We start from the raw sequence: 53,594 nt of genomic DNA, 5'->3' as shown, positions 1-53,594 counted from the left end.
AGCATCGACACATTCGATCGCGCCACCCGGCTGTGGGCGATGTCGCCGCAGATGGCGACCGTCAGCCCGCCGACGTCGCCAAAGGCCCGGCGCAGGCTCAGCAGGTCCAGCAGCGCCTGGGTCGGATGCTCATGCCGCCCGTCGCCCGCGTTGACCACCGCGCAGCCCACCTTCTGCGCCAGCAGCGCGGCTGCGCCCGAGGCGCCGTGGCGCACTACCAGCACGTCCGGCTTCATGGCGTTGAGCGTCGTCGCCGTGTCGATCAGGGTCTCGCCCTTGGCCACGGATGAGGTGCGCGGCGACAGCGCCGTCACGTCGGCCCCCAACCGTTTGGCGGCGATCTCGAACGAGGCGCTGGTGCGGGTCGAGTTCTCGAAGAACAGGTTCATGACCGTGCGCCCGCGCATCAGGTCCAGCGACTTGGAGGATTGCCGGTTGAAATCGACGAAGGCGTCGGCCAGATCCAGCAGCGGCGGGGTGGTGGCGGCGTTGAGATCGCCCGCCGACAGGAAATGGCTGCGCGGGAACGGCGCCAGCCGCTCGAGAATCAGATCGGTGAGTGCGGCGGGCTGGCTCATCGAGGCCCGGCTATAGGGCCGAGTCAGCCGGAACGGAAGACGCCGCGTGCTCAGATATATCCGAACACCATCAGCAGGATCGGGATGGTGAAGGCGCTGACCACGGTCGTCAGGGCCACCACCCCGGCCATCAGGGGCGCGTCGCCGCCCATTTGCCGCGCCATGACATAGGAGGCCGCCGCCCCCGGCGACGCCCCGGCCAGCAGCGCCAGCCCCTGCGCCATCCGGTCTCCACCCAACACCCCGGTCAGCCAGTACATGGCCAGCGGCAGGACGATCAGCTTGACCGCCGTCACCGCCAGCATCAGCACGGGGCGCGACGCGGCGTAACGGAAACTCAATCCGGCCCCGGCGGTGATCAGCCCCAGGGCGATGGCGCCGGGTCCCATCAGGTCCAACGTCGCCATCAGCAGCTCGGGTTTCGGAACACCTGTCAGATTGAGCGCCGCTCCGATCCCGCAGGCCCAGATGATCGGGTTCCTGGCCAGTGACGACAGCGCCAGCGGCCATCCACCGCCCTGGCCCGCGCCCCAGCGCGCCAGCACCAGCACGCAAACCACGTTCAACGTCGGGGCCAGCACCCCGAACGCCACCGCCGCGACGCCCAGTCCCGTCGGCCCGAACATAGCCCCCGCTACCGGCAGGAAGACGAAACCGTTCCAGCGGATGACGCCCTGAAACACGCTGGTGAAGGCCGGATCATTGATCCGCATCAACGGCTTGGCCAGCACCGTCAGCAGGGCGACGGTCAGGGCGACGCCGACCGTGGCCATCGCCACGGGCCCCGCCGCGCCGCCGGCGAAGTCGGCGCGCCAGACAGCCGGGATCAGAAAGGTCGGATAGAAGACGAAATAGGTCAGGCGCTCGACCGCCCGCCAGCCGTCATCGGCCAGGAAGTCGCGCTTCTTCAGCCCCCAGCCGAGGGCGATCATGGCGAAGACGGGAACGATCCCGGTAAGCAGGCCGCTCATCGCGCGGCCTGATCCCTCAACCGGTCCAGCGCGCCCTGCAGGATCCAGGCGGCGGCGGTGCGGTCGACCACATCGGCGCGGCGCTTGCGGCTCAGGTCCAGTTCCCCGATCAGGAACCGCTCGACCGCGCTGGTCGACAGCCGCTCATCCTGGAAGGCGCAGGGCACGGCGCGGATGCGCTGCAGATTGCGGGCGAAGGCCCGGCACGACTGCGCCCGCGGCCCCTCGGTCCCGTCCATGTTCAGCGGCAGGCCGATGACCAGCCCGGACGCCTTGCGACCGTCCATCAGCTTCAGCACCGCATGGGCGTCGTCGGTGAATTTCGTCTTGCGGATCAGCGACAGCGGGCTGGCGATCATGCGGGTCGCGTCCGAGGCGGCCACGCCGATCGTCTTCTCGCCGAGGTCCAGCCCCAGCCACGGCGTGCCGGGCGGGGTCGAGGCGGCGAGGTCTTCGAGCGTTAGAACTGTCACGGCTTGGCGGTAGGACTGGCGAGCCGTCCTGTCAAAGTGCAAGGTCGGCTATCGTTGATGGGGGAACATCTGATGAAGCCAGTCACCTTCCTCGTCGCCCTGGCGACGCTCACCGCCTGCGACACCCAGGTCGAGAGCCGTAAGGCCGAGGTGCCCGCCGCCGAACGCGGCCCCGAGACCGCGCCGGCCGCCACGCCCCTGACCGCCTCCGGGCCCGCCGCCACGCCCCTGACCGCCTCCGGGCCCGCCGCCACGCTGCAGCCCGAAACCGCGCCCGACCTCCAGCAGACCGCCTCCGTGGTCAGCCTCGACGAGCTGAAACTCCAGGGCGCCCTGACCGCCAAGCTGTTCGGCACGGCCGGCGGCGATCCGGCCATGAACGGCCTCTACACCCACCTGGCCTTCTTCCAGAGCCCGGCCGAAGGCTGGCGCGTCTTCCGCCTGGGCGATTTCCTCGAATACCGCGTCCTGTCGGAAGCCCCGGGCCGTGTCGATCTTGAGATCAGGGAAAGCGTCATGGACCCGGCCACGACCACCATTGGAAGCCGGACCCGCCGCGTCATCGTCGGCTGGGCGGCGGTGGCCGACGGCTCGGCCCCGGCCACAGTGACCGTCACACCCGCCCGGTGATCGCGACCGACGAACTGGCCCGCAACCGGGCGACGGTCGCCGGCTATGACGCCTGCGCCGAAAGCTATGCGGTCGAGACCGACCACGCGCCGACTCCCGCGCATGTCGAGGCCCTCGAACGCCTGGTCGCGGCAGTCGGCCCCGGCGGCCGGGTGCTGGAGGTCGCATCGGGACCCGGCTGGGACGCTGATCGGTTGGAGGCCATGGGATTGCAGGTCAGGCGGACCGACCTGTCAGAGGGCTTTATCGGGTTCCAGAGCGAACGCGGGCGGGTCGTCGACCGGCTGGACCTGATCACCGGCGATCTGGGCGGCCCATGGGACGGCCTGGTGGCCCTCTATGTCGTTCAGCACATCGGCCGCGAGCTGGTCGACGCCGTGATCGGCCGGATGGCGAAAGCGCTCCGGCCGGGCGGAACGCTTCTGATGTCCTTCCAGGAAGGCGAGGGCGAGCACGCGACGGTCGCGTCCGAAGGGACCTATCAGGTCGTGCGCTGGCGCGAGGCCGACATGACCGATTGTCTGGCGCGACACGGCCTCGCCGTGGACTGGCGATCGCTCTTCCAGGGCCGGGAGGCCGACTGGATCACGGTAATCGCGCGCCGTTCTTGAGATTCGGGACCCGGCCCGCTATTCCCGCCCCTTCCGTTTCGTTGCTGGAGGGCCGCATGGCCATCGACGCCGCGACCGTGCGCCGCGTGGCGCACCTCGCCCGTATCAAGACCCCTGAAGACCGGCTGGAGCCGCTCGCCCAGGAACTGAACGGAATCCTCGCCTGGATCGAGCAGCTGAACGAGGTCGACGTCGCCGGCGTCGAGCCCATGACCTCGAACGTGGCCCAGCCCATGCGCCTGCGCGACGACGTCGTCACCGACGGGAACAAGGTCGCCGACGTGCTCGGCAACGCCCCGCGCTCCGCCGACGGCTTCTTCGTCGTGCCCAAGGTGGTCGAATAGAATGTCCGACCTCACCAAACTCACTCTCAAGGCCGCTCTCGACGGCCTCAAGGCCCGCGACTTCTCCTCCGAGGAGATCACGAAAGCCTTCGTCGCCAATATCGACGCCGCCAATCCGCGCCTCAACGCCTTCATCGTCCAGACCACGGACAAGGCCCTCGCCATGGCCCGCGCCTCCGACGCCCGGCTGGCCAAGGGGCAGGGCGGCGCCCTTGAAGGCGCGCCGCTGGGGATCAAGGACCTGTTCTGCACCGACGGCGTCCAGACCACCGCCGGCTCCAACATGCTGCGCGGCTTCGTCCCGCCCTATGAGTCGACCGTCACCGCCAACCTGTGGCGCGACGGTGCGGTCATGCTGGGCAAGCTCAACATGGACGAGTTCGCGATGGGCTCGTCGAACGAGACCAGCGCCTTCGGTCCGGTCGTGAACCCATGGAAATCAACGGCTTCCAACGCCGACCTGACCCCGGGCGGTAGCTCTGGCGGCTCGGCCTCGGCCGTCGCCGGCGACCTCTGCCTGGCCGCCACCGCCTCCGACACCGGCGGCTCGATCCGCCAGCCCGCCGCCTTTACCGGCACGGTCGGGATCAAGCCCACCTACGGCCGCGCCAGCCGCTTCGGCATGGTCGCCTTCGCCAGTTCGCTGGACCAGGCCGGTCCGATCACCAAAACGGTCGAGGACGCCGCCATCCTGCTGCGCTCCATGTGCTCGTTCGACGTCAAGGACTCGACCAGCCTCGATGTCGAGACGCCTGACTGGACCCAGTCCCTGAACAAGGGTGTCAAGGGCCTGCGCATCGGCGTGCCGAAGGAATACGTCGTCGACGGCATGCCCGCCGAGATCCAGGCCCTGTGGGACCAGGGCGTGGCCTGGCTCAAGGCCGGCGGCGCTGAGATCGTCGAGATCAGCCTGCCGCATACGAAATACGCCCTGCCGGCCTATTACATCATCGCCCCGGCCGAGGCCTCGTCCAACCTGGCCCGCTACGACGGCATGCGCTTCGGCCACCGCGCCGAGGGGACGACGTCCCTGACCGACCTCTACGAGACCAGCCGCGCCGAGGGCTTCGGCAAGGAGGTCCAGCGCCGCCTGACCATCGGAGCCTATGTCCTGTCGGCCGGATTCTACGACGCCTACTACGTCCGGGCCCTCAAGGTCCGCCGCCGCATCGCCATGGATTTCGACGCCGTCTGGGACAAGGTCGACGCCATCCTGACGCCGTCCACCCCGTCGGCGGCCTTTGCGATCGGCGACAGGCAGATCGATCCGCTGCAGATGTATCTGAACGACATCTTCACCGTCACCGCCAACCTCGCCGGCCTGCCGGGCATCTCGGTGCCCGCCGGCCTCGACAAGGGCGGCCTGCCGCTCGGCCTCCAGGTCATCGGCAAGGCGCTGGACGAGGCGACCGTCTTCCAGGTCGCCAGCGCCCTGGAAGACGCGGCGGGGTTTGTGGCCAAGCCGGAGAAGTGGTGGTGAAGTTCTGAAACCCTCTCCCTGAGGGAGAGGGAGGGGCCCGCGCCGAAGGCGTGGGAGGGTGTGGGGTTACGCTGCATGACGCCCGAGACTCAAACCGCCCGCGCCCGCGACCTGCGCAAGCGTCAGACCCGCGCGGAGGCCATTCTATGGCAATACCTGCGCGCCTCCCGGCTCGACGGCCTCCGCTTCCGCCGCCAGCACCCAATCGATCGCTACTTCGCCGACTTCGCTTGCGAGTCCTTGAAGCTGGTCATCGAACTGGACGGCAGGATTCACGACGAGGACGATCAGCAACTCTACGACTATCACCGCCAGCAGGAGATTGAGATTCTGGGCTGGTCCGTCCTGCGTTTCACCAACGATCAGGTACTGGGCTCCCTGCCAACCGTCCTCGCCGCCATTCGCGGCCATGCGAAGCTGGCCGGCGCCGTAACCCCACACCCTCCCGTCGACGATGTCGACGGGCCCCTCCCTCTCCCGATGGGAGAGGGGATTCAAAAGCGCTTCATTCCGAAGCCGCGCCGTCCTAGATACCGACCATGACTGACACCACCGCCACCTCCTCCAAACTCATCCAGGGCCGCACCGGCCCCTGGGAAATCGTCATGGGGCTGGAGATCCACGCCCAGGTGGCGTCGAAGGCCAAGCTGTTCTCGGGCGCCGCCGTCGGCTTCGGCGCCGGTCCGAACGAGCAGGTCTCGCTGGTCGACGCCGGCTTTCCCGGCATGCTGCCGACGCTGAACAAATACTGCGTCGAACAGGCCGTGCGCACCGGCCTGGGCCTCAATGCGCGGATCAACAAACGCAGCCAGTTCGACCGCAAGAACTATTTCTACCCCGACCTGCCGACCGGCTATCAGATCAGCCAGCTCTACTTCCCGATCGTCGGCGAGGGCGTCGTCGAGGTCGAGGCCGAGGACGGCTCCTTCTTCAATGTCGGCATCGAGCGCCTGCATCTGGAACAGGACGCGGGCAAGCTGATCCACGACCTGTCGCCGACCGAGTCCTATGTCGACCTGAACCGCGCCGGCACGGCCCTGATGGAGATCGTCTCCCGCCCGGACATCCGCTCGCCGGAAGAGGCGGTCGCCTACGTCAAGAAGATCCGCACCATCCTGATCTATCTCGGCACCTGCGACGGCGACATGGAGAAGGGCAATCTGCGCGCCGACGTCAACGTCTCGGTCTGCCGCGAGGGCCAGTACGCGAAGTACAAGGCGACCGGCGACTTCAGCCATCTGGGCACGCGCTGCGAGATCAAGAACGTCAACTCGTTCCGCTTCATCTCCCAGGCCATCAACTACGAGGCCCGGCGCCAGATCGAGATCCTCGAGGACGGCGGCAAGATCGACCAGGAGACCCGCCTCTACGACCCGACGGCCGGCGAGACCCGTTCGATGCGGTCCAAGGAAGAGGCGATGGACTATCGCTACTTCCCCGACCCCGACCTGCTGCCGCTCGAGCTGGAGCAGGCCTGGATCGACGACATCAAGGCCTCGCTGCCGGAGTTGCCCGACGAGAAGCGCCGCCGCCTGATGGCCGACTACGGCCTGTCGCAATACGACGCCGTGGTCCTGATCTCGGAAAGGGCCAAGGCCGACTATTTCGAAGCCGCCGCCAAGGGCAGGGATGCAAAGCTGGTGTCCAACTGGGTCACCAACGAGGTCTCCGCCCGCCTGACCGCCGAGGGCAAGGATTTCTCGGAGAACACCCTCCCGGCCGCCCATGTCGCCCAGCTGGTCGAGCTGATCGAAACCGGCGTCATCTCGTCGAAGATCGCCAAGGAAGTCTTCGACCACGTCTGGAACGGCGAAGGCTCGCCCGCCGATGTGGTCGAGAAGCGCGGCCTGAAACAGGTCACCGACACCGGCGCGATCGAGAAAGCCATCGACGACATCATCGCCGCCAATCCCGACAAGGCCGCCGCCGTCGCCGAAAAGCCCCAGGCCCTCGGCTGGTTTGTCGGTCAGGTCATGAAGGCCACCGGCGGCAAGGCCAACCCGGCCGCGGTGAATGACATCCTGAAGGCGAAGCTGGGGCTGTAAGGCCGCGATCGTCCCTCCCCATAAGGGGGAGGGAGACGCCCTACCGTCGCCCGTATGCCGCCAGGAACACCCGCACGCCTTCTTCGGCCTGACGCCGCAGTTCGGCGGGCTTGGGTATGCCCCGGTCGCCCAGCAGCATGGCGGCGTTCAGCGCCGCGGACATGACCAGCCAGTTGAATTGCGTGGCCGCCACGACCGGATCGTCGACGGTCAGCAGACCGCGTTTGGCCAGTCGCTCGATCATCGCGGCCAGCAGGCCCACCGCTCGCTTGGGTCCATGATCGTGCAGCGCTTTGGCCAGGTCCGGAAAACGTCCGACCTCGGCGATGACGAGACGTCGCAGCTGCATCAGGCGGGGCGTCAGCACGACGGACAACTGCCTGTAGGCGTAGGCTCGCAGATAGTCCGTCAGGTCTTCGTCCGGCCCGAGGTCTTCGATCTGGTTGTGAACCGTGTCGCCGGCCGCGTTCGTCATGCTGGTGACGATCGCAAGGAACAGCGCTTCCTTGCTTCCGAAATGCTTGTAGATCGTCTGTTTGGACACCGCCGACAGGGTGGCGATCTCGTCCATGCTGGCGCCCGGATAGCCGTCCCGCAGGAACACCTCCGTCGCGGCTTCCAGAATGGCCGCGTGCTTGCGCGCCGAGCGCGGGCCATCCGGAGTTTCGGTGGTAGGGTTCGTCGTCGCCATTATCGCCATGGATCTGCTGAAGCACCTTCGCCGGCGGCCGGTCAACCTGCCCGAGCCGCTCCGGATTGACGGATAGTACTGGACAGTCTAGTTCTTTGCAAACCTTTCAGGGAAGGCCCCAGGCCGCCCGCCCGCGCCGCACCCCCCAGTCCCGTCTCCAGGACCCGCAGTCATGGCCCCACCAACCCTGTCCTCAACCCTGAAAGTTCCCGGCGCGACGCTCTACTACGAGGTCAGGGGGCAGGGTCCGCTGCTGCTGATCATCCCGGGCGGTCCCCAGGACGCCGGGGTGTTCGCCGGCGTCGCCGATCGTCTGGCTGATCGCTATACGGTGGTCGCGTGGGATCCCCGAGGCAACTCGCGCAGCCCGTTCGACGGACCGGCGGAAGAGCTGCAACTCGACGTTCAAGGCGACGACGCCGCCCGCCTGATCGAGGTGTTGGGCCACGGCCCGGCCCTTGTGTTCGGAACCAGCGGCGGCGCCCAGATCGGCCTCAACCTCGCGGCCCGCCATCCGGCCCGCGTCCGCGCCCTGGTGACGCATGAACCGCCCGCGATCATGATGCTGGACGATCCGTCCGATGCGCTGGCGGCGGATCAGGATATCCACGACACCTGGCGCCGGGACGGCGTCGATGCGGCGATGACGAAATTCTTCTCGATGCACGCCCTCGAAGACGGGTCAGGCGATGAACAGGGGCCGCCGGACTTCGGCGACATGCCGCCCGAGGCGGCGGAAACCTTCGCGCGGGTCAGCGGGAATTTCGAATACTGGCTGGCCCACGGCATGATGCCGCTGTCGCTTTACCGCCCGGACGTCGCCGCCCTGACCTCGGGCGCGCCCCGCATCGTCATCGGTCTGGGCGAGCAATCCCGGGGGCAGATGATCCACGACGTGGGCGAGGCTCTCGCCCGGAAACTGGGCGTCGCGCCGGTGACTTTCCCCGGCGACCACATGGGCTACGAATATGAGCCCGAGGCCTTCGTTGCTACCCTGCATCAAACGTTCAAGGGGCACTGATCATGGCGCGTGAAATGATCGACGCGAAGAACGTCCTCCATCCGGGCAAGACCTACCGGATGGAGGCCGACAAATTCCGCAAGGCGTGCGCCGGCCTCCTGAGCGTCCTGCCCCGGACCGCGCCGGGCATGACCCAGTCCGAAATGCTGGCCGGTCTCAGGACGGCCGTGTCGGACGCGGACTTTCCCGGTTCGACCCATGGCTGGTGGGGCAAGGCGGCCCAGCTTCATCTTGAGGCGGAGGGACAGATCATGCGTGAAACCGGCAAACCGGTGCGCTGGCGGCTAGCCGAATAGGTCGTCGGTCTCGTCCACGCCCTCCAGCGCTTCCCGCGCCAGGGCGCGCGTCACCGGCTTGTGCAGGGCGTCCAGCGTTTCGACCACGGCCGCCGCGGCGGCCGCTGACCGGTCGATACGTCGCAGCAGATAGGGGATGACGTCCTTCTGCGGCCGGATGCCGCGTTCGGCGAACCGGGTTTCCAGCATGGCCGCCAGCACGGCGTCGTCGGGCGCTTCCATCGGCACGCTGATGACGGCGTCCAGCCGCGAACGCAGGTCGGGCAGGGCGACGCTCCAGCTGGAGGGGGCCGGGCGCGCCACCAGCAGCAGGGCCCCGCCCGGCGCCTGGGCCAGGTTGATCAGGTGAAACAGGGTCTCGTCGTCGATGTCCTGGGCCCGGTCCAGCAGGATGGGCCGCCCCTCGATCTCCAGCGGATCGATCAGGGCCGCCTCGGCCCCGTGCAGGGCCACCGCCCCGACCCGCTCGGCCCAGATCTGCGCCAGCCGGCTCTTGCCGCATCCGGCGGGCCCCGAGATGGCCATGGCCCCGCCGATCAGGTTCGGCCAGTCCTCCAGGGCCTCGACCGCCGCGCGGTTGCAGTCCGACACCACGAAGCCCTCGACCCCTTCGGGCAGGTCGCGTTGCAACGGCAGTCGCATCTGGTCGGCGGGCGAGGGGCGGGTGGTCATCCCGTTCATCATAGCAGACACCGGCCCAGGTTCCTCAAGGCTGCGTGGACAAGGTCATCCGGCTGTGGACACGCTCGATGCGGGACTCCCGGCCTCCACCGCCCGCCCTTTCGGGGACGGAAAAGCGGGACTCCCGACCCCCGCCGCCATGTTCCGGACGTCCGGGCGTCGGCAAGCCGCACCGGGGCCCGGACCCTCGCGCGGCCCGCGGTCGCAGCTCCCAACGCCCCGCGTCCGCGCCACCCCGAGGCCTCCGTCCGTTTCTGACGCAGCGCCGTGCCTTGATTGCGTTGGAAGGGACGACGGGAGGGCGAATGTCTCGAGAGTGGCGGAATTTGCATTTTTCAGCCGGGCCGGACTCCGGCAGGGCTTTCGGGGCCCCGCGAACCTTGACTTTCCGGGGCGATGATGCGCCCTTCCGGCCTCCCGAATTGCGCCGTTTGCGGCCCGTAATCCAAGACGATTTGACCATGCACGCCTACCGCTCCCACACCTGCGGCGCCCTGCGTTTGACCGACGCCGGCTCCAATGTCCGCCTGTCCGGCTGGGTGCATCGCAAGCGCGACCACGGCGGCCTGCTGTTCATCGACCTGCGCGATCACTATGGCCTGACCCAGCTGGTGCTGCACCCCGAGACGCCGGGCTTCGAGGCCGTCGAGCGCCTGCGCGCCGAAAGCGTCATCCGCGTCGACGGCGAGGTCGTGGCTCGCGAAGGCTCGGTGGTGAACCCCAACCTGCCCACCGGCGAGATCGAACTGCGCGTCACCGGCGTCGAGGTCCTGTCCGAGGCCGCGGAACTGCCGCTGCCGGTCTTCGGCGAGCCCGAATACCCCGAGGACATCCGCCTCAAGCACCGCTACCTCGATCTGCGTCGCGAGACCCTGCACAAGAACATCGTCCTGCGCTCGCGCGTCATCTCCTCGATCCGCCAGCGCATGGTCGAACAGGGCTTCCTCGAATACCAGACCCCGATCCTGACCGCCTCGTCGCCCGAGGGCGCGCGCGACTTCCTGGTGCCTTCGCGCCTGCACCCGGGCAAATTCTACGCCCTGCCGCAGGCCCCGCAGCAGTTCAAACAGCTGCTCATGGTCTCGGGCTTCGACCGCTATTTCCAGATCGCCCCCTGTTTCCGCGACGAGGACCTGCGCGCCGACCGTTCGCTGGAATTCTACCAGCTCGACGTCGAGATGAGCTTCGTCACCCAGGAAGACGTCTTCGCCGCCATCGAGCCCGTCATGCACGGCGTGTTCGAGGAGTTCGCCGACGGCAAGACGGTCGATCCCTATCCGTTCGTCCGCATCCCCTACCGCGAGAGCATCGCCCTGTTCGGCACCGACAAGCCGGACCTGCGCAACCCGATCGAGATGTCCGACGTCAGCGATCATTTCCGCGACGGCGGCTTCGGCCTGTTCAACAAGATCCTCGCCGCCGATGCGAAGAACGCCGTCTGGGCCATTCCCGCCCCGACCGGCGGCTCGCGCGCCTTCTGCGACCGGATGAACTCCTGGGCCCAGGGCGAGGGCCAGCCCGGCCTTGGCTACATCTTCTGGTCCGAGGACCAGGGCGCATGGGGCGGCCCGATCGCCAAGAACCTCGGCGCCGAGGCGACCGACGCCCTGATGAAGTCGCTGGCCATGGGCAAGGGCGACGCCGCCTTCTTCGCCGCCGGCGACCCCGCCGTCTTCTACAAATTCGCCGGTAATGCGCGGACGAAACTGGGCCAGGACCTCAACCTGATCTCGGACGACGAGTTCAAATTCTGCTGGATCGTCGACTTCCCCATGTTCGAGTGGAGCGAGGAGGAGAAGAAGGTCGACTTCTCGCACAACCCCTTCTCGATGCCGCAGGGCGAGATGGAGGCCCTGACCACCAAGGATCCGCTCGACATCCTCGCCTACCAGTATGACATCGTCTGCAACGGCTATGAGCTGTGCTCGGGCGCGATCCGGAACCACAAGGCCGAGATCATGCTCAAGGCCTTCGAGATCGCCGGCTATGACGCCTCGGTGGTCGAGGACCAGTTCGGCGGCATGCTGAACGCCTTCCGCTACGGCGCGCCGCCGCACGGCGGTCTGGCCCCCGGCATCGATCGCATCGTCATGCTGCTGGCCAACCAGGTCGCCATCCGCGAGGTCATCGCCTTCCCGCTGAACCAGCAGGGCCAGGACCTGCTGATGAGCGCGCCCTCGGACGCCGCCGAGCGTCAGTACAAGGAGCTGCACATCCGTGCGGCCCTGCCGCTCAAGACCTGAGTCAGTGGCCCGAGACCCGGACAGGAAAAAGGCCGCTGTCCCCGGGGACGGCGGCCTTTGTCGTCAGCGGCCCGAATTCGCGACCACGAGATTTCGCACCCGGGGCGGAACCGGAGGGACCGGTGGGATGGGAGCGCGGGGGGTGACCCGCACCATGCTGACGCCGCGGCAGACCCGGACGGTCAGGCGGGACGGCAGCCGGGTGCCCGCGTCGCCGCAGGTCCGGCTGATCTGTTCCTGGGTCAGGCCGTTCGCATCCGACAGGTCCGCGCCGCGGATGTCGGCCCGGTTCAGTTCGGCGTCGCGGAAATCCGCACCGGCGAAGTTTCCGCCGGTCAGCCGCGCGCCGTTCAACTCCGCGCTCCGGAACGAGGCGCTCCGGAAGTCGCCGTTCGACAGGTTCGACATGGAGATTTCAGCATTGCTGAAGGTCGCCGACCGGGCGTTCACATTGGCCAGGGTCGTCGCGTTCAGCTCGGCGCCCACGAGGTTTGCGTTGGCCAGCACCGCGCCGTTCATATTGGCTCCGGTCAGTTCCGCGCCGCTCAGATTGGCGCTGGTCAGCCGGACACGCACCATGGTCGCGCCCATGGCCTCGACGCCCGACAGGTCCGCCCCGGTGAAGTTGGCGTCCGTGAAGTTGGCGCCGACCATTTCCGCGCCGGACAGATCGGCGCGGCTGAAGTCGCTGCCCGTGAAGTTCGAGCCCTGCAGTTCCGCGCCGCGAAGGTTGGCGCCGACTATGGTGGCGTTGGTGAAGACGGCGCCGATGAACGCGGCGCCGGTCAGGTCGCGCCCGGACAGCTCACAGCGATTGCACGAACCGCCCAGCGACACCATCCGCGCCACGTCACGGTCCTGCGCGCCCAGCTGGAACTGGATTTCGGCGCTGGCCGATCCGGCGCCCGCGAGAGCGGCCAGGGCCGCGCCGAGAGCAAGGCCAGCGGTGGAGAGGCGGCGGGTCATGGGAGCGACATGCTTTTTCACACCCCTTTCATGACGGCAAACCCCGGCAAACCCTACTTAAATCGCGGTAAGGTCCAAGGCGTTATGCCGTCAGCTCAGCAGTGGCGAATGGACAGGCCGCGCGGTAGCCGGGTGGCCTCGTCGCCGCAGGCCAGGTTGAGTCGACCCTGCGTCAGGCCGGTGACGCGCTCCAGCGAGGCGCCGGAAAAATTGACGCCCGTCAGCGTCGCGCCCGAGAACGAAGCGCCGTCGAGATATGCGCCGACGAAGCTGGCGTTGGTCAGGTTCGCGCCGGAAAAGTTCGCGCTCGAAAAGACACCGCCATACGCTTCGACGTCGCGCATGTCGGCGTTGGAGAAGCGGGTCCGGTTCATGACCGCCAGGCTCAGGTCGGCCTGCCGCAGGCGCGCGCCCGACAGATTGAGGCCTCGCGCCTCCAGACCGCCGAAGTCGCCCTGGAACAGATTGCAGCCCGGGCAGCTGGCGCCGCCGCGCACGCGCGCGATCTGGCCGGCGTTCTGCGCCGAGGCAGGCAGGGCGGTTGCCGCGAGGACAGCGGTCAGGGTGAGGGTCAGAATGGCTTTCATGACGGGCTCCGGTCTCGCCTTCGGATGTGCAAGACGCGGGCCATCATGGCGCACAAACGTTGATCAACCCTGCATCGACGGCGCCGCGCCGCAGCTGTCGCACGTCCAGCCCGCGCCCCGCTGCTGCAGGGTGAAATCCCCGCATGCCGGACAGGCCACGGCCTCCGTCGAGGCCAGGTTCGGGACCGGCGTCTCCCGCGGTTGGCCGAAGGGCAGGACCACCAGATTGTCCGGCGCCGCGCCCCGGGCGAACCCCTTGGAGATGAAGCGGGCCGCCGGCACGGTTTCCGGCTCGCCATCCTCGACCTTGCCCAGACCCAGACCGTCGGCGTTCAGGCCCTCGGCGTCCGCATTGGCCAGCTCGCGCCGGTCCAGGTACGAAACGCCCAGCTCGCGGAAGATGTAGTCGAGGATGGAGGTCGCGGAGCGAATGGAGTCATTGCCCGTCACCCGCCCTGCGGGCTCGAACCGCGTGAAGACGAAGGCGTCCACAAACTCATCCAGGGGCACGCCGTATTGCAGGCCGATCGAGATGGCGATGGCGAAATTGTTCATCAGGCTGCGGAAGGCGGCGCCTTCCTTGTGCATGTCGATGAATATCTCGCCGAGCTCGCCGTCCTCGTACTCGCCGGTGTGGATATAGACCTTATGCCCGCCGACAGCCGCTTTCTGGATGTAGCCCTTCCGCCGGTCCGGCAGCTTGCGACGGGTGCGGTCGCGCTCGATCACCTTCTCGACCACCCGCTCCACGGCTCTCGTTTCGGGTTCCCACCGACGCTGGCGGGTCGTCTCCTCCGGCTCTGTCAGGCTCAGCAATGGACCGGCCGGCGGAAAGGCTCGCTGCAGGCGGACGGCGCGTCGGCCCTCGCGGGCCGCGTCGCCCAGAAGGCGGGCCGCCTGGATCGCCGTGCTGCGCCAGTCCATGACCGTCGGCGCGGTGTCTGGCGCGGCGCTGACCTGTTCAACAACCGCGCGCAGGCTCGCCTCGAAAGCGGACGGATCGCTGAGAATCGGCTTCAGCGTCTGAGGCGCATCACTCCATCCGGTCAGGTCGGGTTCTCCGAAGGTCCAGGCCTGGGCCCGAGCGACCGCATCGTGCGGGAAGCCCAACTGAGCCAACAGATTTCCGGATACGGCTTCCATGCCCAGCACATCGCGAACGAAGCCGGCATCCAGCACGGGCGGCCGGAAGGCCTTCGCCAGGTCATCGACCTGGGCGAGGGCGATCTCCATCGCTTCCAGTTCGATGTCGGTGAACCCCTTGGCCCTCAGGGCCGCGTGGTTGACCCCCGGGGCGTCGACGAGGGTGCGCCGACCAAACAGGTGCCGCTCGGCCGATTCGACCTCGCCGCCGGCCCGCCGGATGGCTGAGGCCAGCGCGGGACGCAGTCGGCGAACGACCTCGCCGTCTCCGGTCTGCCAGACCTCCGAGGCCCCGAGCGGGCTAAGGCCGAGGCGCAGTGACGCCTCGACATCATCGACGAACAGCGACGGAGCCACGTTCTCGCAGGCCGCCGTTACCGTTCCTGCCAGTTCGGCCGCCCTGGAACGGGCGTCGGCCGCGCCCTCCTTGAGGATCAGATCGCCGAGTCCGCCCAGGCCGATCGCGACGGAGGACGCCCCGCGCGCTGTCAGGGCGCGCGACCACAGCCGGACCAGATCGCCGAGCGCGGGTTCGATCGCCACCCCGCTGATCGCGCGCAAGGCTGTCAGAGACAACAGGACGGCCGGCGATCGCGCGGAACCGGCGGCGCTTTCGGCATCGTCCGGTTCGAACGTCAGCAGAAGATCGCCTTCCAGCGCGGCCTCGGCTGCGAGAAGGGCATCCGGCGCACCCGAGGCGATCATCCCGCGATCCGCGAGGGCCACGATCAGAGGCGGGGTCGGAATGGGCAAGGGGACAGAGTCGAACCGTTCGCCTGCGATGGCCCGAAGGATGTCGGCGTCCGACGCCCCGACGCGGCGAGCGGCGAGGGCCGCCCTCGCCAACGCCGGATTCGACGCGGGGTCGGCGCAGTCGGCACGAGGGCCCTCGCACCGGCTGACCGCGTCCGAGACGGTCATCAGAGCCGCGGCCAGAGCCTCGATCGCGCCCGTCGCGCGACGGGCAGCCCGACGGCGGGCGCCTTCAGCCGCCAGTTCTTCACCCGCGCCGGGATCCGACAGGCTCAGGACATCGGGACTGACCCGCGCGGACCGCGCCGGAGAGACCAGCCCCAGCAGAAGCGTGGCGGTCAGCTCGATCGCGTCGCCGCCCGACTGGTCGGCGGCCCAGCCGGCCATGGCCTCGGCGAGGGGATCTCCATCGTTGACGGCGAACCCCTCGGCGTCCGCCCAGTCGAGCCAGGCTTCGATCTGCACGTCGGTCCAGGCTTCGGGAGCGCGCACGGAGACGACGCGGCCGCAGCGCTCGATCTGGCGCGCGGGCCGCGGCAGTGCGGTGGCGTGTGAAGCGAAGGGAAAGCGCATGCGGCGGTCTCGGCGTGGCCTTTGGGCCAGCCTAGCGGCGTTCCTGGTCCGTCCGCAATAAATCTGGCGTGTCGGGATGCGGTTACCCCCAAGATGTTGAGGTTTGGCTTCCGTCCACGACGCTGGACGGAAGCTCCGTCCGTTTCTATGCTTGCGTCTGCGTCGCCGGCCCCCGCCGTCCGACGGATCGTGAGTGGATTTCCCGACGTGCTAGGCAGAATCTTCGGCTGGACCAGCGGCGCCACCATCGGCACCTTCTTCACCATCGCCAAGCGCGGCGAGCACGTGGGGACCGATGAGTTCGGCAACCGCTACTACCTGTCGCGCGACAAGAGCAGCTATGACGGCCGCCGGCGCCGCTGGGTGACCTACAACGGCTATGCGGACGCCTCCAAGGTGCCGCCTGACTGGCATGGCTGGCTGCACTACACTTATGACGAGCTGCCGACCGAGCATCCGCTGCCGCGCCGCAAGTGGGAAGAAGATCACCTGCCCAACCTGACCGGCACGCCGATGGCGTGGCGGCCGCAAGGTTCGCTGGCCTCGGAAGGCAAGCGTCCGGCCGCGACGGGCGACTACGAAGCCTGGCGTCCGGAATGACGGGGCGCGGATTCATTCTGGCCGGTGTCGCGGTCCTGGCGCTGACGGCGTCGGGCGCCGTGGTGGCCTCGGCGCTGAATGACCTTCCCCAGGACGCCGTCCCCGTTCAGGATCCGACTTCCGCCCTGAACGCCCAGCCGACCCCACCCGCGCCCGTCGAGCCCGCGCCCGAAGGCACGCCCGCGCCGGCTTCTCCGGTCGCGGTCACGCCGCCGACACCAACCATCATCGTCGCCGACGAAAAGATCGACGAAGAGGCAGCCGAGGACGAGAAGGCAGAAACGGTCGAGACCAAGCGCGTGGAGACGCCCGCGGAGCCGGCGCGCCGCCAGCGCCGCCGGGTCGCCATCGTCGAAGCCATCGACAAGATCACCGCCGAATCCATGCGGTTCGAGGTTGAGGTGGGCGGCCGCCCGGTGCGGTTCCAGAAGACCCTGATCTTCACCGCGCGCGCCTGCGAGGTGTCCGCTCCCGACGAGCAGGTGTCAGACGCCGTCGCCTATCTGGAAGTGTCGCTGCAGCCTCGCGGCGTGATCCAGGTCAGCGAGCCGCGCCAGATCTTCCGGGGATGGATGTTCGCGTCGGCGCCCGCCATCAGCGGACTGCAACATCCGGTCTATGACGCCTGGGTCGTGGGCTGCAAGGCGTAGAAGACAGCCTCCGGGCCGGTCATCGGCCTGAACAGCGACCGCGTATCAGCCTGCACGCCCAACGCGGCCTTCAGCAGCTTCAGATAGACAGCCTGCGGCGTTTCGACGGCGCCGAACTGGCTCAGATGCTGTGTCAGGAATTGTGCGTCCAGCAAACGCCAGCCGCCGCGTTTGAGCCGGGCGACCAGATGCACCAGCGCCACCTTTGATGCGTCCCGTTCCCGGCTGAACATGCTTTCGCCGAAGAAGGCGCCGCCCAGGGTCACGCCGTAAAGGCCGCCGACCAGCCGTTCGTCGTGCCAGCACTCGATGGAGTGAGCCCTGCCGCGAGCGTTGAGCTCCATGTACAGTCGGCGGATGGGGCCGTTGATCCAGCTGTCCTTTCGCCCCGGGCCGGGCGCCGCGCAGGCGTCTAGCATGGCGGAGAAGGCCGTATCGACCCGGATCTCGAACGGTTCGGACCGGACGGTGCGTTTCAGCCGGGTCGGGATGCGGAACGCGTCCAGCGGGATGACGCCGCGCTGTTCGGGCTCGACCAGAAAGATGCGCGGATCCTCGCGGCTCTCGCCCATGGGGAAGACGCCGGTGGCGTAGCACTGCAGCAGTTCGTCGGGACCGAACCCGCCGAAGGGGCTGCTGGCGCTGAAGCCCGGTTCGTCCATCACGCCGTCAGGCGTCGCCCTTCTGGCGTTTGGCCCAGTTTTCCAGCCAGTGGATGTCGTAGTCGCCGGACAGGATGTCGGGCTCCTGCAGCAGTTTCTGGAACAGGGGAATGGTGGTGTCGATGCCGCCGATCACCATCTCGTTCAGGCTGCGCTTGAGGCGGGCGATGCATTCCTCGCGATCGCGGCCGTGGACGATCAGCTTGCCGATCAGGCTGTCGTAATAGGGCGGGATCGAATAGCCGGCGTAGATGGCGCTATCCAATCGCACGCCCAGGCCGCCCGGGGCGTGGAAGTCGGTGATGGTGCCCGGCGAGGGGGTGAAGGTCTCGGCGTTCTCGGCGTTGATCCGGCACTCGATCGAATGGCCGGTGAATTTCACGTCGGCCTGGGTGAAGGACAGCGGCAGGCCGGCGGCGATACGGATCTGCTCGCGCACCAGATCGACGCCCGTGATCATTTCCGTAACCGGATGCTCAACTTGCAGGCGGGTGTTCATCTCGATGAAGAAGAACTCCCCGTCTTCCCAGAGGAATTCGATGGTGCCGACGCCGAGGTAGCCGATGGAGGCGATGGCCTTGTTGACGGTCTCGCCGATGGCGACGCGTTCGGCCGCCGACAGGGCGGGCGAGGGGGCCTCTTCCATGACCTTCTGGTGGCGGCGCTGCAGGGAGCAGTCGCGTTCACCGAGATGGACGACGTTGCCGTGGCTGTCGGCGATGACCTGAAGCTCGATGTGGCGCGGCTTCTGGAGGTAGCGCTCCATATAGACGGCGCCGTTGCCGAAGGCGGCGGTGGCCTCGGACTGGGCGGTCTGGACGGCCTCGACCAGGTCGTCGGCGGTGAGGGCGACCTTCATGCCGCGTCCGCCTCCGCCGGCGGCGGCTTTCACGATCAGCGGGAAGCCGATGGTCTTTGAGGCCTCGATGGCGTCCTCGATCGTTTCGACCTCGCCGGCCGAGCCGGGAACGCAGGGGATGCCGGCTTCCAGCACGGTCTGTTTGGCGGTGATCTTGTCGCCCATGACCCGGATGTGTTCGGGCTTGGGGCCGATGAAGGTCATACCGTGCGCTTCCACGATCTCGGCGAAGCGGGCGTTCTCGGACAGGAAGCCGTAGCCGGGGTGGATGGCCTGGGCGCCGGTGATCTCGGCGGCGGCGATGATCGAGGGGATGTTGAGGTAGCTCTTGGCCGCCGGGGCCGGGCCGATGCAGACGCTTTCGTCGGCCAGCCGGACCCACATGGCGCCGCGGTCGGCCTCGGAGTGCACGGCGACGGTGGAGATGCCCATCTCCTTGCAGGCGCGGTGGATCCGCAGGGCGATTTCGCCGCGGTTGGCGATGAGGACCTTGGTGAACACCGGATCAGGCCTCGAGCAGGACGAGGGCTTCGCCGAATTCGACCGGCTGGGCGTCGCCGACCAGCACCTCGACGACGACGCCGTCACGCGGGGCCTGGATGGGGTTCATGGTCTTCATGGCCTCGACGATCAGCAGGGTCTGACCCTTCTTGACCTTGTCGCCGACGCTGATGAAGGGCGGCGCTTCCGGAGAGGCCTGCAGATAGACGGTGCCGACCATGGGCGACTTCACCTCTTCGCCCTGTTTGGCGACGATCGTGGCGGGGTCGGACGGCATCGACGCCGGAGCCTGGGCGGCGGGAGCCGCCGCGGCGTGCGCCATCGGGCCGGCCGCGTACTGCATGACCGGGGCGGCGGTGATCTCGCGGGCGACGCGGATGCGGAGCTCGCCGCGCTCGACCTCGATCTCCGTCAGGGAGGTGTCGTTGAGGATGTCGGCCAGCTGCCGCACCAGACTTGTGTCGATTTCGGCGTCGTTCTTGAGCCGGGGCGCGGGCGTCTTGGGATCGGCCATGGGTCTTTGTGCCTCTTTACGTCGTCTGGTTCGAACGGCCCGCGGCGCCGGTGCGTTCCTGCACCAGGCGGAGGGCGGCCTTGACGGCCAGTTCGTAGCTGAATGAGCCGAAGCCCGAAACCACGCCCGCCGCGACCGGCGAAACATAGGAGCGATGGCGGAAGCGCTCGCGCGCCGCCGGATTGGAGAGATGGCATTCGACGATCGGGATCGTCAGGGTTTTCAGGGCGTCGTGAAGCGCCACCGAGGTGTGCGTATAGCCGGCGGCGTTGAGGACCAGGGCGGAGGCCTTTTCGCGGGCCTCGTGGATCCAGTCGATCAGTTCGCCTTCGTGATTGGTCTGGCGGAACACCAAGGTCGCGCCGTCGGCGGCGGCTTCGCACAGCGCCTGGACGTCGGCGAGGGTCGCATGGCCATAGACGTCGGGCTCGCGCACCCCAAGCAGGTTGAGGTTCGGGCCGTTCAGGACGTAGAGGACGGTTGGTTCGGGCATGAGCTCGTGAACTACGGGTTCCGACCGGAATCGGACGGGCCTTTTAGCTGAGGCGTGGCGGTTATCAAACCGCGACGCGGAAAGAGTGACGTAGCGTCATGCGCATTCAGGTCAACGGGGAAGTCCGCGAGGTCGAGGCCGGAACCATTCTGGCGCTGGTCGAGGAACTGGGGCTGGATGTCCGCAAGGTGGCGGTGGAGCGCAATCTGGAGATCGTGCCCCGGTCCCTGCACGGGACCACCGTCCTGGCCGAGGGCGACCGGATCGAACTTGTCCAGTTCGTCGGCGGGGGCTGAGTCCGAAAGGCTTTGCGCGAAACCTCTCCGTGCGCTCTGATGGAACCGGAGGGGGAACCATGGACAGAGAGATCAAGACCGCTCTGGGCGTGGCCGCCGGGATCTCCGGGCTGGTGATCGCCTTCATATTCCTGATCCGGTACGCCGTCCCGGCGGTGCTGGAGGCCCATTTCGCGGGCAGTCTGATCACGGCGTCGGTGCTGGGGATCGCGGGCATTCTGGTTCTGGTCTGGGCCGCGTCGCGGCTGTGGGCCTGGGCCGTCAGATCATTGAAACGTTGAGGGCGTAGCGGATGTCGCACTTTGGTTCGGGCCTGTCGGGCATCAAGCTGCCAGGCGGCGGGGGTGGGGGATCGGTCAAGCGCACCCTGAGCCTGGTCATGCTGATCGGCCTATTGATCGTGATCTCGACGGTCGCCGTGACCTCGTGCAGCGTCACGGTCGAGAGCGGCTATATGGGGATCAAGACCACGAAATTCGGTCCAAACCCCGGCGTCCAGCGCAGCGAGCTGGGGCCCGGCTTCCACTGGGAAGGCATCGGCGAGAAGATCCGCACCTATCAGACGCTGCAGCGGACCTATTCCTATACCCGCGAGGCCAACAGCGACGGGCGCGAGAACGAGGAGATCACCTTCTCGGACGTGCTGGGCCTGCCGATGACGGCGGACGTGGCCCTGACCTTCCGCATCCGCGAGGACAAGGCGGCGGACCTGTATGCGACCTGGCGGCAGGAGTTCGACGCCTTCATCGACGGGCCGCTGCGGACCTCGGTGCGGGCGGCGATCGCGCGGGAGACCGAGAAGCTGCCGGTGGCCTGCAACGCCCAGCAGTCGGCCACGCCCAACGTCCAGCCCATCGCCCCGGGCGCCGTGGCGGCGACGCCGGGAACGCCCGACGCTGACGACTGCCCCGGCCAGCTGATCGGTCCCGGACGCCAGATCGTGCTGCAGCGGGCGATGCAGGCCCTGCAGCGCGAATGGACGCCGCAGGGGCTTGAGATCATCCGCATGGAGTGGGTCGGGTCGATCCGCTATCCCGAGACGGTGCTGGCGGCGATCCAGTCGCGCACCACGGCCGAGCAGAACACCCGTGCCGCCCTGGAGCGGGTCAATCTGGAGCGGGCCAACGCCGAGGCGCGGATCGCCCAGGCCCGGGGCCAGGCCGAGGCCAACCGGCTGCTGGCCGAATCGATCCGGTCCAATCCCGAGGTGGTGCGGCTGCGCGAGATCGAGCGGACGCTGGGCATCTGTCCGTTGAGCGCCGACACCTGCGTGGTGGGGTCGGACATCAATGTCTCGGCCCTGATCGCGGCGCGGGACGGACGGGCGGCGGCGGGTCAATAGGTCACGGGGCCTTCGACTCGGGCGGCGGACGGGCTAAACCCCCGGCCCATGACCGTACCCACCGCACCCACAGACACCTGGACCGTCGCCGGCCGGACCTTCAACAGCCGGCTGATCGTCGGCACCGGCAAGTACAAGACCTATCAGGAGAACGCCGAGGCCGCCGAGGCCGCCGGGGCCGAGATCGTCACCGTGGCGGTGCGGCGGGTGAACCTGTCGGACCCCAGCCAGCCGATGCTGGTCGACTATGTGAAGCCGGACCGGTTCACCTTCCTGCCCAACACCGCCGGCTGTTTCACCGGCGAGGACGCGGTGCGGACCCTGCGGCTGGCGCGCGAGGCGGGCGGCTGGGATCTGGTCAAGCTGGAGGTGCTGTCGGACACGGCGCACCTGTATCCGGACATGATCGAGACGCTGCGGGCGCTGGACCTGCTGATCAGGGACGGCTTCCAGGTCATGGTCTATTGCACCGACGACGTGGTCATGGCGAAGCGGCTGGAGGAGGCGGGGGCCGCGGCCATCATGCCGGCGGCGGCGCCGATCGGCTCGGGCCTGGGCATCCAGAACCCGGTCAACATCCGGCTGATCGTGGAGCAGGCGAAGGTGCCGGTGCTGGTCGACGCCGGGGTGGGGACGCCGTCCGACGCGACCCTGGCCATGGAGCTGGGCTGCGACGCGGTGCTGATGAACACGGCCATCGCCGGGGCCAGGGACCCGATCCTGATGGCGTCGGCGATGAAGCACGCGGTCATCGCCGGGCGGCAGGGCTATCTGGCCGGGCGGATGCCGCGGCGGATGTATGCAAGCGCGAGTTCGCCGCTGAGCGGGCTGATCTGAGGGGGCGGAAGTCTCCAACATAACAAGAAAAAATTGATGTGACGCGGAGGCCCCACGAACGGGTCGCCGGGGCGGCGGGCGCCGGGGCCTGGGGCGGCTCCGGGGAAGGCTGGCTGCTGTCAAAGACCTGTCCCCGTGGGGGTTTGGTTCATTGTGCACGGCCCTGCGTCAGAAACGGACGCAGGGCGTGGGGCGGGACCCCGGCGGCCGGATCGAGGGGGCGGGAAGGGCGAAAAAATGTCTCGGGAGTCTCCATCCCGAGGGGGCGAGAGTCCTCATCGCCGGCCCGTTTTTTGGCGGGGTTCAGCGCAGGGTGAGGACCGTCGGCACGTCGCAGCGCCAGGCCTTGAGCCGCAGGGTGATGGCGAAGGCTTCCAGCTGCGATGCGACGCCGAGGGCGAGCACGCACCAGAGCACGACGCCGGGCCGGCCGGTCGCGAAAGCGAGGGCGAACAGCAGCCACAGGCCGAGGCCGAAGGCTTTCGACAGATAGTGGTGCGGCGAGGCTTCGCGTCGGAATTTGGCGAAGCTGACGGCGTGGTTGCCGATTTCGAGGGCGGCGATGACGGCGGCGGCGGGCCAGAAGGACGGGACCAGTTCGGGGCGCAGGACCGCGACGGCGACGACGGCGGATAGCCAGAAGGCGACGTCGGCGCGGCTGTCCCATGTCCTGAGCGCGGGCGTGGCCACGCCGAGGCGGCGGGCGATGATCCCGTCGAAGATGTCGGACAGGACGCCGAGGGACAGAAGAACGGCGCAGGCGGCGCCCTGACCGGCGAAGGCCAGGCCGATCATCGCCGGGCCGGCGGCGATGCGGAACAGGACGAGGAGCCAGGGCAGGCGGTGGAGCATGAGGGGAGGATAGCGTGCGGCGGGCGCGGGGAAAGACGGTTCATTGCTTGTCTCCTCCCTGTTCGCGCAGCGAATGGGGAGGTGGATCGGAGGCGCAGCCGACGAGACGGAGGGGTTGGGACCGGCGTGCGCGGTCAGCGCCCCTCCACCGCTTCGCGGTCCCCCTCCCCCGGGGTGGGGAGGAGACGGCGGCGCCGTCATGCGCTCAAGCCCTCTCCCAATGGGAGAGGGAGTCGGTTAGAGCATCGCTTCCTTCCCAAGAGACCCGCCATGCACGACATCCGCGCCATCCGTGAGAACCCCGCCGCCTTCGTCAGCGGCTGGTCGTCGCGCGGGGTGGAGGGGGCGGAGGCCTTGGTGGCCGAGATCCTGCGGCTGGACGGCGAACTGCGCGCCGCCCAGACGACGGGGCAGGAGGCGCTGGCCAGGCGCAATGCGGCGTCGAAACTGATCGGCGCGGCGATGGCGCAGAAGGACATGGCCGAGGCCGAGCGGCTGAAGGCCGAGGTCGAGAGCCTGAAGGGCGAGATCGCGGCGGCGGAGAAGACCGAATCCGAGGTCGGCAAGGCGCTACGCGACCTGCTGGCGGCGCAGAAGAGCCTGGCGGCGGACGATGTGCCGGAGGGCGAGGACGAGGCTGGAAACGTGCTGATCGGCCAGCCGTGGGGCAGGCCCCGCGAGGGCGGACCGGCCAAGGATCACGCCGATCTGGGCGAGGCCATGGGCCTGCTGGACTTCGAGGCGGCGGCGAGGATGTCGGGCTCGCGGTTCGCGGTGCTGAAGGGCGGGCTGGCGCGGCTGGAACGCGCCATCGGCCAGTTCATGCTGGACGTGCAGACGAGCGAGCACGGCTATCTGGAGGTCAATCCGCCGTATCTGGTGCGCGACGAGGCGATGTTCGGGACGGGGCAACTTCCGAAGTTCGAGGAGGATTTGTTCAAGACAGAATCCACCGACTGGGAGGCGGTAGACGCAGATGCCACCAAGGTTGCCGCGCGTCGCAAAGAAGTCGATCGGGCGGTGTTCCGGGAAAAGGCGTTGGAGCTACGCGCATTTCTCACAGACGAAGACGAGTACAATCTCGCTCTTCAAGGGCTCGCTGCGGAGATGGCACAGGGCGCGCGCGATGCAGAATTCCCTCAGTTCCTAGAACGACTGAAAGGCGGCGATTTTTCGGAACGCCACTTCCTCATCCCCACCGCCGAAGTCTCCCTGACCAACCTCGTCCGGGAGCAGATCCTGTCCGAGAGCGAGCTGGCCACGCCCCTGCGGCTCACCGCCCTGACGCCCTGTTTCCGGGCCGAGGCGGGGTCGGCGGGAAGGGATACGCGCGGGCTGATCCGGCAGCACCAGTTCCACAAGGTGGAGATGGTCTCGATCGCCAAACCCGAGGACTCCGAAGCCGAGCACGAGCGGATGGTGCGCTGCGCCGAGGTCGTGCTGGAGAAGCTGGCGCTGCCTTACCGCCGCATGCTGCTGTGCAAGGGCGACATGGGCTTTTCGGCGAAAAAGACCTTCGATCTGGAGGTCTGGCTGCCGTCGCAGGGGACCTATCGCGAGATCTCGAGCTGCTCCAACTGCGGCGACTTCCAGGCCCGGCGGATGGACGCGCGGTTCAAGCGCGACGGCGAGAAGAAGACCGAATTCGTGCACACGCTGAACGGCTCGGGTCTTGCGGTCGGGCGGACGCTGGTGGCCGTCATGGAAAATTATCAGGACGGCGATGGACGGATCGCGGTGCCGGCGGCTTTGCTGCCCTATATGGGCGGGGTGACGCACGTGGGGTGAGGTCAGCATCCTTCTCCCCTCGGGGGAGAAGGTGGGCGGCGCAGCCGCTCGGATGAGGGGGCCGCCGGCCTCCGATGCGAGGCTCGCCGCAGCTGGCGAGGGTTGGGGATAGAGCCCCCTCATCCGTCTCGCTCCGCGAGCCACCTTCTCCCCCAAGGGGAGAAGGAACCTGATTGTGAGTCCGGCCTTCCGGACGGGAAAGATGGAGTGAGCCGATGAAAACGATCCTGACCCTCGCCGCCGCGCTCACCCTGACCGCCTGCGCCAGCGGCCCTTCGTCGAACACCTATGCCTACGCGCCGGGGGACACCTCGTTCACGGGCTGGGTGCGGTTCGCGAACGGGGAGTTCCAGCTGTACGGGGATGAGGACCAGGTGCTGCAGCCGTTCTCGCGCCCTTGTGTCTCGGGCGCGGCTTCGCGGGACGAGATGGCCCGGGCGATGGGGGATCTGGGCGGTCAGAAGGTGCGGATCACCGGCCGGACTGTCGCCTGGAGCGAGGCCGCGAACGGCCGGATCGAACACGCGCGCTCGGATATCCGCAATGATTGCGGCGGGGCGTTCGTGATCCTGGCCGACGATATCCGGCCCGCCAACTGACCCAAGGCGGTTGCGCGACGGGCCGACGCACTGCAAGAGCGCGGGCGGCATGCGCATTCTTCTGACCAATGACGATGGCATCGAGGCCGAAGGGCTGGAGTGTCTTGAGCGGATCGCGCGGACCCTGTCCGACGACATCTGGATCTGCGCGCCGCAGGTCGAGCAGTCGGGCAAGGGGCGGGGGATCACCCTGACCGAGCCGCTGCGGGTCAATCGCATGGGCGACAAGCGGTTCGCGGTGACGGGGACGCCGACGGACTGTGTCGTTCTGGCCGTCAACGACCTGATGCCCGAACGGCCCGATCTGGTGCTGTCGGGGGTGAACCGGGGGCACAACGTCGGCGAGGACTGCTCGTATTCGGGGACGGTGGCCGGGGCGCTGCAGGGCATGGCCTTCGGCATCCGCTCGATCGCCCTGAGCCAGTCGCTGGAGCGGTTCCACGACGACGTCGTGGCCCACTGGGAGACGGCCGAGGCCTATGCGCCCGCCATCATCTCGCGCCTGCTGGCCCAGCCGTGGCAGGATGGGGTGGTGATGAACCTGAACTTCCCCGCCCGGCCGCCCGAGGCCGTGACCGAGGTCGAGGTGACGCGTCAGGGCTTCCGCGACATCGGCGAGATGCATGCGGTCAAACGCACCGACCTGAGGGGGCGGGACTATTACTGGATGAGCTTCCGCGGGACCAAGCACGACCATCCGGCGGGGACGGACCTGCGGGCCATGGACGAGGGGAAGATCTCGGTCACGCCGCTGCATATCGACCTGACGCACGCGCCCAGCATCCACGACCTGAAGGGCGTGCTGGGCGGGGCGCCGCCGAAGACGGTGGTGGGATGAAGCTGAACGACGACAGGGCCGGGCGGCTGATCCTGGGGCTGCGGCAGCAGGGGGTTACAGACCCCAAGGTGCTGGCGGCCATGGAGTCGATCGACCGGGCGGTCTTCGTGCACGAGAAATTCCTCGATCAGGCGTGGGAGGATCAGGCCCTGCCGATCGACTGCGCCCAGACCATCAGCCAGCCCTATATCGTCGGCCTGATGACCCAGGCGCTGGACGTGCAGCCGCGTCACCGGGTGCTGGAGATCGGCACCGGCAGCGGCTACCAGGCCGCGGTGCTGAGCCGGCTGGCGCGCTATGTCTATTCCATCGAGCGGTACCGCAGCCTGCTGACCGAGGCCGAAACCCGGCTGAAGGACCTGAAGATCGACAATGTCATCACCCGGCACGGCGACGGCAATCTGGGCTGGCCGGAGCAGGCGCCGTTCGACCGGATCATGGTCACGGCGGCGGCGCCGGGCGAGCCGACGGAATTGCTGCACCAGCTGAAGCCGGGCGGGATTCTGGTCTGTCCGGTGGGGCGCAGTTCGGTGCAGATGCTGCACCGCTATGTGGGCCAGCCCGACGGCTCGTTCCGGCGCGAGAGCCTCAGCGAGGTGCGGTTCGTGCCGCTGGTCGAGGGCACGGCCAAGGAAGGTCAGGGTTGATCCGGATCGTCGGCCGTTAACCTTCGCGCCCAACTTTGGCGCGGTTTGACGGGTTGGTTGGGGCGGACGCGCGGACGTACGGAAATGACGACCAGGGGGCGGGAGACGGCATGACTATTCGATTCGGGATCAGGGTCCTGGCGGTGCTGGGCGGGATGATGTCGCTGGCCGCCTGCGCCAGCTATCCGGCCGAGCCGCGCTATTCGATCCGCGCCGACGGATCGGCGCCGGCGCCCGCCGCGACGCGGGCTCCGGCGTATCCGACCGCGCCCATTCCGAGCGGCGAGGGCGTGCGCGGGCCGACCAATCCCGGGACCGAGGCGCCGCCACCGCGCACCGCGCCGGTCGAGGCGATCGAGGGCGGCGCCCTGTCAGCGCCCGTCGGCGCCGCGCCCCGGGTCTACTCCGACACGACGCCGGCCGCAGGGCCTGCTTCGGAAGGGTTCAGCGAGCCGCCGCCGGTCCGTTCGGGCGCGGCCGCGGTCGAGGCGGGCGCGGCCTATGAAATCCAGCCCGGAGACACGATCTCGGGCATCGGCCGGCGCTTCCAGACGCCGGTGCAGAACCTGATCGATCTGAATGCCCTGGGCCCGCGCGCGGCCATCACCCCGGGCCAGCGGCTGATCCTGCCGGCCAGCGCCGTCGACATCGGCGGCGATCCCTACGCCACCGGGCCGTCGCCGAGCGGCGTCCATGTGCCTGAAGCCGGGACGCCGCCGCCGCCGCCGCCTCCTCCGCCCTCGGGCAACGCCGCCCTGCCGCCGCCGCCGCGCGAAGCCGCGCCGACGGCCGGACCCGCCGCGCCGGCTCCGGCGCCTTCGATGGTCAACCTGGACTGGCCCGTGCGCGGCGACATCCTGCGGCGCTTCGGACCGGTCGGCATGGGCGAGCGCAACAACGGCGTGAACATCGGCGCGTCCGCGGGGGCCGAGGTGCGCGCCGCCGCCGCCGGACGGGTCGGCTATGTCGGCGACGACCTGGCGGGGCAGGGGCTGACCGTGCTTGTGGTGCACCGCGACGGCTGGCGCACGGTCTATGGGCATCTGGGCTCGGCCGTGGTGCGCGATGGCGACGAGATCCGCGCCGGACAGCAGATCGGCACCGTCGGAACGACGGCCGGCGACGGGCGGCCCTCGGTGCATTTCGAGACCTGGCGCATGCGCGGCGACCAGCCGAACGCCGTCGATCCGCTGACCGTGTTGCCGCGATAACGCAAAGCGACGCGGCGAACACACGTCGCGTTGCAAAGTGTGACGGCGCACCCTAGTTTCCGCGCCTCATTTTCAAGGGCCGCGTTGCGCGGCTCCAGACGCTCGCGGAGACCATCGTGCAGGAACTTATGGCGGGGCCGTTCGGCACCCTGATCTTCTTCGTCCCCGTGATCATCCTGTTCTACTTCATGCTGATCCGTCCGCAGCAGAAGCAGATGAAGGCCCATCAGGCGCTGGTCGCCGGCCTGAAGCGCGGCGACACCGTGGTGTTGTCGAACGGCATGATCGGCAAGGTCACCCGCGTCGAGAACGACCAGGCCATGGTCGAGATCGCCCAGGGCGTGAACGTTCCCGTCGTCAAGCAGATGATCACCCAGGTGCGCGACCGCACGGCGATCGCCGCCAACGACACCAAGACCATCGCCAAGTCCTGACGCCGCACTGAAAAGGTCGGGGACGCCCGCATGATCCATCTGTCGCGCTGGAAGGTCATCCTTCTTGTCCTGTCGCTGCTGTTCGGGCTGCTGTTCAGCTATCCGAACCTGCTGACGGCGTCGCAGCGGGAGGCCCTGCCGGGCTGGCTGCCGAAAAGCGGGCTGAATCTGGGGCTGGACCTGCAGGGCGGATCGTATCTGCTGCTGGAGGTCGATGTCCCGGCCATGCGCGAGAAGCGCCTGACCAATCTGGGCGAAGACGCCCGCACGGTCCTGGCCGAGGCGCGTGTCGGCGTGACCAGCATCGGACGGGAAGAGGCCGGCGTGGTGGTCACCCTGGCCGATCCGACCCGGATGGAGCTGGCGCTCACGTCGATGCGGGCCCTGGTCAGCCCAGGCTCCAGCGGCGTGGCCGACCGGTCGGTGCAGCGTATTGGCGACAACCGCATCCGCTACGCCTTCACCGAGGCGGCTCTGGACTCCATGGGCTCGGACGCCGTGACCCAGTCGATCGAGGTGGTCCGCCGCCGCATCGACAGCCTGGGCACCCGCGAACCCTCGATCACCCGTCAGGGCGCCGACCGCATCGTGGTTCAGGCCCCCGGCGAGAGCGATCCGGCCCAGCTGGAACGCGTCATCGGCCAGACGGCGCAGCTGACCTTCCAGATGGTCGATGTGGAGAATTCGGTCGAGGAAGCTCTCGCCGGCGCCGTGCCGCCGGACTCGGAACTGATCCCCGGGGCGCCGGAGACCGGCCAGGCCTTCTTCCTGGTCAAGCGCCGGGTGCTGGTGTCGGGCGAGAACCTGACCAAGGCCGAGGTGACCGCGGACCAGAACAACCAGACCGCCATCGGCTTCCGCTTCGACGGCGCCGGCGCGCGCCGGTTCGGCGAGGCCACGGCCGCCAATATCGGCAAGCCGTTCGCCATCATTCTGGACGGCAAGGTGATCTCGGCTCCGAACATCCGCAGCGCCATCACCGGCGGCTCGGGAATCATCGAGGGCAGCTACACCATCCAGGAGGCCTCCGAGATGGTGAACCTGCTGAACGGCGGCGCCCTGCCGGCTCCGCTGAACGTCGAGGAACGCCGGACGGTGACGGCCGAACTGGGCGCCGACGCCGTGGCCGCAGGCAAGCTGTCGACCATGATCGGCTTCGCGATCATCGTGGCGTTCATGCTGCTGACCTACGGCTTCGTCTTCGGCGGCATCTCGGTGATCGGCCTGCTGCTGAACGGCCTGCTGATCATCGCCGCCATGTCCTTCACCCAGGCGACGCTGACGCTGCCCGGCATCGCGGGTCTGATCCTGACCTTCGCCGTGGCCGTGGACGCCAATGTGCTGATCTATGAGCGGATGCGCGACGAGGCGCGGGCCGGACGGTCCGTGATCGCGTCGCTGGACGCGGGCTTCAACAAGGCCATGGGCACGATCGTCGACGCCAACCTGACCACCCTGGTCGCGGCGCTGATCATGTTCATCTTCGGCGCCGGTCCCGTGCGCGGCTTCGCCTGGACGCTGACGATCGGGGTGTTCACCTCGATGCTGTCGGCGGTTCTGGTCGCCCAGGTCGGTCTGGCCCTGTGGCTGAAGATCGCCAAACCCAAAAAACTGCCGATCGCGGAGTGATGGCGATGTCCTGGTGGCCCCTCATCAAAGTCCTTCCGATCAAGACGAATCTGAAGTTCGTCTCGTTCGCCAAATACGCCGCCGTGCTGTCGACGGTGCTGGTGCTCGCCTCGCTGGTCGGGGTGTTCAAACCGGGCCTGAACATGGGCATCGACTTCCGCGGCGGCGCCGTCATGGAGTTGAGCAAGCCGTCCGGCCAGACGCTGGAGCTGGAGAAGGTGCGCGTCGCCGTTGACGGCCTGGGACTGGGCGACGTCCAGGTGCAGGGGATCGACAACGACTCCAGCGCCATCGTCAAATTCCAGGTGCCCGACGACGAGCCGCAGGCCGAGGTGGTCCAGCGGGTGCAGTCCGCCGTCACCGCGGCCGTGGGCGAGGTCGAATATTCCGGCGTCAGCGTCGTGGGGTCGAAGGTCTCGGGCGAGCTGTTCACCTCGGGCCTGCTGGCGCTGGGCCTGGCCGTCCTGTTGATGTTCGCCTACATCTGGTTCCGGTTCGAGCCGCAGTTCGGCCTCGGCGCCGTGGCCGGCCTGCTGCACGACGTGATCCTGGTGTTCGGCCTGATCGTGCTGATGCGGCTGGAGTTCAGCCTGAACATGGTCGCCGCCATCCTGACGGTCATCGGCTATTCGATGAACGACACCGTGGTGGTGTTCGACCGCCTTCGCGAAAACCTGCGCAAGTACAAGCAGATGCCGTTGCGCGAGGTCATCGATCTGACCATCAACGAGATTCTGACGCGGACGATCATCACCGGCTTCACGGCGGTGATGGTGCTGGCGGCCCTGGCCTATTTCGGCGGCCCGGCCCTGTACGGCTTCTCGATCGCCCTTATGTTCGGCATCGTTTGCGGCACCTATTCGTCGATCTATGTCGGCGCGCCGATCATCCTGCTGTGGGGCGTCAAGCGCGGCGGCCGCGACAAGGAAGATGCGAAGCCGATCAAGCTGGGAATGGCCAGCCGACCGTAAACGAACCCTCTCCCTCCCCTTCATGGGGAGGGATGTCGGCGCGCCAGCGACGACAGGGTGGGGTGTGTCCGCAGTTCCCCACCCGGCCGCTGCGCGACCACCCTCCCCACAAGGGGGAGGGAGAGCTATGGTGCCGCTTCAACGAATCGCTCCGGGGAGGGGCTGACCATGGGCAAGCTGCTGTCGAATTTCCGCACCACCATCCTGCTGAGCCTGGTGCTCGCGGGTGTGATGATCCTGGCCTTCGGACAGGTGTCCGGCGGGTTCGGGGACATCTTCTGGCAGGCGGCGTTCCGCTGGCTGCACGTCGTGGCCGGCATCCTGTGGATCGGGCTGCTGTACTATTTCAACTTCGTCCAGATCCGGGTCATGCCCAACATCCCGGCCGAGCTGAAGCCCGCCATCGGCAAACATATCGCGCCCGAGGCCCTGTTCTGGTTCCGCTGGTCGGCGCTGGTGACGGTTCTGGCCGGCCTGGCCGTCATGTTCGCCCGCGGACACGCCTATGCCGCCGAGGTGCTGACCTTCGGTCTGGCGCAGGGCCTGACCGAGGACCAGAAGGGTTTCACCCTGATGGGCATCGGCGTCTGGCTGGCCATCATCATGTTCCTCAACGTCTGGGGCATCATCTGGCCGAACCAGAAGCGGGCGCTGGGCATGGTCGTCGTGGATGACGCCGCCAAGGCCAAGGCCGCCCGCGTCGCCATGCTGGGCAGCCGCATCAACCTGCTGCTGTCGCTGCCGATGCTGACGTCGATGGCGATGTACCAGACGCTGTTTGGCTGATCCGGCCAACAGTCTCGACGAACAGGTCCGCGCCGCCGATTCCGACCGGTGGCTGTCCAGCCGCTTCGTGGCTGACGAGCGGGTGCGCGCGGACCTGATCGCCCTGTACGCCTTCGAAGCCGAACTGATGGCCATCCCGACGCGGGTGACCCAGCCCCTGCTGGCCGAGATGCGCTATGTCTGGTGGCGCGAACAGATGGACGGAGTGTTCGCGGGCGTGCCGCGCAAGGGCCATCCGGTGCTGGAGGCCCTGACCGACATCGTTGCGCGCCACGGTCTCGAGCGCGCGCCGTTCGACGCCCTGATCGAGGCCCATGTGGGCCGGGTGCACGGCGAGCCGCATGATCTGGACGCCTTCTACGTCGGGCCGATGCAACTGGCGGCGCGCGTCTTGTCCAAGGCGGCCGATCTCGCGTCCGTGGTCGCGGCCGCGCGGGTGAGGGCGCGTGTTCAGACCGGGCAGGTTGTGGATGCAGAGATGCGGGCGGAGGCGAACCGGGCGCTGCGCAATCTGCCGGCCGAAGCCTTTCCCGCCGTCGCGCCCGCGGCCCTGAGGAGCGCGGACCCGGCCGATGCTGCCCGGCGGCTGCAGCTGACATGGGCGGTGCTGAGGGGACGGATCTGAGGTCCGCGGGTCTCAGAGATCCACGGTCGGGACGCCGGCGGGCCAGGCGTCGTTGAAGAAGGCCTCGCGCGACGGGGCCGGAACGGTCGCTCCGCCCGTGCGCCAGTCCATGAAGGAGGCGTTCCAGTCGGCCCCGGCGCGGTCATAGGCGCCGCCGCCTCCGGCCCGGACGGCCGCGTGCATGGCCGAGCGGCGGGGCAGGCCGACGCCCAGCTCCTTCAGCGCCTCGCGGAAGATGTCGTCCGCCTCGCCCCGGCGGCCGGGCTGGCCGATGGTGTAGAGCCAGTCGTGCAGGACGGCGGCGATCGCATGCCGGCCGAAGGGGGGAATGACCCAGCGGACGAAGGTCGGGATGGAGGCGAAATCGGTCAGATAGGTGGGCGGCACCCGCACCGTCCGTGAGCCGTCGGGCAGGGTGTAGGCGAACGGCCGAAGCACCACCACGGTCGTGCGCCCGTGACGCTCGCGGGCCTGGTCATGATTGACGGCGCAGACCAGCGGCTCCTCGACACGGATCGCCGCCTCGGTCGCGACGCGACCGGTCCTGGCTGCCCGGGGCTTGACCGAGTGGAACGGCATAACGGCGATACTGCAACCATCACGGGTGGCGTGCAAGTCTCGCCGTCAGTTCAGGGTGCGTTCCAGCATTTCGATGCGCCGGTCGAGGTCGGTGACGACAGCGTCCAGGCGCTCCTTCTCGGACGCCATGTCGATCGGCGTGCCGTCCTCGTAAGACAGTTGCGCGCCCCGGGCGATCAGGTCGAGCCGGTACAGGGCGGTGACCCGTCGCGCCTTGAGGCGGTCGAGTTCGCTTTCCGCCGCCATCAGGCCGCGTCCCGCCATGCGTTCAGAGCATCCAGCGCCCGGACGCTCATCAGCCGCTTCTTGGCCCGTCCCCGTTCCTTGAGCGGAATCTTGACCCCGGCCTCATCGACCTTCGGCGCTTCCAGCGGCGGCAGCAGGCCGTAGTTGATGTTCATCGGCTGGAATTTGGAGATGCCGCCGGGGCCGTCGAGGTGCCCGCCGGTGATGTGCTCGACCAGGGCGCCCATGGCGGTGTGGACCGGCGGCGCCTCCAGCGGGCGGCCCAGCCGTTCGGCGGCGGCGAGGCGGCCGGTCAGCAGGCCCATGGCGGCGCTCTCGACATAGCCCTCGACGCCCGTGACCTGTCCGGCGAAGCGCAGGCGCGGCATGGCCTTCAGGCGCAGCTGGCGGTCCAGAAGTTTGGGCGAGTTCAGGAAGGTGTTGCGGTGCAAGCCGCCGAGCCGGGCGAACTGGGCGTCCTGCAGGCCGGGGATCATGCGGAAGACCTCGGCCTGGGCCCCGTGCTTCAGCTTGGTCTGGAAGCCGACCATGTTGAACAGGGTGCCCAGCGCATTGTCCTGGCGCAGCTGGACGATGGCGTAGGCCTTGACCTGCGGGTCGCGGGGGTTGGTCAGGCCGACGGGCTTCATGGGGCCGTGGCGCAGGGTCTCGCGGCCGCGCTCGGCCATGACCTCGATCGGCAGGCAGCCGTCGAAATAGGGGACGTTCTCCCACTCCTTGAAGTCCGCCTTGGGGCCGTCGAGGAGCGCGTCGATGAAGGCCTCGTACTGGGCCTTGTCCATCGGGCAGTTGACGTAGGCGGCGGCGTCTCCGCCGGGGCCCTCCTTGTCGTAGCGCGACTGGCGCCAGGCGATGTCGAAGTCGATGGTCTCGGCGTGGACGATCGGGGCGATGGCGTCGAAGAAGCTGAGCGCATCCTCGCCGGTCAGGTCGAGGATGGCGGCGGCGAGGGCGGGGGAGGTCAGGGGGCCGGTGGCGACGATGACATTGTCCCAGTCGACCGGCGGCAGGCCGGCGATCTCCTCGCGCACGATGGTGATCAGGGGATGGGCTTCCAGTTTCGCGGTGACCGCCCGGGAGAAGCCGTCGCGGTCGACGGCGAGGGCGCCGCCGGCGGGGACCTGATGGGCGTCGCCGCAGCTCATGATGATCGAGTCGAGCGCCCGCATCTCGGCGTGCAGCAGGCCGACGGCGTTATGCTCCCAGTCGTCGGAGCGGAAGGAGTTGGAGCAGACCAGCTCGGCCAGGCCGTCGGTGTGGTGGGCGTCGGTCGTGACGCCGGGCACGCCGCGCATCTCGTGCAGGACCACGGGCACGCCCGCCGTGGCGATTTGCCAGGCGGCTTCCGAGCCGGCGAGGCCGCCGCCGACGACGTGGATGGGCTTCAGGGTGTCCGTCATGCGCGGCTTCTAGCGGGGGCGCGCGTTCCGGGCTAGCGTGTGCCGGGGACGGGGGGATGAAATGGCGCGATTTTCAATCGGGACCGCGATCGGCGATGCGTTCGGCCTGATCCGGCGGCGACCGTTGTCGGTGTTTGTCTGGGGCCTGCTGATGGTTGCGCCGTCTGCGGCGACCCTGGGCCTCATGCTGCCGATGATGGGCGACATGGTGGGCGAGATGGCGGCGGCTGGCCCGGACGGCGGCGCCCATAACGCCGCCTTCGCCGACATGATGCAGTTTCAGGCCCTGTCCTGGCTGATGAATCTGGTCCAGCTGTTCCTGACGGTCGTCGTCTATACGGCGGTCATGCGGGCCGTGCTGCGGCCCCGGGAAAGCGGCTTCTTCTCGTTGCGTCTGGGCATGGACGAGGTGAGGGTCGCCGTCGTCGGCATTGCGGTCGTCGTGGGCATCTACATCGCCATGATCGTGCTGACGCTGATCGGCTTCGCGGTCGGGTTCGCCGTCTGGGGCGCGGGTTCGCCGATGAACTGGTTGGTCATCACGGGTCTGATCGTCACTGTGATTCTGGTCGTCTGGCTGGCGATGGCGCGGGTCAGCCTGATCGCGCCCGCCAGCGTGCTGTATCGCAGCTTCGCCTTTCCCGAAGGGTGGCGGCTGGCGCGCGGCCAGACCGGCGCGCTGTTCGGCATGATGCTGCTGGTGGTCCTTCTGGTCATCGTAATCGAGGCGGTCGTGTTCGGCGTCGGCCTGGCCGTCGCCGTAGCGGCCGGACTCTCCGACGGCGTCGACTGGACCACGCTTCATGCGCACAACATGGACGTCAATCCGTTCGAGGGCCTGGGCGCCGTCTTCGCCGCCAACTGGCCCTGGTTCGCGGCCGCGGCCGTGGTGGTGTCGATGGTCTATGGCTTGGCGCTGACGCTCAGCATCGCGCCGTTCGCCTCGGCCTGCCGGCAGCTGGCCGGAAGCGAGACGCCGCCCGTCGCGGACGCGCAGTCGCCCGCGTCCGCCGGGTAGGCTAGGATCAGGTCAGAAACAGGAGACACCATGGCGTTTTCGGCCACCGACGCGGCTTTCGAGGGTTTCCGCCTCGTCCGGCGCAATCCGCTGGCGCTTGTCGCCTGGACGCTGCTGTACGCCGTCCTGACGCTGACCGCCCTGTTCTCGCTGTCCAATATGGCGGGTCAGCTCGAGGCATGGAGCGCGCAGGCTGAAGCGATGGAGTCCGCCGAACCAAGCTTCGACCAGGCCTGGGCCCTGATGGCCGATTTCGGTGCGATCATGGGCCAGGTGGCATGGCTGCTGCCCATCAGCCTGATCGTCGGGGCCATGCTGGCCGCGGCGGTGGCGCGGGGGGTGCTGAAGCCGTCCGGCGACCGTTTCGGCTATCTGCGCCTGGGCATGGACGAGGTGCGGGTGCTGGTGGTGACCTTCGTGCTCGGGTTGATCATGACCCTTGTCGCCGTGGTCGCCATGGTGGCGCTCGGCGTGCTGATCGCGGCGGCGAAGACCGCGGGCGGCGACGGGCCGGCCGCCATCGCGGGCCTGGTCGGAATACTCGCCGTGATCTGCCTTTTCGTCTGGCTGTCGGTCCGGTTGAGCCTGGCCGTGCCGATCACCGTGGCCGAGCGCCGGTTCGCCTTCTTCGATTCGTTCAACCTGACGAAGGGCCGGTTCTGGCCCCTGCTCGGCATGGCGATCCTGGCCGTGGTCATGGTTCTGCTGGTGCAGCTGCTGTCGTCGATCGTCAGCATGCCTCTGGCCATTGTCTCGGGCCTGGAGAGCTGGTCGTTCAGCAGCGATCAGGACTCGGAGGCCGTTCGGGCGGCCCTGGACGTCAGCAATCCCTGGGTGATCGCCCGTGCCGTGATCGAGGCGATCGTGTCCGCACTGACCGTCGGCATCCTGTACGCGCCGTTCGCGGCCGCGTATCGCGACATCGTCGGCATGGCCGGCGAACGGCCGGCGGCCTGACGCTCAGGCCTCGGCCCGCTTCTTCGCCCGCGTCGGTTTGTCCACCGGAGCGGTGACGCGGCCCGCCAGGGCGGCTATCCGCGCCTTGCGGCGGGTCTCATGCCGGTCGAGGATTTCCTTTAGGTATTTGCCGGTCCAGCTCTTCGGATTGGCGGCGACCTGTTCGGGGGTGCCGACCGCGACGATCTCGCCGCCGCCGTCGCCGCCCTCGGGGCCGAAGTCCAGCAGCCAGTCGGCCACCTTGATGACGTCGAGATTGTGCTCGATCACCACGATGGTGTTGCCGTTCTCGACCAGTTCCTGAAGCACCTCCAGCAACTTGCGCGTATCCTCGAAATGCAGGCCCGTGGTGGGCTCGTCGAGGATGTAGAGGGTCTTGCCGGTGGCCCGCTTGGACAGCTCCTTGGACAGCTTGACCCGCTGGGCCTCGCCGCCGGACAGGGTGGTGGCGGACTGGCCGACCTTGACGTAGCCGAGGCCGACGCGGTTCAGGGTCAGCATCTTGTCGCGGATCGACGGAACGGCCTTGAAGAAGGATGCGGCCTCTTCAACCGTCATGTCCAGAACGTCGGATATGCTCCTGCCCTTGAAGACAATTTCCAGCGTTTCGCGGTTGTAGCGTTTGCCCTTGCAGACGTCGCAGGTGACGTAGACGTCGGGCAGGAAATGCATCTCGATCTTGATCAGGCCGTCGCCCTGGCAGGCCTCGCAGCGGCCGCCCTTGACGTTGAACGAGAAGCGGCCCGGGCCGTAACCGCGGGCCTTTGACTCCGGCAGGCCGGCGTACCAGTCGCGGATCGGACCGAAGGCGCCGGTGTAGGTGGCCGGGTTCGAGCGCGGAGTGCGGCCGATGGGCGATTGGTCGATGTCGATGACCTTGTCGAACATCTCCAGCCCCTCGATGCGGTCGAAGGGGGCAGGGGCGTCCGAGGCGTTGTGCAGCCGGCGGGCGGCGGCCTTGTACAGGGTCTCGATGGTGAAGGTCGACTTGCCGCCGCCGGACACGCCGGTGACGCAGGTGAACAGGCCGGCGGGGATCTCGCCGGTGACGTTCTTCAGATTGTTGCCGGTGGCGCCGCTGATCTTCAGCATCTTCTTGCGATCGACGGGGCGGCGGCCGTCGGCGGGCAGTTCGATCTCGCGCTCGCCAGTCAGGTATTTGGCGGTCAGGGATTTGGGATTGGCCATGACCTCGGCCGGGGTGCCCTGGGCGCAGACCTCGCCGCCGTGGATGCCGGCGGCCGGGCCCATGTCGATGACATAGTCGGCGGTCAGGATCGCTTCCTCGTCATGCTCGACGACGAGGACGGAATTGCCGAGGTCGCGCAGGCCGCGCAGGCTTTCCAGCAGGCGGGAATTGTCGCGCTGGTGCAGGCCGATGGACGGCTCGTCGAGCACGTACAGTACGCCGGTCAGGCCCGAGCCGATCTGCGACGCCAGGCGGATGCGCTGGCTCTCGCCGCCGGACAGGGTGCCCGAGGCGCGCGACAGGCTGAGATAGTCGAGGCCGACGTTGTTGAGGAAACGCAGCCGGTCGGTGATTTCCTTCAGGACGCGGCGGCCGATCTCCATCTGCTTGTCGGTCAGCTTGTCGTTCAGGGCCGTGAACCACTCGTGGGCGTGTTTGATCGACAGCCAGGAGACCTCGGCGATATCCGTGGCCGCGATCTTGACCGCCAGGGCCTCGGGCTTGAGACGTTTGCCATGGCAGACCTCGCACGGGGTCTCGGACTGGAAGCGACCCAGCTCCTCGCGCACCCACGACGAATCCGTCTCGCGCCAGCGGCGCTCGAGGTTGGGAAGCACGCCCTCGAAGGCCTTGGAGACCTCGTATTTGCGGGCGTTGTCGTCGTAGGTGAATTTGATCTTGTCGCCGCCCGAACCGCGCAGGATCACGTCCTGGGCCTTCTCAGGCAGTTCGCGCCACGGCACATCCATCGAGAAGCCGTAGTGGCGGCTGAGCGACTGCAGCGTCTGGGTGTAGAGCGGCGAGGGGCCGCGCGACCACGGGGCGACGGCGCCCTTGTGCAGAGTCTTGTCGCGGTCGGGGATGACCAGATCGGCGTCGAAGGCCAGCTTGACGCCGAGGCCGTCGCAGGCCGGGCAGGCGCCGAACGGATTGTTGAACGAGAACAGCCGCGGCTCGATCTCGCTGATGGTGAAGCCGGAGACCGGGCAGGCGAATTTCTCGGAGAAGGTCAGCCGGCGCGGCTCCTTCTCGCCCTCGGCGACATTGGCCCATTCGGCCACGGCGATGCCGTCGGCCAGGCCGAGCGCGGTCTGCAGGCTGTCCGCGTAGCGGCTCTCCAGCCCCTGTTTGGTGACAATCCGGTCCACGACGATGTCGATGTCGTGTTTGAACTTCTTGTCGAGGGTCGGGGCGTCCTCGATCGGATAGAATTCGCCGTCGATCTTTACGCGCTGGAAGCCGGCGCGCTGCCACTCGCCCATCTCCTTGCGGTACTCGCCCTTGCGGCCGCGCACGACGGGGGCCAGCAGCAGCAGTCGCTCGCCGTCGGGCAGGGCGGTCAGCTTGTCGACCATCATGGAGATGGTCTGGCTCTCGATCGGCAGGCCGGTGGCGGGCGAATAGGGCACGCCGACCCGCGCCCAGAGCAGACGCATGTAGTCGTGGATCTCGGTCACCGTGCCGACGGTCGAGCGCGGGTTCCTCGAGGTCGTCTTCTGTTCGATGGAGATGGCCGGCGACAGGCCCTCGATCAGGTCGACGTCGGGCTTGCCCATCAGCTCCAGGAACTGGCGGGCGTAGGCGCTCAGCGACTCGACATAGCGGCGCTGACCCTCGGCGTAGATGGTGTCGAAGGCGAGCGAGCTTTTGCCCGAGCCCGACAGGCCGGTCATGACCACGAGCTGTTCGCGCGGGATGTCGAGATCGACTCCCTTGAGATTGTGCTCGCGGGCGCCGCGCACGCGGATGAAGTTGTGCTTTTCGGTCATGGAGTCCGGGAACGCGGTGGGGCCGGGGAGGGGTCCGGCGCGACAGCGCTATATGGGGATCAATTCGCGGGATTCAGCAAGAACAATGTAGGAACAAACCGTTTCCCGCGATAGCCTGCTGTCAGTTCGTGTCAGCAGTCAGAGAACAGCGAAGGCGACTTGACCATATGACGGAATGGAATATATTCCATATTGGAATGCCTTCGCGGGCACTCCGTTCTGAAGGGAACCATCATGCGTAAGACTAATCAAACGACGGCGATCAGTCGCCAAATGTGGGTTCTCGGATGTCCAGCTGGACGGTGGAAATCGACGACGATTTCCTGAGTGATCTAGTCCTGTGGTCGAAGGATCGGCAGCTGGAATTGTTCGCAATCCAGCAGCGCCTGGAAGCAGGCGGACCCGAGGCTATGGGGCTGGTGAAAAGCGAACTCGAGGGCGTGCCCGACTGGCGCGATCTTTCAACGCCGTATTGTCTCCCGCTGGCGGCATATTTGCCGTCGGGGTGGAAGATTTTGACCATCGAAGTTCAGCCAGACTTCAGGGTGATCATCGTCCGTCTGGAGTGACGATACGCGTATTACGCGGGTGATGATGTGAACACGAGAAAATCCAGTGTGTGGAAGCCGGAATGGTCGGCCGAGGACAGGAAGCAGATCGGCGCCCTGGTCATAGAGATCGGCGAGCGCGTGTCGGCCTTGCAGGCGTTGCGGAAGGAATTGGGTCTGTCGCAGGTGGAACTGGCGAAGATCCTCAACATGACCCAGTCCAACGTTTCCAAGCTGGAGGCGGGGCGCGATGTCAGGCTGGCCACACTTAAAACCCTGATCGAATCCCGGGGCGGCCACATGAAGGTCGTCGCGGAATTTAACGGGCGAGAGATCGAGCTGGCGCTCTGAAGAGCCAGTCGAGGGCTCAGCTAGCCGGGCGGTGACGACATCTGCGTCGGCCTGAGATACCGCTGGCCCTTGCCCAGCAGCACGCCGTTGGCGCCGGCAATGCCCAGTTCGAGGCTTTCGGCGATGCGGCGGGCCCGTTCGATGAAATGGGACGCGGCGGCGGGCGGGCAGACCTCCGCGGCCGTGGCCTCGAACAGCTCAAGCCAGCGGTCGAAATGCCGGGCGTCGACGGGCAGGGGCAGGTGTTTGGGCATGGGCCGCCCGTGATAGACGCCGCTCATCAGGGCCACGGACGACCAGAACAGCTTCATCTGTTCGAGATGGGGCCCCCAGTCCGAAATCCGCTCAGCGAACACCGGCCCGATCAGCGGGTCGAGGCGCACCCGGTCGTAGAAGGCGTCGACCAGGCGGGCGATCATCGGCTCGTCGATGCCAGTCTCGGCTTCGATGCGCCGGACGATGGACTGGCGGCGGGTCGCGGGATCATCGGACAAGGTCACCCATCCTAACTAGGCCGCCGCGAGCCGGTCCGCCATTGCGGCCAATCGCCGTCGTCTCACGATCGCCTCGGCGCCGAAATGGCTTGCGCGTCCGCCGCTTCGATCCCATCCTCCATACCTCGGTGAGTTTACTGGAGGCCCGACGAACATGATCAGCGCGCTGGAAATCGGTTTCGCCCTTTCCGCCTCGCTGCTCGCGCTCGTGACGGCCCTTAGCCTGCCCAAGCCGAAACGCGCTCGCGTCCGCGTCCGGACCAACCGCCCGGACCGCGCCCCGCGCGCCTGACGGCCCCGCCCATTCGCCGGAACCCGTCGCAGACCAGGATGGCCCGCGCCTGACGCGTCGTCAGGCCGTGCGGTTGAAGGCCACCGCGCGGCCGTCGCCGGCGTTGGCCTGACCCGAGGCTCCATAGGCGGACGGCGATCCACGCTGGCTGGCCACCTCGGCGACGATGGTTCTGACCAGTCCCTCCGAGACGATGCGGGCCGCCTCGACGGCGCGGGCGTGGCGCGACAGGATGGCCTCGAAGGCCTGGGTGGCCTTGACCAGCGCCATGCGGTCGCTGGCCGGGGCGGCGGCGAGCACGGAGGGGTCGGTCTTTATCTGGGCGGACTCGCGGCGATAGACATTGGCCAGTTGCTGGGTCTCGGCCAGGGTGGCGGCGGCGTCATGCGGGCGGCGGGCTTCGAAGGCTTGCGATTCAGCGATGAGGCGGGCGGTCAGGCGGGTGGTCAGGTCAGTCAGCTGACGGACCCGCGCCCGGGCGTTTACGGTGGCGGTCTCGGTCATGCGGCGGGCTCCTGGGCTTCCTGCATCTTCAGCATCTGCGCCACGACCTGATCGGCCAGACCGATGCCCCCGGCCTTGACTGTCTGTTTGGCCATGGCGTCGACGAGGAAGCCGCGCCACGTCCCCTCGGCCTCGCCGCCGCCGAACGGAGCCTCGGTCGAAAGGCCCTCGAACATGGGCTTGAGCATCTGCGACAGGAAGGACGCCTCGAACGCTTCCGCAGTCTCGCGCATCCTGTCGGTGACGCCGGCGGCCGCAGCGGCGGCGACCGGCTGGAGCAGTCCCGCGGCGATGGACAGTTCGTTCATGCTCACATCACCTCGATGTCGGCTTGCAGGGCTCCCGCGGCCTTGATGGCCTGCAGGATGCTGATCATGTCGCGCGGGCTGACCCCCAGGGCGTTCAGACCGTTGACGAGGGTCGACAGCGAGGTCCCGCCGCCGACAATGCGCATCTGGCGGCCCAGTTCTTCCTCGACGGCGACGTCGGACTGGGGGACCACGACCGTCTGGCCGCCGCGGCTGAAGGGTTCCGGCTGGCTGACCTGCGGGTTTTCCTGGACCGAGATGGTCAGATTGCCCTGGGCGATGGCCACGGTGGAGACGCGGACCGCCTCGCCCATGACGATGACGCCGTTGACCTCGTCGATGATGACCTTGGCCGGGGCGTCGACCTGGACGGGCATGTTCTCGACCATGCTGATGAAGCCGGCCATGCCCATCTGGCCGGGCGCGCGCAGGGCGATGACGGTGCCGTTCTCGGCCAGGGCGGTGTTGGGATAGGACTGGTTGATGGCGGCGGCGACGCGCTGGGCCGTGGTGAAGTCCGGATTGCGCAGCGTCAGCCGCACCTCGTTCATATTGGCCAGCTGGAAGCCGGTCTCGCGCTCGACCGTAGCGCCCGAGGCGATGCGGCCGGCGGTCGGCACGCCGCGGGTGATCGAGGAGCCCGAAGCACCGCCGCCCGAGACGGCGCCGGTCTGGATGGAGCCCTGGGCCACCGCATAGACCTGCCCGTCCGCGCCCTGCAGGCTGGTGACCAGAAGGGTGCCGCCCAGCAGACTCTTGGCGTCGCACATGCTGGCGACATTGACGTCGACCCGGGCGCCCGGTGTGGCGAAGGGCGGCAGCTCGGCCGTCACCATGATGGCGGCCATGTTCTTGGAGTTGGCGTTGGAGCCGCGGATGTTGACGCCCATCCGCTCGGTCATGCCTTCCAGCGACTGACGGGTGAAGGGGCAGTTGCGCAGGCTGTCGCCCGTGCCGTTGAGCCCGACCACCAGGCCGTAGCCAACCAGCTGGTTGGTGCGGACGCCCTCGATGGCCGCGATGTCCTTGATCCGCGACTGGGCGGACGCCGGCGCGGCGAATCCGGCCACGGCCGCGGCGGTCAGGAGGGAGGCGAGCAGTTTCTGCATGGGCGGGGCGTCCAGGTACTGTTGCGTTCCCTGTGATGCCAGTGCCGTGCCACCAAAAAACATCCATGAAAACAACAGTGGTTGCGGTTGATGCGCCGGATGTGGCGGCAGAATCTGCCGGGACGTTAACCAAACGGTGACGTCGGGCCGACGATGGTCCGGCATGTGCTGGAGTCGCATCGCATGAAGGTCACAGGCCCGTCCGGACCGTCGTCCCCGCAAGGCAGCCGTCCCGCCCGCGCCGCCGGGGGCTTCTCCGTGCCCTCGGCGGCGGCCGGCGCGACCGCCGCGCCGACGACTTCGGCGTCGGGCGTGTCCGGCGTCAGCGACGTCTCGGCTCTCATGGCGCTGCAAGGCGTCGAGGATGTCACCGAACGCCGTCGCAGGGCCATCCGCCGGGGTGGCGGCCTGCTGGATCGGCTGGAAGAGTTGAAGCTGGCCCTTCTGCAGGGCGAGGCGGGCGAGGGCGCGCTGGATCGCCTGTCGCGGACGTTGCGCGAGGAACGGCCGGTCGATGCGGACGCGGGCCTGAACAGCCTCCTGGATCAGATCGACCTGCGCGCTGCGGTTGAGCTGGCCAAGGCCGATTTACGCCGCAGTGCAGCATAAGTCGCCGAAAATCCTGACAAATGCGCGCTCACCGAGCATCGGGTGATGAAGAAATGTCACGCTCGCGCGCCGACTGTAAGCTTTGCGGGTCACGCTCTTGCGAGCGTTGTTGCTGCGACTCCGTAGCGTCCCTATAGGCAGGTCTGCGCCACAGGGGGGCGCTGTAAGAGACCGTGAGTGCGATTATGACCGCATTGGCCTCTGTGCCTGTCGGAACGGCCGGTTACCGTCCGTCCGACGAAGAGCCTTTCATGAACGAGCGGCAGCTGGCCTATTTCAAGGGCAAGCTGATGGACTGGAAGGAAGACATCCTCCGCGAGTCCAAGGGCACCGTCGTCAATCTGAAGGCCGAGACGGAAAATCATCCGGATCTGGTCGACCGGGCGTCGTCGGAATCCGACCGGGCGCTGGAACTGCGCACCCGCGATCGACAGCGCAAGCTGATCTCCAAGATCGACGAGGCGCTGCGCCGCATCGAGGACGGCTCCTACGGCTATTGCGAGGAGACCGGCGAGCCGATCAGCCTCGGACGGCTGGAGGCCCGCCCCACCGCGACGCTGTCGGTCGAGGCCCAGGAGCGTCACGAGCGTCGGGAACGCGTCCACCGCGACGACTGATCGCCCGCGAGCCTTGACTTGAGGGGCCGCGGGGGCGACCTGTGCGCCCCGCGTTTCCAAGGTCTATCGCATGTCCGTCAAGGTCCGTTTCGCCCCGTCGCCGACGGGTAAGCTGCACGTCGGCAATGTCCGCACCGCCCTGGTGAACTGGATGTTCGCCAAAGGGCAGGGTGGGTCGTTCGTGCTTCGCATCGACGACACCGATCTGGCGCGGTCCACGGCCGAGTTCGAACAGGGCATCGAGGACGACCTGACCTGGCTGGGACTGGTCTGGGACGAGCGCTATAACCAGTCGAAGCGGTTCGACCGCTATGAAGAGGCCGCCGTGCGCCTGAAGGCCGCCGGGCGGCTGTACGCCTGCTACGACACCTCCGAGGAACTGGACCGCCGCCGCAAGGTGCAGCTGTCCCGGGGGCTGCCGCCGATCTACGACCGCGCCGGGCTTGCGCTGACCGATGCGGAGAAGGCGGCCTATGAGGCCGAGGGCCGCAAGCCGCACTGGCGGTTCAAACTCGACGGCAGGCGCGTGGCCTGGGAAGACCTGTCGCGCGGCCACGCCGAGGTCGATACGGCCTCGATGTCGGACCCGGTGCTGATCCGCGAGGACGGCCTGTTCCTCTACACCCTGCCGTCGGTTGTCGACGATATCGACATGGCCATCACCCATGTGATCCGCGGCGAGGACCACGTCACCAACACGGGCGCCCAGATCGAGATCTTCGAGGCGCTGGGCGGGCCGGTTCCGGCCTTCGCCCACATGCCCCTTCTGGTCGGCGAGGACGGGCAGGCGCTGTCCAAGCGGCTGGGTTCGCTGTCGATCGCCGAGATGCGCGACAAGGGCTATGAGCCGATCGCCATCACCAGCCATCTGGGCCGCATCGGCACCAGCGATCCGCTGGAAGTGGGCGAATCCATCGACGCCCTGGGGGCCAGCTTCGCCTTCGCCAAGATGGGCCGGTCGCCGGCGCGCTACGACACCGCCGATCTGGACCGTCTGAACGCCCAGGCGCTGCACGCGATGCCGTACGCGGTCGCGCAACCGCGGCTGGTCGAGCTGAACGCCGATCTGGGCGAGACGTTCTGGAGCGGGGTGCGAGGCAACCTTCAGAAGTTTGCCGATGTCGTTGATATGGCGAAGATTGTGCGCGGTCCAATCACGCCGACGATCGATGACGCGGCCTTCGCCCAGGCGGCTCTGGCGGCCCTGCCGGCAACCATCGACGAGACCCTGTGGCCTGTCTGGACGGCGGCGGTGAAGGAAGCGACCGGCGCCAAGGGCAAGGCGCTGTTCATGCCGCTGCGCCTGATGATCACGGGTCAGGCGCATGGCCCCGACATGGCGACGCTCGCGCCCATGATCGGCCGCGAGCGGATCGTCAAACGGCTGAACGGCGAGACGGCCTGAGCCGCCTCGCCGGCTTCAACTCAAATCAGGCGTTGCAGGCCGTCAGTTGCTCGGCCGACAGGGCGACGCCCTTGTAGCTGAACGACGACACGGCGCCGAAACGGGCCACGACGCGGCGGCAGGCGCGCGTCGCCGGCTGGTTCGCGCCGCCGGTGGCGGTGCAGGAGCCGCTGTCGCAGCGCCACGAGGCGCCGTCGATGATGGTGGGGGCGGCCGGGGCCTTGGACGAATCGGCCAGGACGGCGCTGGAGGCCGGGGCCTGGGCGAGGGCGGGGGCGGCGACAAACAGGGCCGCGGCGATAAGCAGAGTACGCATGGGGAGGTCTCCGGACAGGCGCAAACGACCATCGTTTCCGCCACGCCAATGTCCGTTGTTATACGAGACTGTCAAGGTGCGTTTCCAAAAGAAACCCACGGACACCGGCTTACTGACCAGTGATTACTTAACGCTGATCATGTTTCAAGTGCGGCATGGCGTCCGCGCCCCTCATGGCTTCGATCGCGGCCTCGACCGTGTCGCAGACGACCCAGGCCTGGCGGAAGGTGGCCGGCGTCATGCCGGACTCGATGCTGTGCTCCATGGCGGCCAGCAGCGGTTCCCAGAAACCGTTCAGATTCAGGAAGATGACCGGCTTGGAATGTAGATCCAGCCGTTTCCACGACAGCACCTCGATAGCCTCCTCGAGGGTGCCGACGCCCCCTGGCGCGACCACGAAGGCGTCAGACTGGTCGTACATGATCGTCTTGCGCTCGTGCATCGAGGGCACGACGATCGTTTCCACCTCGTCGAACAGCCGCTCACGGCTGCGCAGGAAGCCCGGCATGACGCCGAGGACCCGGCCGCCGACCGCGTGGGCTCCGCGCGCCGAGGCGCCCATCAGGCCGACGCCGCCGCCGCCGTAGACCAGCCGCCAGCCGGCCTGGGCCGTCTGTTCGCCAAACGCCCGCGCCGCCTCTGTATAGGCGGGATCGGACGCGTCCGACGAACCGCAGAACAGGCAGACGGACTTTCCGTCAAAGGGTTGGATGGCAGGCGAAGTCATGGGGCCTCGGGAACGGATGGAAGACAGCGGCCCCCCGGGCGCGCTATCTGGGAGAATACTCCTAGCGGTCGGATTGATGCGATGAAACGGGCCATGTTGGTGAAGACGGGAGGGGCGGCGCTTCTGGCCGCTCTCGCCGCCGCCTGCGCGCCGCCCGTGACGCCGGAACGCGTGGCCGAGGTCGAGAGCGCCGCGGCGGGCTGGACCCGTCCGCCGGAGATCCAGGCCGTGCAAAGGGCCCAGTCCAGCCTGGTCTTCACCGGCGAGGCCGAACCGGGAGCCCGGGTGGTCCTGCGCAGCGATTTGGGCGCGGCCTATGCGGCGGCGGCGGACGGGCGCGGCCGTTTCGAGATCCGGATGACGGCGCCGGCGGGCGACCTGTGGCTGCGGCCCGAGACCCAGGTCGGCCAGGACGCCGCGCCATCGCCGGACCGGCTGTTGATCGTCGCCGGGGGGCGCGGGCCGATCGCGATCCTGCGAACGGGCGGATCGACCCGGCGTCTGGACCGGGCTCCGACCCTCGGCGCGGTCGACAGCGACGGCCGCATGCGGCTGGCGTCCGGTCGGGCTTCGGGAACGGCGCCGGTCGTGGTGCAGGCGGCCGGCGAATCCGTGCGCGTCACGCCTGACGCCCAGGGCCGCTGGAGCTTGATGCTGCGGCCCTCGGACGGCCCTGACGAAATCCAGGCGGGCGGCGGACGTTTCGCCTGGCCCGGGGAGGCCCCATCGGGCCCGTCGCCGCGGGTCGAGCGGGCCGGCCAGGGCTGGCGGATCGCCTGGACCGGCGCGGGCGGGGCGCCGCAGTCGACCTGGCTGCCCGATGTCGCCTGAACGGTTTACGTACGGTTAACCAATTCGCTTCAACGAAAGGATGTCTTCCTTCTTCGAGGACACCCACCATCACCGAACTTCTTCAGCCCGGCGCTCGCGTCGGGCTTTTTTTGTTCGAAACCATCGTCAGGTCTGGAAGCACTGGATGATCGCGTTGAGGCGAACCGTGCCTGGCGCATGTGTGTAATCGCCCGGATTGTAGCGAAGGGCTTCGATCAGTTCGCCGAAGACGTAGGAAGGGAACCAGCCCTGATCGCGGCCGAGGCGGATGGCGAAACAGTCCGCGGCCCCTTCGTTCGATATGCCGATCGCGTGGGCGCATTCGTGCGCGACGACGAACAGCTTGTGGGAGGTGGACATGCCTTGCAGTGCGTAGGGATTGAGCAGGATCAGACCCGGACGCGCCATTCCCACGTCCGGCAGGTTCGGCGACAGATGGATCGGATTGCCCTGGCAGGCGACCGAGTATCCGTCGATGGACCATATCCGCTGGTCCTGGGCGTTGACCGGCTCGGGGATGATTATCGGGGTGAACGACACAGCCAGGGCCGCCAGCACGGCGGGCAGGGTTTTGCGCATGGCTATTGCTCTCTCACTGTGGAGATTCCTCAGCGGGCAAGGCGGCGATGGCCATGCTCACGGCGTCCATCAGGCGCCGGACATCGGCGTCGGCGATCGGCATTTCGGGCGTGACCGCGTCTTCGGCGGACCATAAGGCCCATCTCGCCTGATAAAGCCGATGGTCTGCCCCCCCCGTCAGTCGATGGAGTTCGAGCTTGACGGCGGCCATGTCGATCAGGACGCGCAGATTGAAATAGCGCTCGTTGGCGTCTTCGGATTCCAGCCGCGCCTTGCAGTCCTGGGCGAGGCAATATTCCACCAGCATCCGCTCAGCCTCGAACAGGAAATCTTCCGCCGTCTGATCGAAGATTTGCTCGTCGCCAGGTTCCAGAACCGGCAGGGAGAGGAGGCTCGTGCGCAGATCCAGGAAAGAGTCGTCGACGACCGGAGAGGGGGGAAATTCAAGGAGTGGCACGAGCTCAGGGGTCGCGGCCAGTACAGCCGCCGGTATCGCCGCCTTGATATTCGCGTAACGTTCGCCCGGCGTCGGATACGGTTGTCCGCCTTCACTGAGGGGCCACAGGATCATGCTGTTCGTGGACAGTCGCGTGGCCGCGATCATGTAGTACGGAATGCGCAGGTCCTGGGTGAACCCCGGTTCCTGCATCCGGGTTCGCACGTTGACGAAGATTTCCGCTGCGCAGCTGTCAGCCCTGAGCTCCTGGTCCCGGCGGGTAAGTCCGTCGGTCGGACGATGATCCAGGATGTGGTGGCAGGCCTCGTGAGCCAGGACGACCACGGTCGTGTCGGTCACGTGCAGGTTATAGAGAAGCAGGTCCTTGGGGCCAGGCGTGGTCGGAAACAGGGCTTCAATGACGCCCCTGTCATAGTGGTGCTCGGCCGCCGTAAGGTGTCTTATGGCGCTGGACATCATCAGGGCGTAGGCGTTGAGCCAGCGATTGGCGGCGATGTAGACCGTCTCGGAGTCGTCCGGGTCCGCCGCAAGCAGCCGGTCCCAGTCGAGAGCGACCCCGGCGGACTGACCGATCGTATTCGAGAGACCGTATGTCGCCGTAACGACGGGCGCGCCGGTTATTCCGCGACCCTGGGGGGCCTGGATAAAACCGCCGTGGGCCTCCCTGATGGCGATTTCGATTTCCGTGAAGTGCTCGCGGTAGCCTGCCAGTCGGGGAATCCGGGCAGCCGCCGGAAGGATGAAATCGGTCATCAATCCCTGCAGGAAGTCGCGATACATCTCGACCGCCTCCACGCCCGGCTCGGTCATGTCCTCGTATCGAAATCGATCCGCCCGCAGCAGGGCGCGGGGGATCATCACGGGTGGGCCGGGCTGTTGAACGAGGGCGATCGAGAACACCGGCATCGGAATCCAGCTGTCGCCGGCGGCGGCGCGCTCGGCGTCGTTCCTCAGCGGTCTGACCTCCACGTCCGCAAAATCCAGCTCCGGCGTCACCAACCCCGAACCGTAGAGCTGTTCCTGGGCGGCCGCCGGACTGGCCACCAGCGCTCCGGCGCATGCGAGCGTGACGGCCGCGCGCCGCTTCATTCCGGCTGGGATGCGCGGCTGATCACGGCGTTGATTGCAGACTCAAGCTGCGCCTCCGCCCCCTCGCTTCCAGTTGGATTGAAGCCGAACGACAACTGCTCGTCGTAGGTCGCAGCGATTTCGGCCAAGGTCGATTGCGGAAGGGCGTAGAGCGCAATGCCTCGGGCCACCGCCTCGTCCCCGTTCTCAACCGCCCTGGCGATCGCGGCGTTGAAGCCGTAGCCTTGGCTTTCGTATGTCTCGGCGCTGTAGGCCGCGCGCACCACAGCGGTATCCATTTCGGAGATTTCGTTGTTCGGCCACTGAATATAGCAGCGGCTCGTCGAGCTGCGATAAAGATTGGCCGGCAGAGCGTAAAGCATGACCGATGTTCGGTCTATATTCTCACTCATTACCAGAGAAGCGCCGAAGTCGTTCACAGGTCTGAGCTGGGAGTCCACCCGCTCGGCGCTCCATCCATTCCAACGGAGAAGGCTTTCATACACAACCGGCCAGTTAAACTGGTCCTCACAACCATCCACGATTGGTTTCTGATGCTCGTGGTACATGCCCAGTGCATGGCCGAACTCATGGATGATCGTGCCGCGCGCGCCCGAGGAGGTGATCGTATTCATGTCCAGATGCAGCGATCCGGTGTTCCATTGAGGATTGCCGAGGCGCGCGTCCTTTCCATAGCGGGACCAGTCGCCCTGACCGGTGTTGAAGACCACACGGACATCGGCGTCGATCCCCGGTTGGCAGCGTCGTGGCGAACTGGGCGATCCGAAATTGAACCGGACGTTGGCTCCAATGTCGTTCCAGCTGGACGCGTGGCTGACCACGAACCGGTTCAGGTCCCTGTCGTTGCTCAGGAAGCAGACACGGATGTCGGCCCCGGGACCCCATCTCAAGTCCTTGGGCACCCACCCGAAACCACCTTCGGCGTTGGCCGCGTCGATGGTCGCCTTGAACACGCTGGGCGGCGCGTCCGGATCGATGCTGGAAGCGGGTTCGCGCTCAAGGAAGGGCGGGCGGGGCCCAATCCCCGGTTCATTCTGGGCAAAAGCGGGAGGCGCAAGGGCCAGCCAGGTCAGCAACCCAGTCAGCAAGCGAGTCTTCAGCATCGTGTCCCCCAAAGAGCTGGCGGATCAACGTAATGTGGAAATCCCACTCAGGGAAGCAGTGTTTAACTGGCACCCGCTCCGCGAGAAAGCGGCGGAAAGAGTGGCTCCGCGGGTAGGATTCGAACCTACGACCAGCCGATTAACAGCTCCTGATTTATGGCTTTCCGATTGCCGCCGATTGCCGCCAAGAGCGCGATGCAAGCAATTGAGTTCATTGACAATTATTCGGTGATATCGCACGGTTTCGCAGTCCGGCGAAGGTGCCCAGCGATGACTTATGGGGCGAATTTCACCGTTCTAATACCGTTCTAAACAGCCCCAAAAGCGCCGTTCTAACCCACCCAAAAGTCAGCAAATGAGCGATCCAAAACTGCACCTGACCGACCGCAACATCTTGGGTCTCGCCTATGCCCGCGAGGGGCAGTACCGGGTGCGCGACACGGAGACGGCGGGCTTCTTCGTCCTCATCGGAAGCCGCACCAAGAGCTTCACGATCCAGGCCGACCTTTGGGCCGGAAAGGCGCGCACGACCATCCGCATGAAGGTCGCCGATGTCGGCGACGGGACCGCCAGGGAAGCCCGCATCAAGGCCAAGGGGCTGCTGGCCCGCATCGCCGGCGGCGAAGATCCCCGGCCGCCGCGCGAGAAGCCGATCCCGGTGCTTGAGGACGCCGGCGTGCCGACGCTGCGTGAGGCCTGGACCCGGTTCCGCGCGTCCCATCTGGAGCGAAAGGGTCGGGCGAGCGGCACCTTCCGCAACTACACCGACCATATGGAGCGATTGTTCGCCGACTGGCTCGACCAGCCGCTGTCAGAGATCGGGGACAAGCCGCGGCTGCTGGCCGACCGGCACGACTACCTCACCAAGAACCACGGACCGGCCATCGCCAACGGCGCCGTGCGCAGTTTCCGCGCCGTCTACAACCACGCCCGCAAGACCTGCCGCCAGCTCCCGGCCGAGAATCCGGCGGTCGGGGTCGACTGGAATCCGGACCGCCGCAAGAACACCGCCATGGGCGTCTCCGACCTGCCGGCCTGGTTCGAGCAGGCCGCCTTGATCCCCAATCCGATCCGTCGGGAGTTCCAGTTGCTGACCCTGTTGTCGGGCTCCCGGCCCGAGGCGCTGAAGAATGTGCGCGTCGAGGACCTCGATCTGCGCAACCGCATCATGCACATCCGCCTGCCCAAGGGCGGCGCCGACAAGGCGTTCGACGTCCCGCTGTCGCGCGCGATGCTGGAATCCATCTTCCGCCTGCGGCGCCTGGGGCCGGTCATCTATCCGGAAAGCGGCCGGGAATGGCTGTTCCCCAGCGACGCAGCCTGCGGCCACATGACCGAGCACAAGGAAAAGCGGGAGGCTCTCAGCCACTACGGCAACGATCTGCGCCAGACCTACCGGACGATCGGCCAGCCCGCCGAGGTCTCGGAGGTGGATATGCACCTGTTGATGAACCACTCGCTGCCCGGCGTGAACGCTGGCTACATCACCCGGTCCAAGCTGATGCGCGGCCATCTGCGGGCGCAGCAGGAGAAGCTGTCGCAGTTCATCCTCGGATCGGCGGTCGGGCGGGGGAGGCGGCCGAGCCCGGAACTGAGCCGCTGGCTCAACAGCACCAGCCGGATGATGCTGCAGGAACTGCTCGATGAGCACCCCGACACGGCGCGCCTCCGCGTGGGGCCGCGATCGGCGTTGCGGAAGCTGGAGGTGCAGGCGACCCGGATGGCGGTGCACGACCTGCCGGGCGTGTTGTTGGATGCGCCCTCGCGGCGCAGCCGGCGGTTTGCTGACAGCCGCTCCTGACTCATCTCAGACTGTCGGAGGGTCCGTGTGTGGACGCCCCGTTCGATGCAAGAGGGTTTTTCGAGAATCTGACGCC

At 67.6% G+C, this 53,594-nt stretch carries 61 protein-coding genes (1 of these 61 running past the window's edge); 35 read left to right on the top strand and 26 right to left on the bottom strand.

Going from position 1 to position 53,594, the window contains the following annotated elements; genetic code table 11:
* The 3 genes in view from PSV23_RS05830 to ruvX are tightly spaced (at most 50 nt apart) and all read right to left on the bottom strand, a layout consistent with a single transcriptional unit that may run on beyond the window.
* Positions 1-578, bottom strand: partial view of an aspartate carbamoyltransferase catalytic subunit gene (locus PSV23_RS05830; protein ID WP_300466826.1) — the 5' portion only. The gene continues 406 nt to the left of window position 1, outside the view; 578 of the gene's 984 nt are visible here — the first part of the coding sequence; the start codon lies at positions 576-578; the stop codon falls past the left edge of the window.
* A gap of 50 nt (positions 579-628) precedes the next feature.
* The gene (locus PSV23_RS05825; RefSeq protein WP_300466824.1) at positions 629-1,549 is read right to left on the bottom strand and encodes an AEC family transporter; all 921 of its coding nucleotides are present in this window, start codon (positions 1,547-1,549) and stop codon (positions 629-631) included.
* The gene (ruvX, locus tag PSV23_RS05820; protein ID WP_300466822.1) at positions 1,546-2,022 is read right to left on the bottom strand and encodes a Holliday junction resolvase RuvX; all 477 of its coding nucleotides are present in this window, start codon (positions 2,020-2,022) and stop codon (positions 1,546-1,548) included. Before ruvX ends, PSV23_RS05825 begins: the two co-directional genes overlap by 4 nt.
* Before the next feature lie 72 nt (positions 2,023-2,094).
* Here ruvX and PSV23_RS05815 point away from each other — a divergent pair, with 72 nt between their 5' ends.
* The 6 genes from PSV23_RS05815 to gatB all read left to right on the top strand — a co-directional run bounded on the left by PSV23_RS05815 (position 2,095) and on the right by gatB (position 7,132).
* Positions 2,095-2,652, top strand: coding sequence for a hypothetical protein (locus tag PSV23_RS05815; protein WP_300466820.1), 558 nt, complete (start codon positions 2,095-2,097; stop codon positions 2,650-2,652).
* On the top strand, positions 2,649-3,263 hold the full coding sequence (locus PSV23_RS05810) for a methyltransferase (protein ID WP_300466818.1): 615 nt from the start codon (positions 2,649-2,651) through the stop codon (positions 3,261-3,263). The genes PSV23_RS05815 and PSV23_RS05810 overlap by 4 nt, the downstream gene beginning before the upstream one ends.
* A gap of 56 nt (positions 3,264-3,319) precedes the next feature.
* Complete coding sequence (gene gatC, locus PSV23_RS05805) at positions 3,320-3,607, top strand: Asp-tRNA(Asn)/Glu-tRNA(Gln) amidotransferase subunit GatC (protein ID WP_300466816.1); 288 nt, start codon at positions 3,320-3,322, stop codon at positions 3,605-3,607.
* Between the two features lies 1 nt (position 3,608).
* The gene (gene gatA / locus PSV23_RS05800; protein WP_300466814.1) at positions 3,609-5,087 is read left to right on the top strand and encodes an Asp-tRNA(Asn)/Glu-tRNA(Gln) amidotransferase subunit GatA; all 1,479 of its coding nucleotides are present in this window, start codon (positions 3,609-3,611) and stop codon (positions 5,085-5,087) included.
* 75 nt (positions 5,088-5,162) lie between these two features.
* Positions 5,163-5,630, top strand: a complete 468-nt coding sequence (locus PSV23_RS05795) for a DUF559 domain-containing protein (RefSeq protein WP_366524220.1) — start codon at positions 5,163-5,165, stop codon at positions 5,628-5,630.
* Complete coding sequence (gene gatB, locus PSV23_RS05790; protein ID WP_300466812.1) at positions 5,627-7,132, top strand: Asp-tRNA(Asn)/Glu-tRNA(Gln) amidotransferase subunit GatB; 1,506 nt, start codon at positions 5,627-5,629, stop codon at positions 7,130-7,132. Before PSV23_RS05795 ends, gatB begins: the two co-directional genes overlap by 4 nt.
* Before the next feature lie 40 nt (positions 7,133-7,172).
* On the opposite strand, the gene PSV23_RS05785 is transcribed toward gatB, so the two are convergent.
* A complete protein-coding gene (locus tag PSV23_RS05785; protein ID WP_300466810.1) occupies positions 7,173-7,823 on the bottom strand; it encodes a TetR/AcrR family transcriptional regulator in 651 nt (216 codons plus the stop codon).
* 172 nt (positions 7,824-7,995) lie between these two features.
* Between PSV23_RS05785 and PSV23_RS05780 the strand changes: the two genes are divergently transcribed.
* Together PSV23_RS05780 and PSV23_RS05775 are read left to right on the top strand one after the other, a co-directional pair.
* Positions 7,996-8,844: an alpha/beta hydrolase gene (locus tag PSV23_RS05780; protein ID WP_300466808.1), complete on the top strand. Its 849-nt coding sequence runs from the start codon at positions 7,996-7,998 to the stop codon at positions 8,842-8,844.
* 2 nt (positions 8,845-8,846) lie between these two features.
* A complete protein-coding gene (locus tag PSV23_RS05775; protein WP_300466806.1) occupies positions 8,847-9,140 on the top strand; it encodes a hypothetical protein in 294 nt (97 codons plus the stop codon).
* Here PSV23_RS05775 and PSV23_RS05770 read toward each other — a convergent pair.
* Positions 9,129-9,812, bottom strand: a complete 684-nt coding sequence (locus tag PSV23_RS05770) for a DnaA/Hda family protein (protein WP_300466804.1) — start codon at positions 9,810-9,812, stop codon at positions 9,129-9,131. The two genes, PSV23_RS05775 and PSV23_RS05770, sit on opposite strands and share 12 nt — an antisense overlap.
* 470 nt (positions 9,813-10,282) lie before the next feature.
* On the opposite strand from PSV23_RS05770, the gene aspS reads away from it, so the two are divergent.
* On the top strand, positions 10,283-12,064 hold the full coding sequence (aspS, locus tag PSV23_RS05765) for an aspartate--tRNA ligase (RefSeq protein WP_300466802.1): 1,782 nt from the start codon (positions 10,283-10,285) through the stop codon (positions 12,062-12,064).
* A 63-nt stretch (positions 12,065-12,127) separates the two neighbouring features.
* Here the strand turns inward: aspS and PSV23_RS05760 are convergent, their stop codons facing one another.
* The 3 genes from PSV23_RS05760 to PSV23_RS05750 all read right to left on the bottom strand — a co-directional run bounded on the left by PSV23_RS05760 (position 12,128) and on the right by PSV23_RS05750 (position 16,086).
* The gene (locus PSV23_RS05760; RefSeq protein ID WP_300466800.1) at positions 12,128-13,030 is read right to left on the bottom strand and encodes a pentapeptide repeat-containing protein; all 903 of its coding nucleotides are present in this window, start codon (positions 13,028-13,030) and stop codon (positions 12,128-12,130) included.
* Between the two features lie 95 nt (positions 13,031-13,125).
* On the bottom strand, positions 13,126-13,617 hold the full coding sequence (locus PSV23_RS05755; RefSeq protein WP_300466798.1) for a pentapeptide repeat-containing protein: 492 nt from the start codon (positions 13,615-13,617) through the stop codon (positions 13,126-13,128).
* A gap of 63 nt (positions 13,618-13,680) precedes the next feature.
* A complete protein-coding gene (locus PSV23_RS05750; protein WP_300466796.1) occupies positions 13,681-16,086 on the bottom strand; it encodes a TSCPD domain-containing protein in 2,406 nt (801 codons plus the stop codon).
* A gap of 207 nt (positions 16,087-16,293) precedes the next feature.
* Here PSV23_RS05750 and PSV23_RS05745 point away from each other — a divergent pair, with 207 nt between their 5' ends.
* Both PSV23_RS05745 and PSV23_RS05740 read left to right on the top strand, forming a co-directional pair.
* A complete protein-coding gene (locus PSV23_RS05745) occupies positions 16,294-16,686 on the top strand; it encodes an NADH:ubiquinone oxidoreductase subunit NDUFA12 (protein WP_300466794.1) in 393 nt (130 codons plus the stop codon).
* Entirely contained in the window at positions 16,683-17,336 is a 654-nt protein-coding gene (locus PSV23_RS05740) for a DUF2155 domain-containing protein (protein ID WP_300466792.1), read from the top strand. The genes PSV23_RS05745 and PSV23_RS05740 overlap by 4 nt, the downstream gene beginning before the upstream one ends.
* Here the strand turns inward: PSV23_RS05740 and aat are convergent.
* Genes aat through aroQ form a run of 4 tightly spaced genes read right to left on the bottom strand, consistent with a single transcriptional unit; the run spans position 17,303 to position 20,365 of the window.
* Complete coding sequence (gene aat / locus PSV23_RS05735) at positions 17,303-17,998, bottom strand: leucyl/phenylalanyl-tRNA--protein transferase (protein WP_300466790.1); 696 nt, start codon at positions 17,996-17,998, stop codon at positions 17,303-17,305. The genes PSV23_RS05740 and aat overlap by 34 nt on opposite strands.
* Positions 17,999-18,005: 7 nt before the next feature.
* Entirely contained in the window at positions 18,006-19,358 is a 1,353-nt protein-coding gene (gene accC, locus PSV23_RS05730; RefSeq protein WP_300466788.1) for an acetyl-CoA carboxylase biotin carboxylase subunit, read from the bottom strand.
* Between the two features lie 4 nt (positions 19,359-19,362).
* Positions 19,363-19,872 (bottom strand): acetyl-CoA carboxylase biotin carboxyl carrier protein, encoded by a 510-nt coding sequence (gene accB, locus PSV23_RS05725; RefSeq protein ID WP_300466786.1) that lies wholly within the window; start codon positions 19,870-19,872, stop codon positions 19,363-19,365.
* A gap of 16 nt (positions 19,873-19,888) precedes the next feature.
* Positions 19,889-20,365, bottom strand: coding sequence for a type II 3-dehydroquinate dehydratase (gene aroQ, locus PSV23_RS05720; protein ID WP_300466784.1), 477 nt, complete (start codon positions 20,363-20,365; stop codon positions 19,889-19,891).
* A gap of 98 nt (positions 20,366-20,463) precedes the next feature.
* Here aroQ and thiS point away from each other — a divergent pair, with 98 nt between their 5' ends.
* From thiS to PSV23_RS05700, 4 genes are read left to right on the top strand one after another with little or no spacing between them, the layout of a single operon-like run.
* Positions 20,464-20,661 (top strand): sulfur carrier protein ThiS, encoded by a 198-nt coding sequence (gene thiS / locus PSV23_RS05715; protein ID WP_300466782.1) that lies wholly within the window; start codon positions 20,464-20,466, stop codon positions 20,659-20,661.
* Between the two features lie 59 nt (positions 20,662-20,720).
* Positions 20,721-20,942: a hypothetical protein gene (locus tag PSV23_RS05710; RefSeq protein WP_300466780.1), complete on the top strand. Its 222-nt coding sequence runs from the start codon at positions 20,721-20,723 to the stop codon at positions 20,940-20,942.
* A gap of 11 nt (positions 20,943-20,953) precedes the next feature.
* The gene (locus PSV23_RS05705; protein ID WP_300466778.1) at positions 20,954-22,003 is read left to right on the top strand and encodes an SPFH domain-containing protein; all 1,050 of its coding nucleotides are present in this window, start codon (positions 20,954-20,956) and stop codon (positions 22,001-22,003) included.
* Positions 22,004-22,051: 48 nt separating this feature from the next.
* The gene (locus tag PSV23_RS05700; protein WP_300466776.1) at positions 22,052-22,840 is read left to right on the top strand and encodes a thiazole synthase; all 789 of its coding nucleotides are present in this window, start codon (positions 22,052-22,054) and stop codon (positions 22,838-22,840) included.
* Between the two features lie 303 nt (positions 22,841-23,143).
* On the opposite strand, the gene PSV23_RS05695 is transcribed toward PSV23_RS05700, so the two are convergent.
* Positions 23,144-23,692: a CDP-alcohol phosphatidyltransferase family protein gene (locus PSV23_RS05695; protein WP_300466774.1), complete on the bottom strand. Its 549-nt coding sequence runs from the start codon at positions 23,690-23,692 to the stop codon at positions 23,144-23,146.
* Between the two features lie 270 nt (positions 23,693-23,962).
* Between PSV23_RS05695 and serS the strand changes: the two genes are divergently transcribed.
* From serS to PSV23_RS05645, 10 genes are all read left to right on the top strand, one after another.
* Positions 23,963-25,480: a serine--tRNA ligase gene (gene serS / locus PSV23_RS05690; RefSeq protein ID WP_300466772.1), complete on the top strand. Its 1,518-nt coding sequence runs from the start codon at positions 23,963-23,965 to the stop codon at positions 25,478-25,480.
* A gap of 215 nt (positions 25,481-25,695) precedes the next feature.
* On the top strand, positions 25,696-26,079 hold the full coding sequence (locus tag PSV23_RS05685; protein WP_300466770.1) for a hypothetical protein: 384 nt from the start codon (positions 25,696-25,698) through the stop codon (positions 26,077-26,079).
* 49 nt (positions 26,080-26,128) lie between these two features.
* Entirely contained in the window at positions 26,129-26,917 is a 789-nt protein-coding gene (gene surE, locus PSV23_RS05680) for a 5'/3'-nucleotidase SurE (protein WP_300466768.1), read from the top strand.
* A complete protein-coding gene (locus PSV23_RS05675) occupies positions 26,914-27,564 on the top strand; it encodes a protein-L-isoaspartate(D-aspartate) O-methyltransferase (RefSeq protein WP_300466766.1) in 651 nt (216 codons plus the stop codon). Before surE ends, PSV23_RS05675 begins: the two co-directional genes overlap by 4 nt.
* Before the next feature lie 110 nt (positions 27,565-27,674).
* Positions 27,675-28,775, top strand: coding sequence for a M23 family metallopeptidase (locus PSV23_RS05670; protein ID WP_300466764.1), 1,101 nt, complete (start codon positions 27,675-27,677; stop codon positions 28,773-28,775).
* Between the two features lie 128 nt (positions 28,776-28,903).
* Positions 28,904-29,209, top strand: coding sequence for a preprotein translocase subunit YajC (gene yajC / locus PSV23_RS05665; RefSeq protein WP_055830341.1), 306 nt, complete (start codon positions 28,904-28,906; stop codon positions 29,207-29,209).
* Positions 29,210-29,239: 30 nt separating this feature from the next.
* Positions 29,240-30,838: a protein translocase subunit SecD gene (gene secD, locus PSV23_RS05660; protein WP_300466762.1), complete on the top strand. Its 1,599-nt coding sequence runs from the start codon at positions 29,240-29,242 to the stop codon at positions 30,836-30,838.
* Positions 30,838-31,809, top strand: a complete 972-nt coding sequence (gene secF, locus PSV23_RS05655) for a protein translocase subunit SecF (RefSeq protein WP_300466760.1) — start codon at positions 30,838-30,840, stop codon at positions 31,807-31,809. Before secD ends, secF begins: the two co-directional genes overlap by 1 nt.
* A gap of 168 nt (positions 31,810-31,977) precedes the next feature.
* The gene (locus PSV23_RS05650; protein ID WP_300466758.1) at positions 31,978-32,595 is read left to right on the top strand and encodes a hypothetical protein; all 618 of its coding nucleotides are present in this window, start codon (positions 31,978-31,980) and stop codon (positions 32,593-32,595) included.
* The gene (locus PSV23_RS05645) at positions 32,588-33,220 is read left to right on the top strand and encodes a squalene/phytoene synthase family protein (RefSeq protein ID WP_300466756.1); all 633 of its coding nucleotides are present in this window, start codon (positions 32,588-32,590) and stop codon (positions 33,218-33,220) included. The genes PSV23_RS05650 and PSV23_RS05645 overlap by 8 nt, the downstream gene beginning before the upstream one ends.
* Positions 33,221-33,232: 12 nt before the next feature.
* Here PSV23_RS05645 and PSV23_RS05640 read toward each other — a convergent pair whose 3' ends face one another.
* The 3 genes from PSV23_RS05640 to trmFO are packed head-to-tail and all read right to left on the bottom strand — an operon-like array spanning position 33,233 to position 35,445.
* Positions 33,233-33,835 carry a DUF1353 domain-containing protein gene (locus PSV23_RS05640; protein WP_300466754.1) on the bottom strand — a complete coding sequence of 201 codons (603 nt, stop codon included), beginning with the start codon at positions 33,833-33,835 and terminating at the stop codon, positions 33,233-33,235.
* A gap of 9 nt (positions 33,836-33,844) precedes the next feature.
* Complete coding sequence (locus tag PSV23_RS05635; RefSeq protein ID WP_300466752.1) at positions 33,845-34,063, bottom strand: hypothetical protein; 219 nt, start codon at positions 34,061-34,063, stop codon at positions 33,845-33,847.
* Positions 34,045-35,445 carry a methylenetetrahydrofolate--tRNA-(uracil(54)-C(5))-methyltransferase (FADH(2)-oxidizing) TrmFO gene (gene trmFO / locus PSV23_RS05630; protein WP_300466750.1) on the bottom strand — a complete coding sequence of 467 codons (1,401 nt, stop codon included), beginning with the start codon at positions 35,443-35,445 and terminating at the stop codon, positions 34,045-34,047. Before trmFO ends, PSV23_RS05635 begins: the two co-directional genes overlap by 19 nt.
* Positions 35,446-35,506: 61 nt before the next feature.
* On the opposite strand from trmFO, the gene PSV23_RS05625 reads away from it, so the two are divergent.
* A complete protein-coding gene (locus PSV23_RS05625) occupies positions 35,507-36,463 on the top strand; it encodes a hypothetical protein (protein ID WP_300466748.1) in 957 nt (318 codons plus the stop codon).
* Positions 36,464-36,493: 30 nt separating this feature from the next.
* Positions 36,494-37,420 carry a hypothetical protein gene (locus tag PSV23_RS05620; RefSeq protein WP_300466746.1) on the top strand — a complete coding sequence of 309 codons (927 nt, stop codon included), beginning with the start codon at positions 36,494-36,496 and terminating at the stop codon, positions 37,418-37,420.
* 3 nt (positions 37,421-37,423) lie between these two features.
* On the opposite strand, the gene uvrA is transcribed toward PSV23_RS05620, so the two are convergent.
* Positions 37,424-40,378 carry an excinuclease ABC subunit UvrA gene (gene uvrA, locus PSV23_RS05615; RefSeq protein ID WP_300466744.1) on the bottom strand — a complete coding sequence of 985 codons (2,955 nt, stop codon included), beginning with the start codon at positions 40,376-40,378 and terminating at the stop codon, positions 37,424-37,426.
* 302 nt (positions 40,379-40,680) lie between these two features.
* Between uvrA and PSV23_RS05610 the strand changes: the two genes are divergently transcribed.
* Positions 40,681-40,947 (top strand): hypothetical protein, encoded by a 267-nt coding sequence (locus PSV23_RS05610; protein ID WP_300466742.1) that lies wholly within the window; start codon positions 40,681-40,683, stop codon positions 40,945-40,947.
* A gap of 48 nt (positions 40,948-40,995) precedes the next feature.
* On the top strand, positions 40,996-41,277 hold the full coding sequence (locus PSV23_RS05605) for a helix-turn-helix domain-containing protein (protein WP_300466740.1): 282 nt from the start codon (positions 40,996-40,998) through the stop codon (positions 41,275-41,277).
* Positions 41,278-41,297: 20 nt separating this feature from the next.
* On the opposite strand, the gene PSV23_RS05600 is transcribed toward PSV23_RS05605, so the two are convergent.
* Positions 41,298-41,771, bottom strand: a complete 474-nt coding sequence (locus tag PSV23_RS05600) for a group III truncated hemoglobin (RefSeq protein WP_300466738.1) — start codon at positions 41,769-41,771, stop codon at positions 41,298-41,300.
* 154 nt (positions 41,772-41,925) lie between these two features.
* Here PSV23_RS05600 and PSV23_RS05595 point away from each other — a divergent pair, with 154 nt between their 5' ends.
* Entirely contained in the window at positions 41,926-42,063 is a 138-nt protein-coding gene (locus PSV23_RS05595) for a hypothetical protein (protein ID WP_300466736.1), read from the top strand.
* 60 nt (positions 42,064-42,123) lie between these two features.
* Here PSV23_RS05595 and PSV23_RS05590 read toward each other — a convergent pair whose 3' ends face one another.
* The 3 genes from PSV23_RS05590 to PSV23_RS05580 are packed head-to-tail and all read right to left on the bottom strand — an operon-like array spanning position 42,124 to position 43,984.
* A complete protein-coding gene (locus PSV23_RS05590; RefSeq protein ID WP_300466734.1) occupies positions 42,124-42,567 on the bottom strand; it encodes a flagellar basal-body protein FlbY in 444 nt (147 codons plus the stop codon).
* Positions 42,564-42,875 carry a rod-binding protein gene (locus tag PSV23_RS05585; protein WP_300466732.1) on the bottom strand — a complete coding sequence of 104 codons (312 nt, stop codon included), beginning with the start codon at positions 42,873-42,875 and terminating at the stop codon, positions 42,564-42,566. The genes PSV23_RS05590 and PSV23_RS05585 overlap by 4 nt, the downstream gene beginning before the upstream one ends.
* Positions 42,876-42,877: 2 nt before the next feature.
* On the bottom strand, positions 42,878-43,984 hold the full coding sequence (locus tag PSV23_RS05580) for a flagellar basal body P-ring protein FlgI (RefSeq protein WP_300466730.1): 1,107 nt from the start codon (positions 43,982-43,984) through the stop codon (positions 42,878-42,880).
* Positions 43,985-44,167: 183 nt separating this feature from the next.
* On the opposite strand from PSV23_RS05580, the gene PSV23_RS05575 reads away from it, so the two are divergent.
* From PSV23_RS05575 to gltX, 3 genes are all read left to right on the top strand, one after another.
* Entirely contained in the window at positions 44,168-44,593 is a 426-nt protein-coding gene (locus PSV23_RS05575) for a flagellar assembly protein FliX (protein ID WP_300466728.1), read from the top strand.
* A 185-nt stretch (positions 44,594-44,778) separates the two neighbouring features.
* A complete protein-coding gene (dksA, locus tag PSV23_RS05570; RefSeq protein WP_300466726.1) occupies positions 44,779-45,210 on the top strand; it encodes an RNA polymerase-binding protein DksA in 432 nt (143 codons plus the stop codon).
* A 70-nt stretch (positions 45,211-45,280) separates the two neighbouring features.
* Complete coding sequence (gltX, locus tag PSV23_RS05565) at positions 45,281-46,615, top strand: glutamate--tRNA ligase (protein WP_300466724.1); 1,335 nt, start codon at positions 45,281-45,283, stop codon at positions 46,613-46,615.
* Positions 46,616-46,640: 25 nt separating this feature from the next.
* On the opposite strand, the gene PSV23_RS05560 is transcribed toward gltX, so the two are convergent.
* Together PSV23_RS05560 and PSV23_RS05555 are read right to left on the bottom strand one after the other, a co-directional pair.
* A complete protein-coding gene (locus PSV23_RS05560) occupies positions 46,641-46,931 on the bottom strand; it encodes a hypothetical protein (protein ID WP_300466722.1) in 291 nt (96 codons plus the stop codon).
* Positions 46,932-47,058: 127 nt separating this feature from the next.
* On the bottom strand, positions 47,059-47,658 hold the full coding sequence (locus tag PSV23_RS05555; protein ID WP_300466720.1) for a TIGR00730 family Rossman fold protein: 600 nt from the start codon (positions 47,656-47,658) through the stop codon (positions 47,059-47,061).
* Between the two features lie 81 nt (positions 47,659-47,739).
* Here PSV23_RS05555 and PSV23_RS05550 point away from each other — a divergent pair, with 81 nt between their 5' ends.
* Complete coding sequence (locus PSV23_RS05550; RefSeq protein WP_300466718.1) at positions 47,740-48,489, top strand: hypothetical protein; 750 nt, start codon at positions 47,740-47,742, stop codon at positions 48,487-48,489.
* 126 nt (positions 48,490-48,615) lie between these two features.
* Here PSV23_RS05550 and PSV23_RS05545 read toward each other — a convergent pair whose 3' ends face one another.
* The 3 genes from PSV23_RS05545 to PSV23_RS05535 are packed head-to-tail and all read right to left on the bottom strand — an operon-like array spanning position 48,616 to position 51,717.
* The gene (locus tag PSV23_RS05545) at positions 48,616-49,068 is read right to left on the bottom strand and encodes a hypothetical protein (protein WP_300466716.1); all 453 of its coding nucleotides are present in this window, start codon (positions 49,066-49,068) and stop codon (positions 48,616-48,618) included.
* Positions 49,069-49,081: 13 nt separating this feature from the next.
* Entirely contained in the window at positions 49,082-50,614 is a 1,533-nt protein-coding gene (locus PSV23_RS05540; protein WP_300466714.1) for a hypothetical protein, read from the bottom strand.
* Entirely contained in the window at positions 50,611-51,717 is a 1,107-nt protein-coding gene (locus PSV23_RS05535) for a M12 family metallopeptidase (protein ID WP_300466712.1), read from the bottom strand. The genes PSV23_RS05540 and PSV23_RS05535 overlap by 4 nt, the downstream gene beginning before the upstream one ends.
* Positions 51,718-52,072: 355 nt before the next feature.
* Between PSV23_RS05535 and PSV23_RS05530 the strand changes: the two genes are divergently transcribed.
* The gene (locus tag PSV23_RS05530; protein ID WP_300466710.1) at positions 52,073-53,518 is read left to right on the top strand and encodes an integrase arm-type DNA-binding domain-containing protein; all 1,446 of its coding nucleotides are present in this window, start codon (positions 52,073-52,075) and stop codon (positions 53,516-53,518) included.
* The last annotated feature ends 76 nt before the right edge of the window (positions 53,519-53,594 follow it).

The organism is Brevundimonas sp. (genome assembly GCF_029946145.1).
Classification (GTDB): domain Bacteria; phylum Pseudomonadota; class Alphaproteobacteria; order Caulobacterales; family Caulobacteraceae; genus Brevundimonas.
The sequence above is the reverse complement of the archived record's forward strand: the minus strand, read 5'-3'. Positions and strand labels throughout refer to the sequence as shown.

Excerpts from the sequence above, each read along its gene's own strand:
- PSV23_RS05785 (WP_300466810.1), bottom strand. The coding sequence starts at position 7,823 with ATGGCGACGACGAACCCTACCACCGAAACTCCGGATGGCCCGCGCTCG.
- aat (WP_300466790.1), bottom strand. The coding sequence starts at position 17,998 with ATGGACGAACCGGGCTTCAGCGCCAGCAGCCCCTTCGGCGGGTTCGGT.
- PSV23_RS05555 (WP_300466720.1), bottom strand. The coding sequence starts at position 47,658 with ATGACTTCGCCTGCCATCCAACCCTTTGACGGAAAGTCCGTCTGCCTG.
- dksA (WP_300466726.1), top strand. The coding sequence starts at position 44,779 with ATGACCGCATTGGCCTCTGTGCCTGTCGGAACGGCCGGTTACCGTCCG.
- gatB (WP_300466812.1), top strand. The coding sequence starts at position 5,627 with ATGACTGACACCACCGCCACCTCCTCCAAACTCATCCAGGGCCGCACC.
- PSV23_RS05695 (WP_300466774.1), bottom strand. The coding sequence starts at position 23,692 with ATGCTCCACCGCCTGCCCTGGCTCCTCGTCCTGTTCCGCATCGCCGCC.
- PSV23_RS05575 (WP_300466728.1), top strand. The coding sequence starts at position 44,168 with ATGAAGGTCACAGGCCCGTCCGGACCGTCGTCCCCGCAAGGCAGCCGT.
- PSV23_RS05545 (WP_300466716.1), bottom strand. The coding sequence starts at position 49,068 with ATGCGCAAAACCCTGCCCGCCGTGCTGGCGGCCCTGGCTGTGTCGTTC.
- surE (WP_300466768.1), top strand. The coding sequence starts at position 26,129 with ATGCGCATTCTTCTGACCAATGACGATGGCATCGAGGCCGAAGGGCTG.
- PSV23_RS05750 (WP_300466796.1), bottom strand. The coding sequence starts at position 16,086 with ATGCGCTTTCCCTTCGCTTCACACGCCACCGCACTGCCGCGGCCCGCG.
- PSV23_RS05530 (WP_300466710.1), top strand. The coding sequence starts at position 52,073 with ATGAGCGATCCAAAACTGCACCTGACCGACCGCAACATCTTGGGTCTC.
- PSV23_RS05780 (WP_300466808.1), top strand. The coding sequence starts at position 7,996 with ATGGCCCCACCAACCCTGTCCTCAACCCTGAAAGTTCCCGGCGCGACG.
- PSV23_RS05620 (WP_300466746.1), top strand. The coding sequence starts at position 36,494 with ATGGCGTTTTCGGCCACCGACGCGGCTTTCGAGGGTTTCCGCCTCGTC.
- PSV23_RS05760 (WP_300466800.1), bottom strand. The coding sequence starts at position 13,030 with ATGACCCGCCGCCTCTCCACCGCTGGCCTTGCTCTCGGCGCGGCCCTG.
- PSV23_RS05685 (WP_300466770.1), top strand. The coding sequence starts at position 25,696 with ATGAAAACGATCCTGACCCTCGCCGCCGCGCTCACCCTGACCGCCTGC.
- gltX (WP_300466724.1), top strand. The coding sequence starts at position 45,281 with ATGTCCGTCAAGGTCCGTTTCGCCCCGTCGCCGACGGGTAAGCTGCAC.
- PSV23_RS05540 (WP_300466714.1), bottom strand. The coding sequence starts at position 50,614 with ATGAAGCGGCGCGCGGCCGTCACGCTCGCATGCGCCGGAGCGCTGGTG.
- yajC (WP_055830341.1), top strand. The coding sequence starts at position 28,904 with ATGGCGGGGCCGTTCGGCACCCTGATCTTCTTCGTCCCCGTGATCATC.
- PSV23_RS05585 (WP_300466732.1), bottom strand. The coding sequence starts at position 42,875 with ATGAACGAACTGTCCATCGCCGCGGGACTGCTCCAGCCGGTCGCCGCC.
- PSV23_RS05775 (WP_300466806.1), top strand. The coding sequence starts at position 8,847 with ATGGCGCGTGAAATGATCGACGCGAAGAACGTCCTCCATCCGGGCAAG.
- PSV23_RS05825 (WP_300466824.1), bottom strand. The coding sequence starts at position 1,549 with ATGAGCGGCCTGCTTACCGGGATCGTTCCCGTCTTCGCCATGATCGCC.
- secD (WP_300466762.1), top strand. The coding sequence starts at position 29,240 with ATGATCCATCTGTCGCGCTGGAAGGTCATCCTTCTTGTCCTGTCGCTG.
- PSV23_RS05635 (WP_300466752.1), bottom strand. The coding sequence starts at position 34,063 with ATGGCGGGACGCGGCCTGATGGCGGCGGAAAGCGAACTCGACCGCCTC.
- PSV23_RS05535 (WP_300466712.1), bottom strand. The coding sequence starts at position 51,717 with ATGCTGAAGACTCGCTTGCTGACTGGGTTGCTGACCTGGCTGGCCCTT.
- gatC (WP_300466816.1), top strand. The coding sequence starts at position 3,320 with ATGGCCATCGACGCCGCGACCGTGCGCCGCGTGGCGCACCTCGCCCGT.
- uvrA (WP_300466744.1), bottom strand. The coding sequence starts at position 40,378 with ATGACCGAAAAGCACAACTTCATCCGCGTGCGCGGCGCCCGCGAGCAC.
- aroQ (WP_300466784.1), bottom strand. The coding sequence starts at position 20,365 with ATGCCCGAACCAACCGTCCTCTACGTCCTGAACGGCCCGAACCTCAAC.
- serS (WP_300466772.1), top strand. The coding sequence starts at position 23,963 with ATGCACGACATCCGCGCCATCCGTGAGAACCCCGCCGCCTTCGTCAGC.
- PSV23_RS05705 (WP_300466778.1), top strand. The coding sequence starts at position 20,954 with ATGTCGCACTTTGGTTCGGGCCTGTCGGGCATCAAGCTGCCAGGCGGC.
- trmFO (WP_300466750.1), bottom strand. The coding sequence starts at position 35,445 with ATGACGGACACCCTGAAGCCCATCCACGTCGTCGGCGGCGGCCTCGCC.
- PSV23_RS05625 (WP_300466748.1), top strand. The coding sequence starts at position 35,507 with ATGGCGCGATTTTCAATCGGGACCGCGATCGGCGATGCGTTCGGCCTG.
- PSV23_RS05550 (WP_300466718.1), top strand. The coding sequence starts at position 47,740 with ATGAAACGGGCCATGTTGGTGAAGACGGGAGGGGCGGCGCTTCTGGCC.
- PSV23_RS05740 (WP_300466792.1), top strand. The coding sequence starts at position 16,683 with ATGACGGGGCGCGGATTCATTCTGGCCGGTGTCGCGGTCCTGGCGCTG.
- PSV23_RS05770 (WP_300466804.1), bottom strand. The coding sequence starts at position 9,812 with ATGACCACCCGCCCCTCGCCCGCCGACCAGATGCGACTGCCGTTGCAA.
- PSV23_RS05650 (WP_300466758.1), top strand. The coding sequence starts at position 31,978 with ATGGGCAAGCTGCTGTCGAATTTCCGCACCACCATCCTGCTGAGCCTG.
- aspS (WP_300466802.1), top strand. The coding sequence starts at position 10,283 with ATGCACGCCTACCGCTCCCACACCTGCGGCGCCCTGCGTTTGACCGAC.
- thiS (WP_300466782.1), top strand. The coding sequence starts at position 20,464 with ATGCGCATTCAGGTCAACGGGGAAGTCCGCGAGGTCGAGGCCGGAACC.
- PSV23_RS05700 (WP_300466776.1), top strand. The coding sequence starts at position 22,052 with ATGACCGTACCCACCGCACCCACAGACACCTGGACCGTCGCCGGCCGG.
- PSV23_RS05755 (WP_300466798.1), bottom strand. The coding sequence starts at position 13,617 with ATGAAAGCCATTCTGACCCTCACCCTGACCGCTGTCCTCGCGGCAACC.
- accB (WP_300466786.1), bottom strand. The coding sequence starts at position 19,872 with ATGGCCGATCCCAAGACGCCCGCGCCCCGGCTCAAGAACGACGCCGAA.
- PSV23_RS05795 (WP_366524220.1), top strand. The coding sequence starts at position 5,163 with ATGACGCCCGAGACTCAAACCGCCCGCGCCCGCGACCTGCGCAAGCGT.
- PSV23_RS05815 (WP_300466820.1), top strand. The coding sequence starts at position 2,095 with ATGAAGCCAGTCACCTTCCTCGTCGCCCTGGCGACGCTCACCGCCTGC.
- PSV23_RS05675 (WP_300466766.1), top strand. The coding sequence starts at position 26,914 with ATGAAGCTGAACGACGACAGGGCCGGGCGGCTGATCCTGGGGCTGCGG.
- PSV23_RS05670 (WP_300466764.1), top strand. The coding sequence starts at position 27,675 with ATGACTATTCGATTCGGGATCAGGGTCCTGGCGGTGCTGGGCGGGATG.
- secF (WP_300466760.1), top strand. The coding sequence starts at position 30,838 with ATGGCGATGTCCTGGTGGCCCCTCATCAAAGTCCTTCCGATCAAGACG.
- PSV23_RS05710 (WP_300466780.1), top strand. The coding sequence starts at position 20,721 with ATGGACAGAGAGATCAAGACCGCTCTGGGCGTGGCCGCCGGGATCTCC.
- PSV23_RS05595 (WP_300466736.1), top strand. The coding sequence starts at position 41,926 with ATGATCAGCGCGCTGGAAATCGGTTTCGCCCTTTCCGCCTCGCTGCTC.
- PSV23_RS05580 (WP_300466730.1), bottom strand. The coding sequence starts at position 43,984 with ATGCAGAAACTGCTCGCCTCCCTCCTGACCGCCGCGGCCGTGGCCGGA.
- PSV23_RS05590 (WP_300466734.1), bottom strand. The coding sequence starts at position 42,567 with ATGACCGAGACCGCCACCGTAAACGCCCGGGCGCGGGTCCGTCAGCTG.
- PSV23_RS05560 (WP_300466722.1), bottom strand. The coding sequence starts at position 46,931 with ATGCGTACTCTGCTTATCGCCGCGGCCCTGTTTGTCGCCGCCCCCGCC.
- gatA (WP_300466814.1), top strand. The coding sequence starts at position 3,609 with ATGTCCGACCTCACCAAACTCACTCTCAAGGCCGCTCTCGACGGCCTC.